The organism is Mesorhizobium sp. CNPSo 4670 (genome assembly GCF_057784235.1).
Genome location: NZ_JBWJFQ010000018.1, coordinates 1 through 54,763 on the forward strand (window position 1 = coordinate 1; position 54,763 = coordinate 54,763).

Annotated in this window: 53 protein-coding genes and 1 pseudogene (1 of these 54 cut by a window edge); 34 read left to right on the forward strand and 20 right to left on the reverse strand. The window is 63.4% G+C overall.

Annotated features, from left to right (window positions below; all coding sequences use genetic code 11):
- A partial coding sequence (locus tag AC0ZT5_RS25360; RefSeq protein ID WP_488498677.1) for an alpha/beta hydrolase occupies positions 1–223 on the forward strand: 223 nt, incomplete at its 5' end.
- Between the two features lie 408 nt (positions 224–631).
- Positions 632–2,174: pseudogene (locus tag AC0ZT5_RS25365) on the forward strand (ABC transporter substrate-binding protein).
- 267 nt (positions 2,175–2,441) lie between these two features.
- Here the strand turns inward: AC0ZT5_RS25365 and AC0ZT5_RS25370 are convergent.
- Positions 2,442–2,957 (reverse strand): hypothetical protein, encoded by a 516-nt coding sequence (locus AC0ZT5_RS25370; protein WP_488498678.1) that lies wholly within the window; start codon positions 2,955–2,957, stop codon positions 2,442–2,444.
- An 806-nt stretch (positions 2,958–3,763) separates the two neighbouring features.
- On the opposite strand from AC0ZT5_RS25370, the gene AC0ZT5_RS25375 reads away from it, so the two are divergent.
- The 3 genes from AC0ZT5_RS25375 to AC0ZT5_RS25385 are packed head-to-tail and all read left to right on the forward strand — an operon-like array spanning position 3,764 to position 6,886.
- Positions 3,764–5,074: a DNA methyltransferase gene (locus tag AC0ZT5_RS25375; RefSeq protein ID WP_488498679.1), complete on the forward strand. Its 1,311-nt coding sequence runs from the start codon at positions 3,764–3,766 to the stop codon at positions 5,072–5,074.
- The gene (locus AC0ZT5_RS25380; RefSeq protein WP_488498680.1) at positions 5,074–6,207 is read left to right on the forward strand and encodes a DUF262 domain-containing protein; all 1,134 of its coding nucleotides are present in this window, start codon (positions 5,074–5,076) and stop codon (positions 6,205–6,207) included. Before AC0ZT5_RS25375 ends, AC0ZT5_RS25380 begins: the two co-directional genes overlap by 1 nt.
- Positions 6,158–6,886, forward strand: coding sequence for an MAE_28990/MAE_18760 family HEPN-like nuclease (locus tag AC0ZT5_RS25385; protein ID WP_488498681.1), 729 nt, complete (start codon positions 6,158–6,160; stop codon positions 6,884–6,886). Before AC0ZT5_RS25380 ends, AC0ZT5_RS25385 begins: the two co-directional genes overlap by 50 nt.
- A 24-nt stretch (positions 6,887–6,910) precedes the next feature.
- On the opposite strand, the gene lepA is transcribed toward AC0ZT5_RS25385, so the two are convergent.
- On the reverse strand, positions 6,911–8,716 hold the full coding sequence (lepA, locus tag AC0ZT5_RS25390; protein ID WP_184872772.1) for a translation elongation factor 4: 1,806 nt from the start codon (positions 8,714–8,716) through the stop codon (positions 6,911–6,913).
- A 206-nt stretch (positions 8,717–8,922) separates the two neighbouring features.
- Between lepA and AC0ZT5_RS25395 the strand changes: the two genes are divergently transcribed.
- The 4 genes from AC0ZT5_RS25395 (at position 8,923) to msrA (ending at position 12,353) form a co-directional block, all read left to right on the forward strand.
- The gene (locus AC0ZT5_RS25395) at positions 8,923–9,987 is read left to right on the forward strand and encodes a TadE/TadG family type IV pilus assembly protein (RefSeq protein WP_488498682.1); all 1,065 of its coding nucleotides are present in this window, start codon (positions 8,923–8,925) and stop codon (positions 9,985–9,987) included.
- 320 nt (positions 9,988–10,307) lie between these two features.
- A complete protein-coding gene (locus AC0ZT5_RS25400) occupies positions 10,308–11,003 on the forward strand; it encodes a DUF1223 domain-containing protein (protein WP_488498683.1) in 696 nt (231 codons plus the stop codon).
- 131 nt (positions 11,004–11,134) lie between these two features.
- Positions 11,135–11,470, forward strand: a complete 336-nt coding sequence (locus AC0ZT5_RS25405) for a hypothetical protein (RefSeq protein WP_488498684.1) — start codon at positions 11,135–11,137, stop codon at positions 11,468–11,470.
- A gap of 145 nt (positions 11,471–11,615) precedes the next feature.
- A complete protein-coding gene (msrA, locus tag AC0ZT5_RS25410; protein ID WP_488498685.1) occupies positions 11,616–12,353 on the forward strand; it encodes a peptide-methionine (S)-S-oxide reductase MsrA in 738 nt (245 codons plus the stop codon).
- 372 nt (positions 12,354–12,725) lie between these two features.
- Here the strand turns inward: msrA and AC0ZT5_RS25415 are convergent, their stop codons facing one another.
- Entirely contained in the window at positions 12,726–12,998 is a 273-nt protein-coding gene (locus AC0ZT5_RS25415) for a DUF4242 domain-containing protein (protein WP_095083851.1), read from the reverse strand.
- Between the two features lie 226 nt (positions 12,999–13,224).
- Between AC0ZT5_RS25415 and AC0ZT5_RS25420 the strand changes: the two genes are divergently transcribed.
- The gene (locus AC0ZT5_RS25420; RefSeq protein ID WP_488498813.1) at positions 13,225–15,813 is read left to right on the forward strand and encodes a helix-turn-helix transcriptional regulator; all 2,589 of its coding nucleotides are present in this window, start codon (positions 13,225–13,227) and stop codon (positions 15,811–15,813) included.
- Positions 15,814–15,868: 55 nt separating this feature from the next.
- Here the strand turns inward: AC0ZT5_RS25420 and AC0ZT5_RS25425 are convergent, their stop codons facing one another.
- Complete coding sequence (locus AC0ZT5_RS25425; RefSeq protein ID WP_488498686.1) at positions 15,869–16,873, reverse strand: cytochrome d ubiquinol oxidase subunit II; 1,005 nt, start codon at positions 16,871–16,873, stop codon at positions 15,869–15,871.
- A 10-nt stretch (positions 16,874–16,883) separates the two neighbouring features.
- Positions 16,884–18,245: a cytochrome ubiquinol oxidase subunit I gene (locus AC0ZT5_RS25430; RefSeq protein WP_488498687.1), complete on the reverse strand. Its 1,362-nt coding sequence runs from the start codon at positions 18,243–18,245 to the stop codon at positions 16,884–16,886.
- A 268-nt stretch (positions 18,246–18,513) separates the two neighbouring features.
- On the opposite strand from AC0ZT5_RS25430, the gene AC0ZT5_RS25435 reads away from it, so the two are divergent.
- Both AC0ZT5_RS25435 and AC0ZT5_RS25440 read left to right on the forward strand, forming a co-directional pair.
- Positions 18,514–19,440 (forward strand): ABC transporter ATP-binding protein, encoded by a 927-nt coding sequence (locus AC0ZT5_RS25435; protein ID WP_488498688.1) that lies wholly within the window; start codon positions 18,514–18,516, stop codon positions 19,438–19,440.
- A complete protein-coding gene (locus AC0ZT5_RS25440) occupies positions 19,437–20,198 on the forward strand; it encodes an ABC transporter permease (protein WP_477280725.1) in 762 nt (253 codons plus the stop codon). Before AC0ZT5_RS25435 ends, AC0ZT5_RS25440 begins: the two co-directional genes overlap by 4 nt.
- Before the next feature lie 13 nt (positions 20,199–20,211).
- On the opposite strand, the gene AC0ZT5_RS25445 is transcribed toward AC0ZT5_RS25440, so the two are convergent.
- On the reverse strand, positions 20,212–21,249 hold the full coding sequence (locus AC0ZT5_RS25445; RefSeq protein WP_488498689.1) for a phosphatidylglycerol lysyltransferase domain-containing protein: 1,038 nt from the start codon (positions 21,247–21,249) through the stop codon (positions 20,212–20,214).
- Between the two features lie 349 nt (positions 21,250–21,598).
- Between AC0ZT5_RS25445 and AC0ZT5_RS25450 the strand changes: the two genes are divergently transcribed.
- Positions 21,599–22,783 carry a flavin-containing monooxygenase gene (locus AC0ZT5_RS25450; RefSeq protein ID WP_488498690.1) on the forward strand — a complete coding sequence of 395 codons (1,185 nt, stop codon included), beginning with the start codon at positions 21,599–21,601 and terminating at the stop codon, positions 22,781–22,783.
- Here the strand turns inward: AC0ZT5_RS25450 and AC0ZT5_RS25455 are convergent.
- Complete coding sequence (locus AC0ZT5_RS25455) at positions 22,775–22,999, reverse strand: hypothetical protein (RefSeq protein ID WP_379094209.1); 225 nt, start codon at positions 22,997–22,999, stop codon at positions 22,775–22,777. The genes AC0ZT5_RS25450 and AC0ZT5_RS25455 overlap by 9 nt on opposite strands.
- Positions 23,000–23,130: 131 nt before the next feature.
- Complete coding sequence (locus AC0ZT5_RS25460) at positions 23,131–25,134, reverse strand: PhoX family protein (RefSeq protein WP_488498691.1); 2,004 nt, start codon at positions 25,132–25,134, stop codon at positions 23,131–23,133.
- A 380-nt stretch (positions 25,135–25,514) separates the two neighbouring features.
- Between AC0ZT5_RS25460 and AC0ZT5_RS25465 the strand changes: the two genes are divergently transcribed.
- Positions 25,515–25,958: a hypothetical protein gene (locus AC0ZT5_RS25465; RefSeq protein WP_488498692.1), complete on the forward strand. Its 444-nt coding sequence runs from the start codon at positions 25,515–25,517 to the stop codon at positions 25,956–25,958.
- Positions 25,959–26,273: 315 nt separating this feature from the next.
- Positions 26,274–26,789 (forward strand): hypothetical protein, encoded by a 516-nt coding sequence (locus tag AC0ZT5_RS25470; protein ID WP_488498693.1) that lies wholly within the window; start codon positions 26,274–26,276, stop codon positions 26,787–26,789.
- A 214-nt stretch (positions 26,790–27,003) separates the two neighbouring features.
- Here AC0ZT5_RS25470 and AC0ZT5_RS25475 read toward each other — a convergent pair whose 3' ends face one another.
- Together AC0ZT5_RS25475 and AC0ZT5_RS25480 are read right to left on the reverse strand one after the other, a co-directional pair.
- Positions 27,004–27,666 (reverse strand): response regulator, encoded by a 663-nt coding sequence (locus AC0ZT5_RS25475; RefSeq protein ID WP_095083843.1) that lies wholly within the window; start codon positions 27,664–27,666, stop codon positions 27,004–27,006.
- The gene (locus AC0ZT5_RS25480; RefSeq protein ID WP_095083842.1) at positions 27,663–29,054 is read right to left on the reverse strand and encodes a sensor histidine kinase; all 1,392 of its coding nucleotides are present in this window, start codon (positions 29,052–29,054) and stop codon (positions 27,663–27,665) included. Before AC0ZT5_RS25480 ends, AC0ZT5_RS25475 begins: the two co-directional genes overlap by 4 nt.
- 169 nt (positions 29,055–29,223) lie before the next feature.
- Here AC0ZT5_RS25480 and AC0ZT5_RS25485 point away from each other — a divergent pair, with 169 nt between their 5' ends.
- The 7 genes from AC0ZT5_RS25485 (at position 29,224) to AC0ZT5_RS25515 (ending at position 35,271) form a co-directional block, all read left to right on the forward strand.
- A complete protein-coding gene (locus AC0ZT5_RS25485; RefSeq protein WP_095083841.1) occupies positions 29,224–29,565 on the forward strand; it encodes a hypothetical protein in 342 nt (113 codons plus the stop codon).
- Positions 29,566–29,579: 14 nt separating this feature from the next.
- Entirely contained in the window at positions 29,580–30,299 is a 720-nt protein-coding gene (locus tag AC0ZT5_RS25490; RefSeq protein WP_488498694.1) for a phosphatase PAP2 family protein, read from the forward strand.
- A 284-nt stretch (positions 30,300–30,583) separates the two neighbouring features.
- Entirely contained in the window at positions 30,584–30,862 is a 279-nt protein-coding gene (locus AC0ZT5_RS25495) for a helix-turn-helix domain-containing protein (protein WP_477224827.1), read from the forward strand.
- Between the two features lie 67 nt (positions 30,863–30,929).
- Positions 30,930–32,642: a SulP family inorganic anion transporter gene (locus AC0ZT5_RS25500; protein ID WP_488498695.1), complete on the forward strand. Its 1,713-nt coding sequence runs from the start codon at positions 30,930–30,932 to the stop codon at positions 32,640–32,642.
- A 193-nt stretch (positions 32,643–32,835) separates the two neighbouring features.
- Positions 32,836–33,333 carry a GNAT family N-acetyltransferase gene (locus AC0ZT5_RS25505; protein ID WP_095084368.1) on the forward strand — a complete coding sequence of 166 codons (498 nt, stop codon included), beginning with the start codon at positions 32,836–32,838 and terminating at the stop codon, positions 33,331–33,333.
- Positions 33,334–33,530: 197 nt separating this feature from the next.
- A complete protein-coding gene (locus AC0ZT5_RS25510) occupies positions 33,531–33,902 on the forward strand; it encodes a YciI family protein (RefSeq protein ID WP_095084367.1) in 372 nt (123 codons plus the stop codon).
- A gap of 115 nt (positions 33,903–34,017) precedes the next feature.
- Positions 34,018–35,271, forward strand: coding sequence for an RNA polymerase sigma factor (locus tag AC0ZT5_RS25515; protein WP_488498696.1), 1,254 nt, complete (start codon positions 34,018–34,020; stop codon positions 35,269–35,271).
- Here the strand turns inward: AC0ZT5_RS25515 and AC0ZT5_RS25520 are convergent.
- Positions 35,268–35,687 carry a DOPA 4,5-dioxygenase family protein gene (locus AC0ZT5_RS25520; protein ID WP_488498697.1) on the reverse strand — a complete coding sequence of 140 codons (420 nt, stop codon included), beginning with the start codon at positions 35,685–35,687 and terminating at the stop codon, positions 35,268–35,270. The genes AC0ZT5_RS25515 and AC0ZT5_RS25520 overlap by 4 nt on opposite strands.
- Positions 35,688–35,902: 215 nt before the next feature.
- Here AC0ZT5_RS25520 and AC0ZT5_RS25525 point away from each other — a divergent pair, with 215 nt between their 5' ends.
- From AC0ZT5_RS25525 to AC0ZT5_RS25550, 6 genes are all read left to right on the forward strand, one after another.
- Positions 35,903–37,480 (forward strand): HD domain-containing phosphohydrolase, encoded by a 1,578-nt coding sequence (locus AC0ZT5_RS25525; protein ID WP_488498698.1) that lies wholly within the window; start codon positions 35,903–35,905, stop codon positions 37,478–37,480.
- Positions 37,481–37,572: 92 nt separating this feature from the next.
- Positions 37,573–37,845, forward strand: coding sequence for a hypothetical protein (locus tag AC0ZT5_RS25530; RefSeq protein ID WP_184872797.1), 273 nt, complete (start codon positions 37,573–37,575; stop codon positions 37,843–37,845).
- A 68-nt stretch (positions 37,846–37,913) separates the two neighbouring features.
- Entirely contained in the window at positions 37,914–39,047 is a 1,134-nt protein-coding gene (locus AC0ZT5_RS25535) for a substrate-binding protein (RefSeq protein WP_488498699.1), read from the forward strand.
- Positions 39,048–39,273: 226 nt separating this feature from the next.
- Positions 39,274–40,170 (forward strand): aminoglycoside phosphotransferase family protein, encoded by an 897-nt coding sequence (locus AC0ZT5_RS25540; RefSeq protein ID WP_488498700.1) that lies wholly within the window; start codon positions 39,274–39,276, stop codon positions 40,168–40,170.
- A 130-nt stretch (positions 40,171–40,300) separates the two neighbouring features.
- Complete coding sequence (locus AC0ZT5_RS25545) at positions 40,301–41,449, forward strand: amidohydrolase (protein WP_488498701.1); 1,149 nt, start codon at positions 40,301–40,303, stop codon at positions 41,447–41,449.
- A gap of 195 nt (positions 41,450–41,644) precedes the next feature.
- The gene (locus AC0ZT5_RS25550; RefSeq protein ID WP_488498814.1) at positions 41,645–42,118 is read left to right on the forward strand and encodes a VOC family protein; all 474 of its coding nucleotides are present in this window, start codon (positions 41,645–41,647) and stop codon (positions 42,116–42,118) included.
- Between the two features lie 12 nt (positions 42,119–42,130).
- Here AC0ZT5_RS25550 and AC0ZT5_RS25555 read toward each other — a convergent pair whose 3' ends face one another.
- The 4 genes from AC0ZT5_RS25555 to AC0ZT5_RS25570 form a co-directional block, all read right to left on the reverse strand.
- Positions 42,131–43,057 carry a DMT family transporter gene (locus AC0ZT5_RS25555; protein WP_488498702.1) on the reverse strand — a complete coding sequence of 309 codons (927 nt, stop codon included), beginning with the start codon at positions 43,055–43,057 and terminating at the stop codon, positions 42,131–42,133.
- 109 nt (positions 43,058–43,166) lie between these two features.
- Positions 43,167–43,769, reverse strand: coding sequence for a DNA-3-methyladenine glycosylase (locus AC0ZT5_RS25560; protein ID WP_488498703.1), 603 nt, complete (start codon positions 43,767–43,769; stop codon positions 43,167–43,169).
- A gap of 18 nt (positions 43,770–43,787) precedes the next feature.
- The gene (locus AC0ZT5_RS25565; RefSeq protein WP_488498704.1) at positions 43,788–44,168 is read right to left on the reverse strand and encodes a nuclear transport factor 2 family protein; all 381 of its coding nucleotides are present in this window, start codon (positions 44,166–44,168) and stop codon (positions 43,788–43,790) included.
- 85 nt (positions 44,169–44,253) lie between these two features.
- Positions 44,254–45,108 (reverse strand): SMP-30/gluconolactonase/LRE family protein, encoded by an 855-nt coding sequence (locus AC0ZT5_RS25570; protein WP_488498705.1) that lies wholly within the window; start codon positions 45,106–45,108, stop codon positions 44,254–44,256.
- 114 nt (positions 45,109–45,222) lie between these two features.
- Between AC0ZT5_RS25570 and AC0ZT5_RS25575 the strand changes: the two genes are divergently transcribed.
- Positions 45,223–46,029 (forward strand): helix-turn-helix domain-containing protein, encoded by an 807-nt coding sequence (locus AC0ZT5_RS25575; protein WP_488498706.1) that lies wholly within the window; start codon positions 45,223–45,225, stop codon positions 46,027–46,029.
- Between the two features lie 44 nt (positions 46,030–46,073).
- Here AC0ZT5_RS25575 and AC0ZT5_RS25580 read toward each other — a convergent pair whose 3' ends face one another.
- The 3 genes from AC0ZT5_RS25580 to AC0ZT5_RS25590 form a co-directional block, all read right to left on the reverse strand.
- Positions 46,074–46,880 (reverse strand): C40 family peptidase, encoded by an 807-nt coding sequence (locus AC0ZT5_RS25580; protein ID WP_477280771.1) that lies wholly within the window; start codon positions 46,878–46,880, stop codon positions 46,074–46,076.
- Between the two features lie 103 nt (positions 46,881–46,983).
- Positions 46,984–47,925 (reverse strand): CHAD domain-containing protein, encoded by a 942-nt coding sequence (locus AC0ZT5_RS25585; protein ID WP_488498707.1) that lies wholly within the window; start codon positions 47,923–47,925, stop codon positions 46,984–46,986.
- Entirely contained in the window at positions 47,922–48,395 is a 474-nt protein-coding gene (locus tag AC0ZT5_RS25590; protein ID WP_488498708.1) for a CYTH domain-containing protein, read from the reverse strand. The genes AC0ZT5_RS25585 and AC0ZT5_RS25590 overlap by 4 nt, the downstream gene beginning before the upstream one ends.
- A 103-nt stretch (positions 48,396–48,498) precedes the next feature.
- Here AC0ZT5_RS25590 and AC0ZT5_RS25595 point away from each other — a divergent pair, with 103 nt between their 5' ends.
- From AC0ZT5_RS25595 to AC0ZT5_RS25610, 4 genes are read left to right on the forward strand one after another with little or no spacing between them, the layout of a single operon-like run.
- Positions 48,499–49,191, forward strand: coding sequence for a CerR family C-terminal domain-containing protein (locus tag AC0ZT5_RS25595; protein ID WP_488498709.1), 693 nt, complete (start codon positions 48,499–48,501; stop codon positions 49,189–49,191).
- 13 nt (positions 49,192–49,204) lie between these two features.
- Positions 49,205–50,158 (forward strand): HlyD family secretion protein, encoded by a 954-nt coding sequence (locus tag AC0ZT5_RS25600; protein ID WP_488498710.1) that lies wholly within the window; start codon positions 49,205–49,207, stop codon positions 50,156–50,158.
- Positions 50,155–51,075 carry an ABC transporter ATP-binding protein gene (locus tag AC0ZT5_RS25605; RefSeq protein WP_488498711.1) on the forward strand — a complete coding sequence of 307 codons (921 nt, stop codon included), beginning with the start codon at positions 50,155–50,157 and terminating at the stop codon, positions 51,073–51,075. The genes AC0ZT5_RS25600 and AC0ZT5_RS25605 overlap by 4 nt, the downstream gene beginning before the upstream one ends.
- Entirely contained in the window at positions 51,072–52,208 is a 1,137-nt protein-coding gene (locus tag AC0ZT5_RS25610; RefSeq protein ID WP_184872811.1) for an ABC transporter permease, read from the forward strand. The genes AC0ZT5_RS25605 and AC0ZT5_RS25610 overlap by 4 nt, the downstream gene beginning before the upstream one ends.
- Positions 52,209–52,345: 137 nt before the next feature.
- Here the strand turns inward: AC0ZT5_RS25610 and AC0ZT5_RS25615 are convergent, their stop codons facing one another.
- Positions 52,346–53,323, reverse strand: a complete 978-nt coding sequence (locus AC0ZT5_RS25615; RefSeq protein ID WP_488498712.1) for a threonine/serine dehydratase family protein — start codon at positions 53,321–53,323, stop codon at positions 52,346–52,348.
- 121 nt (positions 53,324–53,444) lie between these two features.
- On the reverse strand, positions 53,445–53,768 hold the full coding sequence (locus tag AC0ZT5_RS25620; protein ID WP_488498713.1) for a hypothetical protein: 324 nt from the start codon (positions 53,766–53,768) through the stop codon (positions 53,445–53,447).
- A 172-nt stretch (positions 53,769–53,940) separates the two neighbouring features.
- Between AC0ZT5_RS25620 and mbfA the strand changes: the two genes are divergently transcribed.
- Positions 53,941–54,763 carry the 5' portion of an iron exporter MbfA gene (gene mbfA, locus AC0ZT5_RS25625; protein ID WP_488498714.1) on the forward strand. Its footprint extends 161 nt past the window's final position, so 823 of the gene's 984 nt are visible here — the first part of the coding sequence; its start codon is at positions 53,941–53,943; the stop codon falls past the right edge of the window.

A 54,763-nucleotide genomic window follows, 5' to 3' on the forward strand; every position in this document is an offset into this window, starting at 1 on the left:
GCCAACGGTGATCGTATCAGCCGAATGCGACCCGCTGTCGTCGGATGGCGAGACCTACCGCGACCGCATTGTCGCCGCCGGCGGCAAGGCTTTCTGGCACGAGGAGCCCCGCCTCGTGCACAGCTTCCTGCGCGCCCGCACCACCGTGCCGGCTGCGGCGGAAGCGTTTGCGCGGATCATCGCGGCGGTTGCGGCGCTGGGCCGGGGTGAGTGGCCGTATTGAGGGCATTGCCGCTTCGCGGCCACCGTATTCCGTCGATGGGGAGAAGAGTGCCGACGGTGCGGCGCCGATCTCCCCCCTTGCGGGGGAGATGTCCGGCAGGACAGAGGGGGGTGCTGTCCCGCCGACCTCTCAGCTAAATCCAGCCGAGCGCTCAGACCGATTTTGAATGATCTGGGGGTCGAAGGTTGGCGATCCTTCACACCCCCCTCTGTCCTGCCGGACATCTCCCCCGCAAGGGGGGAGATCGGCTGGAACCCTGCGGAGCACCGCACAATCACTGCGGAAAACCGAACACTCCCCGGCGTCACCCCGCCCTATCATCCGCCTGCTCAGGCAACGGCGTCCTGGCGGTCCGCCCACACCGCGTTGGATGTGTCCGCCAGGGCGCCCAACAACAGGGGAACGACGATGAAATTCATGCTCACCGGCAAGAAACTGCACCCGCAAGCCAAACCCGTTGCCGACGATTTCAAAAACGGCGGCATCAGCCGCCGCGAATATCTCGCCCTGATGGCCGGCCTTGAACGTCAAGGGGTTCAAGGACCCGCGCACCTTCGATGGCGTCGAAATGTCCAACGTCGCCCGCCACTGCAACGAATACCTGGTGCGCTGGAACACCGACTTCTCCTTCGAGCCCTGGCTGCTCGAAAGCTGGGAGACTAGCGACGACGCCAAGACCCTGACCCTGCATGTGCGCAAGGGCATCACCTGGTCGAATGGCGATGCCTTCAACGCCGACGATGTCATCCACAACCTCACCCGCTGGTGCGACGCCTCGATAGCAGGCAATTCGGTCGCCGCGCGCATGGGTGCGCTGGTCAATGCCGACACCAAGAAGCTGGTCGATGGCGGCATCCAGAGGGTCGACGACTTCACCATCAAGCTCAATCTGCCAAAGCCCGACATCTCGCTGATCGCCGGCATGGCCGACTATCCGGCGCTGATCATGCACCGCTCCTATGAGGGCGACGGCGATCCCATGAAGGCGCTTTCCATCACCACCGGCCCCTGCGAGCTGGTCAGCTGGGATGCCGAGACCGGTGCCGAGGTGAAGCGCAGGGATAAGCCATGGTGGAAGGGCGAGTTCTGGCTCGACGGCATCAAATGGGTCGATTACGGCTCCGACCCCAACGCCATGCTGTCGGCGTTCGAATCGGGCGAGATCGACACCGACCACGAAACCGCCTCCGATGCCGTCTCGCAGACCGATCAGATGGGGCTGAAAAATTCCGAGATCGCCACCGGCTCCACCATCGTCGCCCGCTTCAATGTTGGCAACGCGCCCTATGACGACGCCAAGGTGCGCCGCGCCGCCCAGCTCGCGGTCGACAATTCGGCGGTGCTGACGCTCGGTCTCGGCGGCCGCGGCAAGCCCGCCGACAACCACCATGTCGGCCCCATGCACCCCGAATATGCCGATATCGGCCCGGCCAAGCGTGACCTGGACGGGTCGAAGAAACTGCTCGCCGAGGCCGGCAAGGCCGACCATGAGTTCGACCTCATCTCCGTCGACGTCGAATGGCAAAAGAGCACCGGCGACGCCATCGCCGCGCAGATGCGTGAGGCGGGTCTGAAGATCAAGCGCACCGTGCTGCCCGCCGCCACCTTCTGGAACGACTGGAGCAAATACCCCTTCTCCTGCACCGAATGGCTCGGCCGCCCTCTCGGCGTCCAGGTGCTGGCGCTGGCCTATAAATCCGGCGCTGCCTGGAACGAGAGCGCCTACGCCAATCCCGAGTTCGACACGCTGCTCGACAAGGCGCTGGCGATGCCCGACGCCAAGGCGCGCCAGGAGATCATGGCTGAGATTGAGCAGAATTTGCGCGACAGCGGCATCATCATCCAGCCCTACTGGCGCTCGGTCTACCGCACCTACCGCAAAGGCATTGAAGGCTGCGAACAGCACCAGGCGCTCGAGCAGCACTTTGAGAAGGTGTGGATTGAAAGCTGAGGCTTCCGGGCGAGACAATCACCGAAGCCGGCGCCGCCCCTCATTGCCCTGCCGGGCATTTCTCCCCGTATAGAGACGGGGAGAAAGAGGCTGGCCGCAACGCCGGCGCCTTTTTCAGCAACGCATACAATTGGCGAAACCCTCAATGACAGCGTCCTTCTCCCCGTCCCTATACGGGGAGGAGATGGCGGCAGCCAGATGAGGGGCGGCGCCGATCCACCTTCTCCCACAGGGGGAGAAGGCAAGGGGCGCGGCACGCCTATCCGCTCACCGCCCAGGCCTCAGCAACGTCCATATCCAGCCGACAAAGGTCAGCACCAGGAACGGATAGCCGGCGGCGGGCAGCGGCGACGAGGTCGGCAGCAAGGGCACTCCCCAAAGGATCATGACTGCCGAGATGACAAACAGCACAGCGGCCACGACAGCGGTCAGCCGCATCCAGATCGCAAAAGTCTTCGGCGCGCTGACCATGACAAGTCCCGCCGCCCAGAGCGAGATGCCGCCGGCATAGGAGGGAACGCTGGCCTGCAGCCCCGCCGCATTGCCGGCCAGCAGCAGACTCTCGCCGGCGAGGAAAGTCAGGAACCCGGCGGCGACGCAGTCATTGCCCAGCCGCTGATACTTCATCGTCAGCAGCGCGGTCGCCACCACCAGTGCCGTGCCGTCGATCGCCCACAGCGTCTCGCGCAGCGCGTCGCTTGCGACGAAGGTGCCGGCAAGCCCGAAAGCGCCACCGATCGCCAGGCCGATCGCGGCGACGACATCCAGAGAATTGGAACGCATGTGAGATCTCCCCCAAGCCGTGCAGAGGATACTCCCAGGCAGGGCGATCTAAAAGCCGTTGTCCGGAAGGTAGTCGCAAAACGGAAGCGGCAGAGGCGTCGAGCGGTCGCCAGCTGCTTCGGGTGATTGCCACCCGCCCCGCACCGTCCGGGGAAATGGCCGACGCGAATGCCGGTGAGACAATTGCCTGAGCCTCGCGCCGGCCACTGGCGAACTGATTAAGGTCCGCCGCGCGATTTGTTTAGTCCTCCATTGTGGCACGATCAACCGAGCCTGGCCGTCTGTACGGAATCGGACAAACTGTCCCTGGCGTTATTTCTTGTTGCGGCCGCTCGCCCGGCGCACAGGTCGCGAAAGCCGCGTGAGTCCAGCACCACCGGGACCCCACTGTCGAACGCCCCGCGCCATGAACACGCTGAAGTCGACACAGCCGAGTGGCCCGGTGCGCCGATGAGCGGCCCAAGTGCGGGAAAGAGCTTGCCGGTGGGGCTACTGCGGATTTCGACGGGGGCGGACATGGCGGTGGAGTGAAGCGGAAAGCGGGAAGCTGTCGAGCGGGCGCAACAAAGTGCGTCGGGCGCAACCCGATGACCAATGCGTGACCACCAAATGGGGCTAAACGGCTAAATCGCCCGCAATCGTATGCTGATGCATCGAGAGAGGCGGTAGACTCAGTCACGGGGGCAGACGACGAGTATCTACTTCAATACCTTAAAACGATGAGAACAGGGATTCCAAAAATCGTGCCAACGACTAGAATGCGCTCCTTGATTCCGTTCCTGCTTGCTGTAATGGCTAATTGCTGAATGAGGTTAGAAATTTCTCAGCTCGACAGTCTCCACATAAGTTCGCCAAAGCGAAATAAAAAGGTGCAAACAGGATGGGAAAGGTTTTTCCCATATTATGCGGGCTATCCTGAGTTGTTCGTTGAGGAACTACTCGTAAGCGCAAACTTGCCAGCCAATTCCGTCGTATTTGACCCTTGGAATGGTAGCGGCACATCGACCTTTGTCGCTTCAAGACTTGGGCATAAGGCGATCGGATTAGACATAAATCCAGTGATGGTGGTGATTGCTCGGGCGAGGATGTTGCCTCCCAGCGAAGCAGACTCGTTAGTCCCACTTGCTCTTACGATTTCTACAAAAATTCCCCGGCGCTTGGCTGCCGTCGCAGATGATCCGTTGGAAGAATGGTTTGCTCCTGCGACCGCAGCGGCGGTACGCCAGATCGAGGGAGCTATCCGTCAAAGCACCGTTGGAGGCACCACCCCGCCAGGTTGCGTAGCAGATATCGGGCGAATCTCCGGACTTGCGGCCACTCTCTACCTAGGCCTTTTTGCGACATGCCGCTCTCTGAGTCATGCCCGTAGATCAACCAATCCGACGTGGATGCGCAAACCCAGGTCCGACGCACAAAAGACTGTAGCGCCTGCCGGAGAAATAACCCGCGTATTCGTGGACAATGTGCGTGCGATGGCCGCCGAGCTTGCCGGCGCGGAAAAGATCAAGCCAGCAGCGCCGGCATGGGTCATAGAGGTTGCCGACACAACCAATGCCGACTTGAGGCCCAACAGCGTTGACTTTGTTGTGACGTCTCCGCCTTATTGCACCCGAATAGACTATACCGCCGCGACACGTATCGAGCTAGCGATCTTGGCACCAATTTTGTCTGAGGCGAGGCAGGAGTTAAGTCGAAACATGATTGGCTCTATCAGAGTTCCAATCAAAGAGATTGTTCCATCCACTCTTTGGGGCGACACATGTAATGAATTTCTGAGGCGGGTCAAAGCGCATAACTCCAAGGCATCTTCGACTTACTATTATCGAACTCATCTCGACTACTTTGAAAAAATTAGCAAATCTCTTACCCATATCTCGTCAGCACTACGACCGAAGGGAATTGCTTGCTTGGTAATTCAAGATTCATATTACAAAGAAATACATAATGACCTACCATCTATCGTAGTTGAAATTTGCGAGAGCCAGAACCTGCGACTTGGCCGCCGGGAAGACTTTCGTTTCAGTCGCTCAATGGTGCGTGTAAACCGACACACGAAAATTTATGGCAGACCATCTGTGCCCACAGAGGCTGTCCTATGTTTTGAGAAAGTTTCCTGATGGCCGACAAACCGGACTTGATCGCAGCAATTGCGGCTAGCGTTCGACAGGCCAATACGACTGCGTTGGATGTTTCATTCAACGAACTTATGGACATGTGGGAAAACAAAGAGCTCGATATCCAACCCGACTATCAGAGGTTGTTTCGGTGGACGGCTGCTCAACAGTCACGCTTCATCGAGTCTCTTCTTTTAGAAATGCCGGTTCCTCCGATATTTGTTATTGAAGAGGAGTCAAACACTTATCAGCTTATTGACGGACTTCAGCGCATATCTTCCTATTTACATTTAAGAGGAAAGTTGACAGCCCCACAGGCAACGCCGCCTGTAGCGCTTGGTGACATGCTGGTGCTTGAAGATTGCGATATCGTGCCCGAGTTGGATGGGCTTACATACGACGATCTTCCTACCGCCCTGCAGATAAGGCTAAAGCGTCGCTTCATTCGGATGGAGGTCGTTCGTAAGGAAACAGATCGACGTTTCAAATATCACATGTTCAAACGTCTCAACACCGGAGGAGAGACGCTGTCTGCTCACCAAGTTCGGAACTCGGCGATGAGAATGCTCAGCGACGTGTTTCCCAATTTCGTCGTGAAGATGGCCCAAGTGGACGACTTTAAGTCATGTACAGAATCCCTGACATATGAGAGGCGTATGTCGGCTTTTGACGAAGAGCTAGTTCTGCGATTCTTCGCACTAAAAAACCAGCGTGCACAGTTCAAGCATGAGGTTACTGATTTCTTGGACGAGTATATGGAAGCGATTTGTGATCCGTCCCGCAACGCGCCTTTCAACTATGAAGCCGAGGAAAAGAATTTCCGAAAGACGTTTCAAGCTCTATGGCTGTCGCTTGGCGAATATGCATTCGCTTTTGCAAATCGAGATAAAACGACGCTTAGCTTAGGGTTCAGCATTTACCATTTCGAGGGGATAACGATAGGGATTCAATCAGTTATTGACCGTATCGATGTTGGTAATCCAGCGGTTTTGGAACGATTGAGAGACACTCTGAGAGCGATCAAATTAGATCCCGCTTTTATTGCGATTACGACGGGCGGCGGAAAGAATTCGCCTGGGCCGCTAAATGCCCGAATTTCCTTTGTTTCGGAAAGACTTGAAGTTGCGTTCCCCTAACGAGATATTTCAAGAACTTGAAGACGGTCGAGCGGTACGCGAGGCCGAGGTTCGCTTGCTGCAGAATTTGGCAGAGTCAGAAACCGACAAAGATCGTCAGAACGCCCTTAGGCGGTCCCTGGTTTTGGTTACATATGCTCATCTCGAAGGCTTCGCTAAGTTCGCAATGGATGGTTATGCGTCAGCTGTTAACTCCGCGAAGATCCCATGCAGCGAAGCTATCGCTCCACTTGTTGCAGCGACGCTACATAAAGCCTTCACAGCCCTCCGTCACATTCAATCCAAGCATCCTGTTTTCGGAGGCCCTTTGCCAGACGACGCCGCGCTCCACATGGCATGGAGAGAGCAAGAATTTGTGCGGCAGATTGGGCCGCTGATGGCCACTTCAGTGAATATTCCAGACAACGTCGTTGACACGGAGTCGAACCTTAGCCCCGCTGTATTAAAGAAAAACATGTATAGATTGGGCTTGCCGTTTGAGGTCATAGATGGTCACGATGGGCACATCAGCATGCTTTTAGGGAAACGAAACCAGATCGCCCATGGTGAACTAACAACGCCAACAAAAGCCGATACTGATCAATACATTGCCACTGCATTCGACGTGATGCAATTTGTTCAGGCAGAAGTGTATGACGCTCTGACCAAAAAAGCTTATCAGCGACCCGTCGCAGCCTGACTCCCACGAGGTCGCCCGAACCGCTTAATCCCCCATCTTCAGCGCCTGGATAAACGCCTCCTGCGGGATATCCACCTTGCCGAACTGGCGCATCCGCTTCTTGCCTTCTTTCTGCTTGTCCAGCAGCTTGCGCTTACGCGAGACGTCGCCGCCGTAGCATTTGGCCGTCACGTCCTTGCGCAGCGCCGAGATGGTTTCGCGGGCGATGACCTTGCCGCCGATGGCGGCCTGGATCGGGATCTTGAACAGATGGTGCGGGATCAGCTCCTTCAGCTTCTCGCACATCTGCCTTCCGCGCTTTTCCGCCGCCGTGCGGTGCACCAGCATCGACAGCGCGTCGACCGGCTCCTCATTGACCAGGATCGACATCTTGACGAGGTCGCCCTCCTTGTAGTCGGTGAGGTGGTAGTCGAACGAGGCATAGCCCTTGGAGATCGACTTCAGCCGGTCGTAGAAATCGAAGACGACTTCGTTGAGCGGCAAATCGTAGGTCAGCATGGCGCGCTTGCCGACATAGGACAGGTCGGCCTGGATGCCGCGCCGGTCCTGGCAGAGCTTCAGGATGCCGCCGAGATAGTCGTCGGGCGTCAGGATGGTGGCGCGGATCCATGGCTCCTCGATCGCCGAGATCTTGACCACGTCTGGCATGTCGGCCGGGTTGTGCAGCTCCTTCATCGAGCCGTCGGTGAGCAGCAGCCGGTAGACGACGCTCGGCGCGGTGGCGATCAGGTCGAGGTTGAACTCGCGCTCCAGCCGTTCCTGGATGATTTCCAGATGCAACAGGCCAAGGAAGCCGCAGCGATAGCCGAAGCCGAGCGCCGCACTGGTTTCCATTTCATAGGAGAAGCTGGCGTCGTTGAGGCGCAGTTTGCCGACCGCGGCGCGCAGATCCTCGAAATCGGCGGCGTCGACCGGGAACAGGCCGCAGAACACCACCGGCTGCGCCGGCTTGAAGCCGGGCAGCGCCTTGGCAGTCGGGCGCTTGTCCTCGGTGATGGTGTCGCCGACGCGGGTGTCGGCCACTTCCTTGATCGAGCCGGTGAAGAAGCCGAACTCGCCGGGGCCGAGCTCGTCGACATTGATGCGGGCGGGCGTGAACACGCCGGTGCGCTCGACCAGGTATTTGGCGCCGGTGCCCATCATGCGGATGGTCTGGCCCTTCTTCAAAACGCCGTCGATGATGCGCACCAGCACGATGACGCCGAGATAGGCGTCGTACCAGCTGTCGACCAGCATCGCCTTCAACGGGGCCGTGGCGTCGCCCTCGCGCGGCGGCGGCAACTGGTGGACGATCGCCTCCAGCACGTCGGGAATGCCAAGCCCGGTCTTGGCCGAGATCAGCACGGCGTTGGAGGCGTCGATGCCGATCACCTCCTCGACCTGCTCGCGGATGCGCTCGGGCTCGGCGGCCGGCAGGTCGACCTTGTTCAGCACCACGACGATCTCGTGGTTGTTGTCGATCGCCTGGTAGACATTAGCCAGCGTCTGCGCCTCGACGCCTTGGCTGGCGTCGACAACCAGCAGCGAGCCTTCGCAGGCGGCGAGCGAGCGCGACACTTCATAGGCGAAGTCGACATGGCCGGGCGTGTCGATCAGGTTGAGGATATAGTCCTCGCCATTATTGGCATGGTATTTCAGCCGCACCGTCTGCGCCTTGATGGTGATGCCGCGCTCGCGCTCGATGTCCATCGAGTCCAGCACCTGCTCCTTCATGTCGCGCAGCTCCAGCCCGCCGGTCAGCTGGATCAGCCGATCGGCAAGCGTGGATTTGCCATGGTCGATATGGGCGACGATGGAGAAATTTCGGATGTGGTCGAGGGGCGTGCTCATGGCGGCGCTTTAGCAGGGGCTTGTTGCTGCGGCAAGCGCTGTGCCGCTGCCAGGGCAAGCGGCAGTGCCGCTGCCGTGGCGCGGGAACTTGTCGGCTTTATCGGGGGATGTCGCGGAAAGTCGATAAATTTTAACCAAGTGCGTTAGAGCAATATTCGTGACTGCCATGTTAGCCGGTGCAGATATTCGGTTGTAAGGATCACGGCATGCGGGGGTTAGCAGGCAGGTTTGTCAAGTCGAGGAGCGGCTCGTTCACGCCGATCCTCATCTTCGCCATGATGCCGATTATTGCGGCTATCGGCTTCTCGGTCGACTACACCTCGGCGGTCCAGACCAGGTCGGACATGCAGTCGGCGCTCGATGCCGGCATCCTGTCGATCACCACGATGGACACGAGCTCGACGCTGGCGCAGCGCCAGGTGGTGTTGCAGGATTCCTTCGCCGCCAATGGTGCCCCGACGGGGGCCACCGCGACGCTGAACAGTTTCGTGGTCGGCACTGACGGCACCGCCACCGCGCAGGCCACGGCAAATTACTCGATGCCGACCGTTTTCATGCAGATCGCCAGGATCAACACCGTGCCGGTCGCCGTCGCCTCGGCCGTGAGCAAGTCGCCGGCGCTGGTGGGGACAACCTTCAAGGTCACCGGGGTGTCAGGTTACTGGAACAAGACGATGACGCTCTACGGCACGCAATTCGGTGCCACGGTGGCCAAGCCGCTGATGACGATCAACTATACCTATGGCAACACCAAGGATCCCAAAGGCTACGGCACCACCACCGTCAACACCATCACCAATTCGGGCGGCCAGGACGTCACCACGACGGTCCAGAAGCAGGTCTGCACCGTAGGCAACAACCCACCCAGCGGGGTGACGCTCAAGACCGATGCGAGTGGCACGAAATATTACTGTGTCGATACGATGTATCCAGCCAATGGCTCCGGCGCGGTGATCGACGTCAGCCAGATGTCCGGCCTCTATCTGCAGATGGACGTGCCATCGGGCAACCCGTCAAAGCTGATGTCGAACGATCCGGCCACCTCCAACCGGCTCTATAACGGGCTTGCATCGGACGCATTGACCGAAATCCCGACCGGGCAGAAAGTCGACATCTTCAGCATCGTGCCGTGCGGCATTCCGGGCTACCAGGCCTGGGAGGACGGCGGCAACTCGGTGCCGGCGCCGGTCTCCAACGCCGACTTCTTCTACACCGTCACCGGCAGGTGCGATTTCAACAAGCGGCCCTCCAACACGATGCTGACGCAGTAGGCGGGGCTCTTCCCGAGGGTACGGCGCCAAGCCCCCTCTCCGCCTCGCTCCGCGAGGCGCCGACTTCCCTTCTCCCCGTGTGGGAGAAGGTGTCGCCGCAGGCGACGGATGAGGGGTGTTCCAGAAAGCACCAACGCCTCATTCCGTCCAACACCCCTCATCCGTCTCGGCGCTGCGCGCCGATCCACCTTCTCCCACAAGGGGAGAAGGGAAGGATGCTAACGATCACAAACCGGTGAGCGCTGTAACAAAGCCTCGGCCGGCGGCGAAGTGGGGATATCAGCGGCGCATCCTGGCGCCGTCACCCACGGAGCCAGCCGATGTCGCGTTCCAAGTCACTCGTCGTGTCCAGCCTGAGCGCGCTTGCGCTCGCCACGTCGCTCGGTGCGGCGCAAGCCCAGCCGCTTACCGTGGTCGAGCTGTTCACCAGCCAGGGCTGCTCGTCCTGCCCGCCGGCCAACGCCAATCTGATCAAGGTCAAGGACCAGCCGGACGTGCTGGCGCTGTCCTTCAACGTCACCTACTGGGACTATCTCGGCTGGAAGGACACGTTCGGCCGCCAGGAATTCACCCAGCGCCAGGTCACCTACGAGCCCTCCCTCGGCCATGACGGCCCGTTCACCCCGCAAGTGGTGGTCAATGGCCGTGCTGATGTCGTCGGCGCTGCGCCCGGCGAGATCCAGCAGCTGATCTCGAGCGCCGGCCGCGCCAGCGGCCCGTCGCTGTCGCTCGACGGCGGCAAGGTCAGCATCGGCGCCGGCTCGGCGCCGGGCGGCCGGGCCGATGTCTGGCTGGTGCACTACTCCAAGGGTGTCGTCGAGGTGCCGGTGGCGCGCGGCGAAAACACCGGCCGCACCTTGCCGCACGCCAATGTCGTGCATTCACTGAACAAGATTGGCAGCTGGACCGGCGACGCCACGGCACTCGATGTGCCGGCCGCCTCCGGCGGGCTCAGCACCGCGGTGCTGGTCCAGTCGCCGGGCGGCGGACCGATCCTGGCCGCCGCGACCAACTGAAATTCCCTGCGCATGAGCCCGGCAAGGATCATGCGCAGACAACGACCCGCGCAACGCCGCAGCAGCGGCGCCGCGACAACCCGGCCCACCGAAAGAAGTGCGCCATCATTCCCAACCCCAAGGAGACCATCATGACGACTCTTTCCCGGACGACATTGTCGGCCCGCCTGACGCTGCCGGCACTGGCTCTCGCTTTGTGCTCGACGGCACTGTTTGCCGGCGGCATCGCCCGCGCCGACGACGCGACCAACGCCATGAAGCCCGCCGTCAACGCCATGAAGCCGGCAACCGACGCGATGAAACCGGCCGACGCCATGGCGCCCGACGCGATGAGCACGAACGCCATGAAGCCCGCGGACAACGCCATGAAGCCAGCCGCCGATGCCATGAAGCCGGCAACGGACGCCATGAAGCCGGCGGCGGATGCGATGAAGCCGGCAGCCGATGCCATGGCCCCGGCCAACTAGGGTCGACGCTGTTTCCGGCTCCGGTCCTGACACGAGGACCGGATTCGGACGCACGTGAAAGTGAGGCTTCGGCCGAAACTCACCCGTCGCATGATCCCCTCTTATCCAATAGACTCCACATGATGGACGTCACAGGAGCTCAGCCATGACCGACATTCGAAAACCAGTCGCCAGACGACAGTCGAATTTTGCCAGGAGCGCGCTCGCCGCGTTGGCGCTTGCCGCCGTGGGCGCCGCCTTCTGGCTGACGCCGGCGGTTTCCGCCGAGGACGCGGTGGTCATCCCGCCGCCGTCGGTCGACGAGAAGGCGGCCAGCGGCAGCGAGAAGGCGATCTTCGCCGGCGGCTGCTTCTGGGGCGTGCAAGGCGTCTTCCAGCACGTCAAGGGCGTCAGCAAGGCGGTCTCCGGCTACACCGGCGGCAGCAAGGACACCGCCGTCTACGAGACCGTCGGCTCAGGCAGCACCGGACATGCCGAATCCGTCGAGATCACCTATGATCCGTCTGTTGTCACCTATGGCCAGCTGCTGCAGGTCTATTTCTCGGTCGCCCACAACCCGACCCAGCTGAATTTCCAGGGTCCCGATAGCGGCACGCAGTACCGCTCGACGATCTTTGCCGAAAACGATGCGCAAAAGAAGATTGCGCAGAGCTACATCGCCCAGCTCGACCAGGCCAAGGTCTTCCCCAAGCCGATCGTCACCACACTGGAAACAGGCAAGACCTTCTATCCGGCCGAGAACTACCACCAGGACTTTTTGACCCTGAACCCGACCTATCCCTACATCGTCTATAACGACCTGCCCAAGGTGGCGAACCTCAAGCAGCTGTTCCCGGCGCTGTACAGCGAGAAGCCGGTGCTGGTGCTGTCGGCCAGCAACTGAGGCAGCTTTGACGAAGAGGCGTCGGCGCGACAGCGCTCCCCTCTGCGCTGCCGGCATCTCCCCCCTCGGGGAAGATTGGCAGTTCCGTTGTCCCGGCCACCTTGCAGCGTCGACTGCGGGCGGCCGGGTCTTCAGCGATCCCACCGGTCGTAATCTCGCCAGTCCCGCCGCGTCTGCCGTGCTGGCAAGCCGATATCGTGCCTCAGATGGTCGCTTTCCGGTGGCAAGCGGCGCTTGCCCAGCAGTTGCGCGGGCAGCTCCAACGCGATCCGCCATAGACGGCCAGGCAAGGAGGGCGCGCGGCCGCTGTTTGCCACGGCCGCGGCACCGGTCGGCATGTCGCCATTGCCGCCTCGAGCGAACGGATCTTCATCAGCGATAAAAGTAGGGTTCAAGAACCCTCACCTCCGTGATCTTGTCGACCGGCAGCGAGTTCATTTGGGCGGTGCTGCGGATCGCCTCCGGCGAGGGCGCGTCGTAGACGCAGAAGGTGTGCTTCTTGTCGGGCGACACGAAGGACTGCACCCAGGTCACGCCTTTCTCCGCGTTGCGCATGATGACGCCGCCCAGCGCATCGGCGCCGGCTTCGTTCATCGGCACGTTGAGGCCATCCGGAAATGTACGTTCAATGAGGTAACGGGGCATGGGAGGCTTCCCTTTCCATTGCTTCACGCTCGATTTTGAGCGCGGTTGGACAAAGACCACGCTCGCTAGCGAGGCGCATCGGAGCCTTTCCCTATGTTTGGCGGGACGATTCCCCATGTTAACAACGTTCAGTGCTGGAGCCACAAAGCAGATACCGAGCCGGGCTATCCTGGCGGGCGAGCTGGGGTGGGGTGGCGGCAACCGGGATCACCATGAGCGAATGACCATGCTTCTGGAACGGCAGCCACAGCTGGCGCAACTGGACAACCTTCTGGCGGAAGCCGCGCGCGGCCGTGGTCACGTCGTGGCTTTGTCGGGCGAGGCGGGTGCCGGCAAGTCGACGCTTGTCGATGCCTTCGTCGGTGGTGCCGGCCAGTATGTGCGGATCTTCCGCAGCGCTTGCGAGGACCTGTCGATCCCCGATCCGCTCGGGCCGCTCTACGATCTTGCGCGCGAGGCGCAATGGGCGATGCCGCAGGCGGTCGACGCCCGGCAGGGACAGCGGCTGCCGCTGTTTTCCGACGCGCTGGATGTCTTCGAGGCGAGGACGGGCGCAACGCTGCTGGTGATCGAGGACCTGCACTGGGCCGATGACGCGACACTCGACTTCGTCCGCTTTCTCGGCCGTCGCATTGCCAACACCCACATCCTGCTGCTGGTGACGGCGCGTACCGATCGCAGCGAGGGGCAGATGCGCGTGCGCCGCGCGCTGGGCGAAATCCCGTCGGGCAGCGTCGCGCGCATCGACGTGCCGCTTTTGAGCGAGGCAGCGGTGCTGTCGCTCGCCAATGCGGCCGGCCGCGACGGCGATGCCATCTACCGGGCCACAGCCGGCAACGCCTTTTTCGTCACCGAACTGCTGAGCGCCGAAAATGAAACGGCGTTGCCGGCCAGCGTGCGCGATGCGGTGCTGGCGCGCGCCGAACGCCTGTCGGCCGGCGCCCGCTCGATGCTCGACGCGGTGTCGGTGTTCCCAAGACGGGCCGACGCCTGGGCCCTGCACGGCCTGTGCGGCGTGGCCAGCGCCGGCCAGCTTGCGGAATGCGTTTCGAATGGCCTGCTGGACGATCTGGGCGACGGCTATGCCTTTCGGCACGACATCGCCCGCCGCGCCATCGAGACGATGCTGACGACAAGCCACAGAAGAGAGTTCAACCAGCGCGCACTGACAGCCATGCTCGAAAAGCGCGACATTGCCACCGCGCGCCTGGTGCATCACGCGGTGGAGGCGAACAATCTGGAGGCGGTGCGCGAACTGGCGCCGCTCGCCGCCCGGGAGGCTTCCCGCATCGGCGCGCATCGCGATGCCGCCGGCTACTACGAGGTCGCCTTGCGGCAGGCTGAAGGCCTGCCCATGGAAGAGCGCGCCGGTCTCTTCGAGAACTATGCCTTCGAGTGCCACCTGATCGGCCGGATCGCCGAGGCCATCGAGGCGCAGCAGAAGGCGCGCGCGCTGCAGCGCGCGCTTGGCAATACGCTGAAGGAAGGCGACAGCCTCAGATGCCTGTCGCGTTTCGCCTATCTGATGGGCGACCGCCAGGCCGCCGATCTGTTCGGTGCCCAGGCGGTCGAGTTGCTGGAGACCGCACCGGCCGGGCCGGAACTGGCCATGGCCTACTCCAACCTCTCGCAGTTGGCGATGCTGGCCGAACGGCTCGACGAGACATTGTCGTTGGGCGACAAGGCGATCAGGCTCGCCGAACAGGTGGACCGGCCGGACATCGTCTGCCACGCGCTCAACAATGTCGGCGCTGCCGAACAATGGCTGGACCTGCCCAGCGCGCGGCGGCACCTTGCCCGCAGTCTTGAAATCGCGCTCGAGCAGAATTTCCAGGAACACGCGGCGCGTGCCTTCACCAATTGCGCCTGCAGTGAAATGAACCAGCTGGACTACAACCAGGCTCAGTCCTTTCTCGATCGCGGCATCGACTATTGCGTCGAGAACGACCTCGCGACCTGGCGTGATTACATGCGCGGCGTGCGGGCGCAGTTGCTGCTGCGTTACGGACGTTGGGACGAGGCGGCTGCCGAGGCGCTGGAAGTCGTCACCAACGACCATGCAGCCGCGCTGGTGCGCTATCCAGCCTTGGTGGCTCTGGCGAAATTGCGCCTGCGCCGCGGCGATCCTTCAGCCGAGCCACTTCTTGCGGAAATGAAGCGGTTTCTCGAAAAGGGTGCCGAGCTGCAGAGGCTGCTGCCCTATGCGGCGGTCGTCGCCGAACAGGCATGGCTGGGCGAGGCGGAAGAGGATGAGGCGCTGCGGCTGATAGACCTTGCCGAAAGCCTTTCGCCGAAGCGGGCGGTGTTTGCCGAGCTGGCCGGCTGGCGGCGCTTGCTGGTGCCGGTGATCGGCCCCGGCGACACGTCAGGCATGGCCGCGCCCTACCGGATGCTTCTGGCTGGCGACTGGCAGGGGGCGGCGGATTTGTGGGCCGCGATGGGCGCTCCCTTCGAACGCGGGCTTGCCCTGGTTCAGGGCGATGAGGCGGCGCAGCGCACGGCGCTCGAGATATTCGAAAACCTCGGCGCCAGGCCGGTCGCCCAGCACGTGCGCGACCTCATGCGGCGAAACGGTGTCAATCACATCGCGCGCGGACCGCGCCGCACCACGCGCGCAAACAGCGCCGGGCTGACCCTACGCCAGATGGAAGTGCTGCAGCTGATCGAGCGCGGCTTCTCCAACAAGCGGATTGCCGACCACCTCGCCATTTCGCCGAAGACGGTCGATCATCATGTCTCGGCGGTTCTGGGAAAACTGGACGCCATCTCCCGTGGCCAAGCGACGGCGGCGGCACGCGACTCGGGGCTGATCTGAAAGCACCGCAGGCTGCTTGATCTGCAGGATGGCGACTGGCGACCGGTTAGGGCACTCAGTCGTAGGTCAAATCCGTCGCCTTGCCGCCGAACACCCGGTAGGCATAGAACGAATAGAAGATGATGACCGGCAGCACGACCACCGTGCCGGCCAGGATGATGGCCAGGCTTTCCGGCGCAGAGGCCGCCTGCCAGATGGTCAGCCTGTCGGGCACCACGAATGGATAGAACGACCAGGCAAGACCGGCAAAGCCGAGCGCGAAGATGGCGGCCAGCGTCAGGAATGGCGTCAGCGAATGGCGGTCGTCGGGCCTGGGCAGATGAAAGGTCTGCCGCCACAGCCACAGGAACAACAGTGCCGACAGGATAGGCAGCGGCGACAGATAGAGCATCGCGGGAAAGACGAACCATTTGTCGAAGATGCGCGGGCTGGCGAACGGCGTTGCCAGCGACACCGCGGCCATGCCGAGCGCGGTCAGCACAAGGGCGGTGCGCAGCCAGCGCACCGCCTTCTTCTGCAGATCGCCCTCGGTCTTGTAGATCACCCAGGCGGCACCCATCGCCGCGTAAGCCGCGGCAAGGCAGAGCGCAACCAGCACGCCGAACGCCATGCCGCCCGGGCCTACATCGAGGCCGAGCACATAGACGCCCAGCATATAGCCCTGCGCCAGCGATGCGATAACCGAACCCAGGAAGAAAATACGGTTCCAGCGATGCTTCTTGCCGCTCGGCACCTTGGCGCGAAAATCGAAGGCGACGCCGCGCAGGATCAGCCCTATCAAGAGCACGAACACCGGGATGTAGAGCGCGGTCAGGATGACCCCATGCGCCAGGGGGAAGGCGACCAGCAGCAGGCCGACGGCCAGCACCAGCCAGGTCTCGTTGGCGTCCCAGAACGGACCGATTGCCGCGATCATCGTGTCCTGCTCGGTGTCTTCGGCGGCGGCGAACAGGATGCCGATGCCGAGATCGAACCCGTCGAGAATGACGTAGATCAGGATGGCGAGGCCCATCAGGCCGGCGAAGATCAGTGGCAGCAGGGTTGGCCAGTCGAAGGTCATTGTCTTCTCCTCACTCGCCGGCCGCCGGCTGCGACAGGGCTGCGTTCATTACGCCAGGCAGCGGCGATGAATCGCCGTCCTTCGCCGCCTTCAGCGCCAGGTGCACCAGCACGCCGAGATAGGCGATCAGCAAAAGCACATAGAGAATGAGGTAGATTGCCAGCGTCAGCGCGACATGGCTGCCCGCCACCGGGCCGACCGCGTCGGCGGTCTTCAGCACGCCGGTCACCAGCCAGGGCTGGCGGCCGATTTCGGTGGTGTACCAGCCGGCCAGCGTCGCCAGCCAGCCCGACAGCGCCATCGGCACCATCAGCATGGCGAGCGGCCTCGGCAGGCTGTGCCGGCGCTTGAGGAAGAAGGCTGCCGACCAGGACACCGCAAGCATCAGCAGTCCCGTGCCGACCATGATGCGGAAGCTCCAGAAGATCGGAAAGACCGGCGGATGGTTGCCGGGATAGTCGTTCAGCCCCGGCACCACGCCGCCGATGCTGTGCCGCAGCACGAGGCTGGCGCCGTCGGGGATGGCGATCTCGAACCTGTTTTCCTTCGCCGCCTCGTCGGGCAGGGCGAAGAGCACCAGCGGCACGTTGGGGCCGGTGTTCCAGTTGGCCTCCATGGCGGCGATCTTCTGCGGCTGGTGCTCCAGCGTGTTCAGCCCGTGCTGGTCGCCGGCGAAGATCTGGATCGGGATCAGGATCGTCGCCGTGAAGACGCCGGTGCGCAGCGCCTTCCACATCGATTCCGAGCGGTCGCCATAGAGATAGCGCAGCGCCGACAGGCCGGCGATGAGGAACGACACCGTCAGGCCGGAGGCGAGCAGCATGTGGACCAGCCGGTAGGGCATCGACGGGTTGAAGACGATCGCCCACCAGTTGACGGCGTGCGCGACGCCATCGCGTATCTCGAAGCCGGCCGGCGTCTGCATCCAGGAATTGAGCGCGATGATCCAGAACGCCGAGAGGGTCGTGCCGCCTGCCACCAGCACCGTCGCCAGCGTGTGTATGCGGTTGGAGACGCGGCGGAAGCCGAACAGCATGATGCCGAGGAAGGCCGCTTCGAGGAAGAAGGCGGTGAGGATTTCATAGGCCAGCAGCGGCCCGGCGATGTTGCCGACCTTTTCCATGTAGCCCGGCCAGTTGGTGCCGAACTGGAAGCTCATGGTGACGCCCGACACCACGCCCATGGCGAAGGACAATGCGAACACCTTCACCCAGGTGAAATAGGCGCGCATCCAGGCGGAATCGTTTGTCGCGTTGTAGCGGAGCTTGAAGAACAGCAGCACCCAGCCAAGCGCAATGGTGATCGTCGGAAACAGGATGTGGAACGAAATATTCGCGCCAAATTGCATGCGCGACAGGATGAGCGGGTCCATGGTGGGCTCCGGCTGCTTCTAATGTGGCAAGAATAAGCCCGTCGCGCCTGTCGGTCAAAGCGGCGTCCCGCCGCGAGGCGGAACGCCGCAGCGCCCTGGCAAGATGACGCATGCGTGCTGCTGCCGTGTCGGATTGCAACCGCCGCCGCCTGGACTGGCCGGCCTGCGACGACTGTCGAGAACTGTCAGCAGCGGCGTCGACTTGCGGTTGCACGCACCGACATTCAGCCTATATCAGGGGACCTCTTTCAGGCAGCCGTTTTCAGCCATGCCCTCCATCCTGTCCATTTCCGGGGTCTCCAAGACCTATGCCACCGGCTTCACCGCGCTCAAGGAAGTCAACCTCGACATCGAGCGCGGCGAGATTTTCGCGCTGCTCGGCCCCAACGGCGCCGGCAAGACGACGCTGATCTCGATCGTCTGTGGCATCGTCAATCGGTCGTCGGGCACCGTCACCGTCGACGGTCACGACATCAACAGGGACTACCGCGCCGCGCGCAGCCTGATCGGCCTTGTGCCGCAGGAACTGACCATCGACGCCTTCGAGAGCGTCTGGGCGACCGTCAATTACAGCCGTGGCCTGTTCGGCAAGCCGGCCAACCCGGCCTTCGTCGAGAAGGTGCTGCGCGACCTCTCGCTATGGGACAAGAAGGACGCCAAGGCGATTACGCTGTCGGGCGGGATGAAGCGCCGGCTAATGATCGCCAAGGCGCTGTCGCATGAGCCGCGCGTCCTGTTCCTCGACGAGCCGACCGCCGGCGTCGACGTCGAACTGCGCCAGGACATGTGGGCGATGGTGCGCCGGCTGCGCGAGGACGGCGTCACCATCATCCTCACCACCCACTATATCGAGGAAGCCGAGGCGATGGCCGACCGCGTCGGCGTCATCAACCGCGGCGAGATCATCCTGGTCGAGAACAAGGCCGAACTGATGCACAAGCTCGGCCGCAAGCGGCTGGTGATGGAGCTGCGCAGCCCGCTGACGGCCATTCCCGACACCTTCTCGCGCTATGCGCTGGAGCTGTCGCCGGATGGCGGGCAGTTGACCTACACCTATGACAACCAGGCCGAGCGGCCGGGCGTCGCCTCGCTGATCCGCGATCTCGAGGCCGGCGGCATCCAGTTCCGCGACATCGACACGCAAAACAGTTCGCTCGAGGAGATCTTCGTCAATCTGGTGAGGAGAGAGCCGTGAACCTGCGTGCGGTATGGGCGATCTACCGGATGGAAATGGCGCGTGCCTTCCGCACCGTGCTGCAGAGCATCGTCTCGCCGGTCATCTCCACGTCGCTCTATTTCGTCGTCTTCGGCTCGGCCATCGGCTCGCGCATCACCGAGATCGACGGCATCAGCTACGGCGCCTTCATCGTGCCGGGGCTGATCATGCTGTCGCTGCTGACGCAGTCGATCTCCAACGCTTCCTTTGCCATCTACTTCCCGAAATTCGTCGGCTCGATCTACGAGCTCCTGTCGGCGCCGGTCTCCTATCTGGAGATCGTCATCGCCTATGTCGGCGGTGCGGCGACCAAGTCGATCCTGCTTGGCCTGATCATCCTGGCCACCGCCTCGCTTTTCGTCCCGCTGACCATCCAGCACCCGTTCTGGATGGTTGCCTTCCTGGTGCTGACGGCGGTGACCTTCAGCCTGTTCGGTTTCATCATCGGCATCTGGGCGAAGAGCTTCGAGCAATTGCAGCTGGTGCCGCTGCTGATCATCACGCCGCTGACCTTCCTCGGCGGCAGCTTCTATTCGATCAACATGCTGCCCGGCATCTGGCGCACGGTGACGCTGTTCAACCCGGTCGTCTATTTGATCAGCGGCTTCCGCTGGAGCTTTTACGGCAAGTCCGATGTCTCGGTCGGGGTCAGCCTCGGCATGACGATCGTCTTTCTGCTGGCCTGCATAGCGATAGTCGCCTGGATATTCAGGACAGGTTACCGGCTAAGGAACTGACGAAGGTCAGACCTCAAATCGCCTTGACCAGCCGCAGCAGCCCCAGCATCTCCACATATGTCCCCTTGCGGAAGGCGATGTAGACCGGCTCCTCGACACCGTGGAAGCGGCGCTTGAACGCCGCCTGGCCTTGCAGGTTGAACCTGCGGCGGTTGACCCAAGGCGAAGAGTAGGCGCGCTGGAAGGCATTGCGCCAGAAATCGCTTTCAGCAAACCCGCTCGGGCCCACATCGAGCATCGGCGACAGGCCGAGGGTGACCACCGAGATGCCTTGCTCGCGGAAACGGTCGACGGCGAATTTGGTCAGGCCGATCTCGGCGTGCGGCGAGGCGTCGATATGCTTGCGCTTGAACGCCGTGGTGTAGCCGATCACCTTGCCGTCGCGAAACAGCGGGTCGAAGTCGAGCAGTGCGACCAGTCCGCCATCGGGGCCGTGCAGGACGAAACGGCGCATGTCGGTACCGAGATGGTCGGCGAAAGGGCGGTTGAGAAAGCCCATCTCCCACCGCTTGACGATGCGGTCGCCGCGCCAGTTTTCGGAAAGCCGGGCGATTTCGTCGAGATGGACGGTCCGCTTGTCCTCGTCGAACCAAAATCCCTTCTTCAACAGCCAGCGCTCGGAATAGCGCACGGTCTCGTTGCGCTTTCCGGAAAAATCATGGTCGGGCAGGTTGAGGCGGGTGTCGATGCCGAGGCGATTGATCTTGTAGCCGAGCCCGGCCAGCACCCGCGCCGTCGCTTCGCCGATCTGCACGAACCACGGGCTGCCGGCGGTTTCGACGAAGCGTCTGATGTAATCGGACCGCAGCATTGGAGCCACCACCGGATCGCCGAGCGCGAAATGGCGCCCCATCTTGGTGCCGAAGGCGATGTAGCCGTCGGTGTCGCCGAAATAGGAAAGCTTGCCTTGCACGGCGGTCGAATAGGCAAGCGAGAAGTCACCATGGCGGCGGACAAGCGCCAGGCGCTCGACATGTGTCAGCGTCTGCCGCGCCACCTTTGGCGCGACGTCCTCAAGGATTTTGTCGAAATAGATCCGCAAGGAGGGCATGGTCGAAATTCCGCGAGCCGCCTACAGCGCCGCGCCCAGGACGCGCAAAGGTGCTGTAACACTTTGATTCTGCGCATGACCCCGGAAATCGACTCGATTTCGGGCATGCACGTGGGGGAATAGCAGAGACCCGCCAGCCCCAGGGCCTCGAATCAATCACATTGCCGCGACCTGATTACCGCTGATATCGCGCATATGCCATATAGTGCGCAATCGCGGACGGCGCATGCTCGAAATTCGGGTTCGATTCGCGATATATAAGTCCACCGCAGGATCGAGCCGCCGCGGCCTCCCTTGGCGACCACGGGAAGCGTGGCGTCGGAAGGGTCGAATGGAGATCAGAGAAGGAATGGCTGAGACGACCATCAGACCGGTGACGAACGAGCCGGTCGAGCCGGCAATCGTCGTCGGCGCCGGTGCCGCCGGGCTGGCCGTCGCACATGCCTTGATGAACGCCGGCGTGCCCACGGCGATCCTGGAAAAGGAAAGCCGGCTGGCCGAGCCCTGGCACCGGCGGCACCGGCAATTGCATCTCAACACCCATCGCGATCTGTCTTCACTGCCCGGTCTTGCCTATCCCCGGGGCACGCCTGCCTTTCCGCACAAGACGGTCGTCATTCGCCATATGAATGATTTCAGACAGGAGAACCGGCTCCCGGTGCAGTTTGGCGTAGATGTCGAAGAAATCGTCTTCAAGGGCGATCACTGGGCGCTGCTGACCAGCGCCGGACCGCGCCTGGCCCGCCATGTCGTCATCGCCACCGGCCGCGACAGGCAGCCCTTCTTTCCCGAATGGAAAGGCATGAAGGGTTTTGCCGGCCGCATCATCCACGCGGCGGATTTCGGCGACGCGCGGGACTATGCCGGCAAGAAAGTGCTGGTCGTCGGCGCCGGCAATTCGGGCTTCGATACGCTCAATCATCTGGCCGGCATAAACACGGCCGCCATCTGGCTGTCGGCCCGCAACGGTCCCGCGCTGCTGCCCAAGCGGATCGGCAAGATCGCCGTGCATCGGCTTTCGCCGTTCATGGCGCGCTTGCCCTTGCGGGTCGCCGATGCGGTGATGGCGGCGACGCAGCGCCTGGTTTTCGGCGACCTGACCAAATTCGGCATGCCGCCCGCGCCTTCGGGTGGCGCCAGCCGGCTGACCTCGGACTACACCGCGATCGCCGCCGATGACGGCGCCGTCAGCGCCATCAAGGCCGGCAAGATCGTTGTGGTGCCGGCGATACGGGAATTCGCCCGCGACGGCGTGATCCTGGCCAATGGCAGCCTGATCCATCCCGACATCGTCATTGCCGCGACAGGCTACCGCACCGGCCTGGAGCCTATGGTCGGCAAGCTCGGCGTTCTCGACAAAAAGGGCGTTCCGCTTTTCAACGGCGGGCAAGCCGATTCTAGATGGCCCGGCCTGTGGTTCACCGGCATGCGGCCGAGCATTCGCGGCTGCTTCGCCAATGCCGGCATCATGGCCAAGGCGATCACCAAGCGGATTGCCAACTCCGCTGGCGCCCCCCACGGCGCTTCACGCTGATTTCGGCTCGAGCCTCCGGAAGCCGACGGCCTCCATCAGCATGTCTTCTTCGACCATGCCGGCATTGTGTAGCGCCAGCAGGGTGAGAGCCAGTTCGCGCGCCTCGGCCGATTCGGGATGCGCTTCGCGGCGCCGGCAGGCTTCGTCGAACACACGTTGCAAGGTGGCGACTTCGGCAGGTTTGAGCAGGCCACGGTCATAAACGGACTTCGGCATGGCAATCTCCTGGTAATGACCTAGGGCGCCATGTGTAAATTTCCAATCTTTCCCGGGGCTTGAATGATTTGACGTAAAAAGGGAGGGGCTTCGGCTCGCCGAAACCCTCCCCGGGATTGCAGTGCCTGTTATCAAACAGCGATCTTGCCGCCGCCGTGTTTGGTGATGGCGACGACCGCCGGCCGCACTGGCATGTCGGGCTTGAAGTCGGGCCAGCGCGTCGACAGGTCCTCATAGTAGGATGGGCGGCCGAACGCTTCCCAGTCCTCGCCCCCGTCGCCCGGATGCTGGACGGCGACAAAGGCGGTCTGATCGTCAGGGGCGAACAGCGGGCCACACATTTCGGCGCCGATCGGAACGCGGAAGAACAGTTTCGAGGTTGCCCGCGCCGAGCCTTCGGTGTCGACCGCCCACAGCCCATCGGTGCGGCCGGTGGTCTTTGGGCTCTGGCCGTCGGTGGCGACCCACAGGCGTCCGGCTGAATCGACCGCGCAATTGTCCGGCATGCCGAACCAGCCATTGGCCGTCGTCGCAGTCGAGAAGGTGGCACCGACATCGGCCACCGCCGGATCGCCGCATTTCAGAAGCACTTCCCACTTGCCCTTGGTGGCAGTGAAATCGCCGCCGTCCTCGGCGATCTCGATGATGTGGCCGAAAGCGTTTTCGGCGCGCGGGTTGGCGGCGTCGACCTGGTCGGCCTTGCGCTTCGAATTGTTGGTCAGCATGACATAGACCTTGCCGTTGACGCCATTGGGCTGGATGTCCTCTGGGCGGTCCATCTTGGTGGCGCCGAGCAGGTCAGCGGCGCGTCGTGTCTCGATCAGCACGTCGGCCTGGCTGGCAAAGCCGTTTTCGGCAGTCAGCGGACCCTGGCCGAAGACGATCGGCAGCCATTCGACCGAGCCGTCTTCGGCGAATTTGGCGACATGCAGCGTGCCGTCGTCGAGCAGATCCTTGTTGGTCGCGCGATCGTTCGGATTGAAGGCCGCCTTGGTGACGAACTTGTAGGCATAGTCGAAGCGCTCGTCGTCGCCGAGATAGAAGACGACGCGGCCATCCTTGGCGACGATCGATTCGGCGCCCTCGTGCTTGAAGCGGCCCATGGCGGTGCGCTTTCGCGGCGTCGAGGTCGGATCGTTGACGTCGACTTCGACGATCCAGCCGAAACGGTTGGCCTCGTTCGGCTCCTTGGCCAGGTCGAAGCGGTCATAGTGCGCCGCCCATTCATAGGCGCCTTCGGGAATGCCGAGGCGCTTGTAATTGGCGGCTTCCTTGTGGCCCTCGGGCAATTCGCCGGAGAAATAGCCGTGGATGTTCTCCTCGGCCATCACATAGGTGCCCCACGGCGTGACGCCGCCGGCGCAATTGTTGAAGGTGCCCAAAACCTTCGTGCCGGACGGGTCGGCATTGGTCTTGACGCGGTCATGGCCGGCCACCGGGCCGGACAGCGCCATTTCGGTGTTGGAAGTAATGCGGCGGTTGAGCTTGCCGTCGCGCACCACTTGCCATTTGCCGCCGTCCTTGCGGATCTCGACGATGGTGCCGCCATGCGCCGCCATCTCGACATCGACCTGTTCCTTGCTGAGCGGCGCGACGTCGGCCGTCTTCTTGCCGTCCTTCTCGACGATCTTGACGATGCCCGGGAACATAAGATGCGGGTTGGTGTATTCGTGGTTGACGACCAGCAGGCCGTGTTCGGCCGAGCCGTCGATCGCGATGTAGCCGACATAGTCGTTGTTGTAGCCGAACTGTTTTGCCTGCGCCTGCGCCGACTGCTTCGTCGGGTCGAACTCCGGCGAATCGGCAAACAGCGGATCGCCCCAGCGCAACAGCACATCGGCGTCGTAGCCCGGCGCGACATGATGCTTGTCGTCGATGCCGGCCTCCAGTTCGTCGAACGCGAAGGCGGAGCCTTCGGCGGCCCGGGCCTGGTCGGCGCTGACCAGCGCCAGCGGGCTGACGGTGGCGGCGATGGCCGAGACGGCCAGCGAGCCTTTCAGGAAACCACGGCGCGAGAACCGCGCGGCGATGATCTCGCCCATGGTGCGGTTGTCGGTGGGATTGGTGGCCGGGCCGGCGTTTTCCTCGAGCAGGCTGGTGCGGAATTTGGCGTCGGGGGAGCGGTGTTCGGTCATCTGGCTTGCCTCTGGCTTTGCGGGTGGCTGGAGCGTGTTGCCTCTTCAACCCCTTATAGTCACCTGATCACATTTTCGTGACATCAAAAGCCTTTCAGCCGCGACAGCTTTCTGAGACGTCGGCTAAGCACCCTGCGATCAGCACTTAGCGTTAGGACAAAGGTCCCTTGTCAGGCCCGGCAAAGGTCCCTTGGCGGCACCGCATCGGTCGTGGGCCGGTTACGCTAGGCCGCCATGTCGGCGATGGTGGTTCCCTTGCGAAAACGCTGGCGGTGAAATCCGCCGGCCTGAAATCCGCCGGCCTGATCGAAGAGGAGACCAGGATGCGCAGATCGATCGCGACCCGCTGTTGCTGGCTGGCGCTGAGGGCGACCTCGGCATTGGCGCTGGCCATCGCCCCCTATCAACTCGCTTTCCACGGCTCTGGTCCCGTCATCGTTGCCGCAAGCGCGCATGCGAAGGATGGCGGACATGGCAGTGGCGGCGGCGGTGGAAACGGCAGCGGCGGGAGTGGCGGGAGCAGCAACGGCAGCAACGGAAACGGTAACTCCGGAAACGCTGGCGGAGACAATGGCGCCGGCGACGATCACGGCGCAGCCGGCAATTCAGGGGTCGGCAAAGGTCAAGACGATGATGGAGATCACGTCAATGCGAAAACCGGCGACAGGGTCGAAGTGGACGGCAACAAAATCGAGGTCCAGCATCCCGACGGCATCACGGAAGAGATCGAGAACGGCCGGTTCCAGATGAAGGATGCACTCGGCCGCACGATTGTCGAACGTCCGGCGACGGCAAACGACATCAGTCGTCTTCGGGCTTTGTGAAGCAGAACGCCCTGTGAAGCAGGTCAACCGGGGAACGACCAGTTTGACAAGTCACCTCCGCCGCCCCCGGCGGAGGTGACTTGATGTTCGGCGGCATCAGGTAAGCCAGCTTCCAGTCGGCGATGGCGGTCGCCGCCGTCCATACAAGGCATATATTAGCACAAGCTTGGGACTTTAGTCCAATCTTGCGCTTGCAAAGGTCCTGGGTGACAAGCGCAACGGTCGGATACGGCTTTCGGGTATCTTTTCTTTCGGCGATGCTGGTGCAACTCCAACGTCGACGGTGGCACGCCAGCTCAATCGACGGAGATCACCATGCATAGATCGATCACGACCCGTTGTTGCCGGCTGGCGCTCAGATCGGCGGCCGCGCTGGCGCTGACCATCGCTCCCTATCAGATTGACCTCCAGGGCTCCGCTCCTGGAATCCACGCCGCTAGCGCACAGGCCGGCAAGGGCGGCGGTGGCGGCGGCAATGGCGGTGGCGGTGGTAATGGTGGTGGCGGCGGCGGAAACGGTGGCAACAGCGGCGGCAACGGAAACGGAAACAGCGGCAATAGCGGCGGAAACGGAAACGGCAAAGGAAATAGCGGAACCGCCAGCGGCAACTCCAAATCCAACCAGGGGCAGAACGAAAATGGCAACGGTCGTCATGTCAACGCCAACGGTGACGAAGTCGACGTGGAGGGCAAGACGATCACGGTCCAGCATCCCGACGGCATAATGGAAAAGATCGAGAATGGCCGTTTCAGGATGGAGGATTCGCTCGGGCGCACGATCATCGATCGCGGAGCCACGCCGGCGGATTTCAGCCGCCTCAAAGCGTTGTGAAGTTGGCCAACAGGCAACAGCCGGCTTCACACGTCACCTCCGCCGCCCCCGGCGGAGGTGACCTCTCTTTTGCCACCCGGTTTCCGGCTGATGCGTGTCGCCCAGAAGCGGAGGCAACGACATGCATAAAAACAAAGACTTAAAGCGCGTCACCAGACATAGCTGTTCGGCGTTTCCGTGAAACGGTGAGCCGCTCTCGGGATGGCCGAAGCCTCTACGAATGGTTCCGGTCCCGGTCGCGCGACTCACGCATCATCAAGGCTGCTTCGGTGCGGTTTCGCACATTGAGCTTCGACAGCACGCCGGTCATGTGATGCTTGACGGTCTTCTCCTGCAACTCCAGCCGCAAGGCAACTTCCTTGTTGCTTAGGCCCTCAGCCACCAGTCGCAGAATTTCTGCCTGTCGCTCGGTGAGTTGCCGCAGCCGGTCCACTATGCCGTCGGTCGGCTGCAGGGACTGGAGATCCGAAAGCAGGCGGGCCGACAGCGTCGGCGAAAGATAGCTTTCCCCGGCCGCCACACTGTGCAGGATGTCGGCGAGTGCGCGCGACCCGACGCCCTTGAGGACATAGCCACGCACCCCGGCGTTCAGGGCCCTGGTCACGTCGGCATTGGCCTCCGAAACGGTCAGCATGACGATCTTCTGGGCGGGATGGCTGGCGAGGATGCTTGCAACCGCGGTCAGACCACCGCCCGGCATGGAGATATCGAGCAGCAGAATGTCCGGCCGTACGGTCGAGACGATGCGTTCGGCATCCTGCGCCGTGGCGCCCTCGCCCACCATCTCGAAGCCTCCGATTTCCGTCAGGCTGCGCGTCACGCCCTCGCGAAAGAGGGGATGGTCGTCGATAATGGCAATGCGAATGGCGCCGATCATGCTTGCTCCTCGACCGATAGGCGGATCACCAATCGCGTGCCGTGCGGCCCGGTCAAGGTTTCGAACTGGCCGCCAATGCTTTCGACCCGCTCTCTGAGTCCGGCGAGCCCGAGGCCCTCGACGCGTGCCGGATCGAAGCCTGGCCCGCCGTCCGAGACTTCAACGAAAAGCCTGCTGCCTTTCATCCCCGCACTCACCGCCTGATCCTTGCCTCGCCCGTGGCGATAGGCATTGTTCAACCCTTCCTGCACGAAACGATAGATGCTGATCTTCTCGGAGGCGCCGGGTTCTGGCAAGTGCCCGGCCAGCGTGAGTGTCACCGACGTCCCCGTCCTCATCTCGTGTTCGTTGACGGCCAGGCGCAGGATGTCCGTTGTGGCAGCCGTCTCGATCTGCGGCAGGACGAGGCCGGTGCAGATACCGCGTATTTCGCGCATCGCATCCTCCAGCGTCTTGCGGATCATCGCAACCTCGGTCGAGCGGCTTTCGCTCGAATGGCCATCGCCGGAAAACACCGGACTGTCCATGCGCAGCGCCGCCAGCGCGACGAGTTGGGCCGGACCGTCATGGAGGTCGGCGCCGATGCGGCGCAGGTATCTTTCATTGAGCGCGGTGGCGCGGCGGGACGCCCGCTGCACGCGGACCCGCAAGGCGTTGTTTTGCGCCACCAGGCCCTGCAGCTCCGACACCTGGCGGCGCAGCGCCCCGCGCTGATCGTCGATGGTGCGGCTGCCGCGCAGCACGATGCCGGACAGGAGCACAAATGCCGCCAGGGTCGCGCCGGCCACGATCAGCCAGCTTGACAGCAGAGCGGAAGCCAGGGTGGTTTTGAAGTCGTCGGCGACCTCATAGAATTCTGTGACGGCCACCACTTCGCCGGACCACGGCTCGCGCACGGGATTGTAGATCTCGAGTAACGGCAAGCCGATCGCCTCCGCCTGGCTTTCGTTCTCGTCGAACGTATCGAACTGGGCGACGACATTGCCCTGGAAGGCGGAACGCAGCCCGGGGCTCAGATCGAAGCGGTGACCGATCAAACCCGCCTCCTTCGCATAGAGAACCATGCCGTCACGGCGCCAGAGCCTGAACGATACGATGCGCTTGCCGAGCGCGCCCTGGCCGAGCGTCTCATCGAGCGCTTGTTTGACGCTATCGCTGAGTTCCTGGCTCTTGCGCAGGTCGGGCAGCAGCGGCGCAATCACGCTGTCGACATAGAGCGCCGTCGTGGCAGCTGAATTGCGGATGACGCCGTCCCGGATCTGTGTCGTCACCCAGGCGCCCACCACCAGCATGACAGCCAGAAGGCCAAAGCCGCCGGCAACGAGGAATTGCAGTGCGAGAGAAAGCTCGCTCCAGCGTCGCAACAAGTTTTGCAGAATGCGAATCATGGCCCCCGACCGCCCTTCAATCGACAGGCTGGGCGATCCCGGCACTTTGAGCTTCCATCTTGCCGTTGCCAAGGCCTTCGTTTGATCAACGTCGCTTGACGTCCCGGCGCGCTTCGGAAACAAGTCCGCGATACACGCGGCTCGATCCGCTTCGAGAGGGGACAGGACGTTGAGTTTTTCGGGGTTGCTGCAGCTTGGTTTTTCGACGGTGATCTTCCTGCTGGCGGCGATGGCGGCCAAGCAATGGGGCATGGCGCCGAGCCTGGGCAAGATCCTGTTGACGCTGGCGCTCTATTCGCTGGGCAATCTGGTCATGCTGCGGCTGATCCGCGAATTCGGCATGTCGGTGTCGTTCAGCCTCTCGGCCGTCATCCAGCTGGTCTCGGTGAATGTCGTCGCCCTGATGTTCTTCGGCGAGCGCGTCAACACGTTGCAGGCGACCGGCATCGTGCTGGCGATCGCCGCCGTGGCGCTGATCACGCTCGGGCCCTATCTGCAAGGGCGGTTGTAACGGGCCAGTTGCCGATGAAGAACGCCGCGAATGCACTGCTGAACCGGGTCGAATTCCCGGTGCTGCTGGCTGGCCTGGTCATCGCCGGCTGCCTGTGGGGGTTCGAGGAGTTGATGGAGGTGGCGCGGGCCACCACGCCGCACGCTTTCGACACCGAAATCCTGCTCGCCTTCCGCCAGCCGGGCCAACCGGGTGTGCCGATCGGCCCGCTTTGGCTGGAAGGCGCCATGCGCGACATCACCAGCCTCGGCAGCTCGGCCGTGCTGGTGCTGATCACGGCGGCGACGATCGTCTATCTGCTGTTGATCCGCCGGCCGGCCACCGCGCTGCTCGTCTTCGTCGCGGTGGCGGGCGGCCAGGCGCTGTCGACCCTGCTCAAGGTCGAAGTCGACCGGCCGCGGCCCGAGCTCGTTTCGCATCTGGTCAACGAGACCTCGCTGTCCTTTCCGAGCGGTCACGCCATGCTGTCGGCGGTGACATATCTCACGCTCGGCTCGCTGGCCGCGAGCTTCCTGCCGGGCCGGGTGACGAAGATCTATGTGTTGTCGCTTGCCGTGCTGACGACGCTGCTGGTCGGCGTCAGCCGCATCTATCTCGGGGTCCACTGGCCGTCGGATGTGCTGGCCGGCTGGTGCGCCGGCTTCACCTGGGCAATGCTGTGCTGGTTGGCGGCCCGCGCGTTGCAGCGGGGTGCGGACGGCCGCCTGAACGGCGAAAGCGAAATTGCGGATTGACGGCCCCGAGCAGAAATCAAATCAGTCGGTTGATCAGCCCATGTCCGCAGCCTGCCAGCAAAAGAACCACCGACAGCAAGCATGCCGATGTCATGAACGTCCTGAAAAGACTCAACCGCGTCACCCCCTGCCCAGATGGAAGACCCTAGCTCGAAATCCCGAGGAAGTATCCGACAAAATGGACAGGCAAGCGCTTACGTCTCAAACATTCATATTGATGCTTGAAACATCACAATGATGGTATTATACGCTATAGCCGCAGACTCAGACGGGGATTTCGGCCGATGATCACTGCCGCGCAGATGCGCGCCGCAAGGGCGCTGGCCGGCATCGATCAGAAGTCGCTCGCCGAACGCGCCGGCGTTTCGCTTCCGACCATCCAGCGCATGGAGGCGAGCGACGGTGTGGTCAGGGGCGTGGTCGATACGCTGATGAAGGTCATCCAGGCTCTCGATGAAGCCGGGGTGGAGCTGATCGGCGAGAACCAGACCAGCGAGCGCGGCGGCAGGGGCGTGCGCCTCAAGCCTGTCGTGCCGCCGGATTCAAAGGCTGAGCCGGCATAAAGTCGCGACGGCGACCGCCGACAGTCCTGCCGACGATCCCGCCGCCTTCTGGAGCGGAAACCAGTCCATGGATCAGGCGCAGCGGGCAGTGCATCAACCGGGCCAGAGGTCGACAAAGCCGACATTTTCGGAATTGTTCACGCCAAAGCTGGTTACGGTCTGGCGCGAGGGCTACCATCTGCCGCAGTTCAAGGCCGACTTCATGTCCGGCCTGACCGTCGCCATCGTCGCGTTGCCACTGTCGATGGCGATCGCGATTGCCTCGGGCGTGACGCCGGAGCGTGGCCTCTACACCTCGATCATCGGCGGGTTCATCATTTCGGCGCTCGGCGGCAGCCGCTTCCAGATCGGTGGGCCCGCCGGCGCCTTCATCGTGCTGGTGGCAGCAACAGTGGCCCGGGTCGGCGTCGACGGGCTGTTGCTGGCGACCATGATGGCCGGCGTTTTCCTGCTTGCCATCGGCTATCTCCGCCTCGGCACCTACATCAAGTTCATCCCCTATCCGGTGACGGTCGGCTTCACCGCCGGCATCGCCGTCATCATCTTTTCAGGCCAGATCGTCGAACTGTTCGGACTGAAACTTACCGGCAAGGAGCCGGGACCGCTGGTGCCGAAGCTGATGGCGATCGGTGAGGCGGCCGGCACCATCAACCTCGCCGCGACCTTCGTGGCGGTGTTGACCATCGTCACCATCGCCGGCCTGAAGCGCTGGCGGCCGACATGGCCCGCCATGCTCATCGCCATCGGCCTGGCGTCGCTTGTGGTGGCGCTGTTTGCACTGCCGGCGGAGACGATAGGCACCCGCTTCGGCGGCATCCCGCGCAGCCTGCAAATGCCTGCCTTGCCGCCGGTCAGCCTGGGCAGGATGATTGAGGTGCTGCCGGATGCCATTGCCTTTGCCCTGCTCGGCGCGATCGAATCGCTGCTGTCGGCGGTCGTCGCCGACGGCATGACCGGGCGGCGGCACCGTTCCAACTGTGAGCTGGTGGCGCAAGGCTTCGCCAACATCGCCTCGGCCCTGTTTGGCGGCATCTGCGCCACCGGCACCATCGCCCGCACGGCGACCAACGTGCGGGCCGGCGCGCATGGGCCGATTTCTGGCATAATCCACTCCGCCATCCTGCTTGCGCTGATGCTGGTGGCCGCGCCGCTCGCCAGCTACATCCCGCTTGCCGCCCTTGCCGGCGTGCTGGCGGTGGTGTGCTGGAACATGTTCGAGAAGCAGGCTTTCGCCACGCTGCTGCGCGCGTCGCGCGGCGACGCGCTGGTGCTGATGGTGACCTTCCTGCTCGTCGTCTTCCGCGACTTGACCGAAGGCATCGTCGTCGGCTTCGTGCTGGGGTCGATCCTGTTCATCGACCGCATGGCCAAGTCGATCGCGGTCGAGGCGGACTTGCCGCTGGTGCAGGAGGATGTCGCCGACAGCAGCGGCAGCGCCTATGATGCCAGCGAGGCAAGCGACGTCGACACCGTCGTCTACCGGATCTCGGGCGCGTTCTTCTTTGGCGCCGCATCGACTGTCGGCACCGTGCTCGACCGCATCTCCGACCAGCGCAGAAATTTCATCCTCGACTGCTCGGCCGTGCCGTTCCTCGATTCGACCGCGGCCAATGTCATCGAGGGCGCCGCCCACAAGGCCAGGCGCGCCGGTGTCCGCTTCATCATATCGGGCGCCTCGCCGCAGACACGGCGCATGCTGATCAACCACGGCGTCAAGCGGCCGCTGGTGACCTACGCCGCCTCGATCCGGGATGCGCGGGCGCAGCTGAACGGAAAATGAGAGACGCAGTACTGGTCGTGATTTGCCGGCCGGGAGCCCCTTGGTCAGGTGAAACTTGTCCGCTGTCAGTGCCGATCGCCAGGCCCCGTTTTTGACCCGAAGCGGCCACGGGCTCAATCCCCGATTTGGAAGATCTCACTGGACCGCAGCCGGGATCGACCGCAGAGTAGAACGACAGGGGAGGAGGGCTGTCGTGGCCGACGAGGTGGTTATTCGTGAACTCAATGGGCTCGATGAGATGCTCTCGATCTATCCGGTGTACCGGCTGAGCCACTCGCACCTGGACGAAGCAGCGTTTCGGAAACGGCTCTCGGCAATGCTCGCGCAGGGCAACTACCGCTGTATCGCGGCCTATGTCGGCGATCGGATGGTGGGTGTCTCCGGCTTCTGGACGGGCATTCAGCTCTGGTGTGGAAAGTACATCGAAGCCGACCATGTGGTGGTCGACACGACGCTGCGCCGCCTTGGCACGGGCAGCAGGCTGATGGCGTGGATCGAGGCGGAGGGCGAGCGGACTGGATGCGCTGTCTTTCGTATCGCCATGGTGCTTGGCAAGGAACCCACGCACCAGTTTTATGTTCGAAACGGCTTCTTTGATGACGGCCTTCTCATGGTGAAGGCCCTGAGCCGAGGCGCCGCGGAGTTTCCCGAGTATGTATCGCGACCTGCCGAGCCGGGCCTGGGAGGCTAGCGGTTCGCAACCATTGTCTTCGGGTGTCTGCTTCCGGCTTTTGACCATTGCCGACGTCGATCCCTGGCCCGGAAGCGGCCTGCGCGCCTTGCGCCTCAACCGTCGAAGAAATTTGCGGGACGATGTCGATTTCCGTAGACCCCGTTCGTCGTTTCGATGCGAGGCCGATGAGGCAGGCTCAAAACAGGAGACAGACGATGCGTGTGATGGTGTTTGTGAAGGCGACCGAAGACAGCGAAAAGGGCTTTGTCCCCACGCCCGAGACGACGGCGATGATGGAGGCGATGGGCAAGTACAATGACGAGCTGCGCAATGCCGGCATCCTGCTCACCGCCGACGGCCTCAAGCCTTCTTCGGAGGGCAAGCGTATTGCGTTCGATGGTCCCGGCCGCAGGGTCATCGACGGGCCTTTCGCCGAGACCCGCGAGCTGGTCGCCGGTTTCTGGCTTTGGGAAGTCAAGGACATGGATGAGGCGGTCGCCTGGGTGAAGCGCTGCCCAAACCCCATGCCGGGACCGAGCGAGATCGAAATCCGGCCACTATACGAGATGGCCGATTGGCAGGAGTAGCTGGCGCCGGAGGTCATGGAAATCCATGACCGACCCGCGCGAGCTCAGCGGCACCAGCGACTGTCGGCCGTAGCCTGCTTGCCTGCCTTGTGGCTTTGGCCGACAATGCGGCGGCATGACAGCAGGCGAGACGCACCAGGCGATCGAAGCGATTTTTCGCATTGAACGGGCCCGGCTCATCGCGGGTCTGGCCCGCGTCGTGCGCAATGTCGACCTTGCGGAGGAACTGGCGCAGGACGCCCTGGTCATTGCCCTGTCGCAATGGCCCGCAACCGGTGTTCCCGCCAATCCCGGCGCCTGGCTGATGACGGTGGCCAAGTGCCGCGCCATCGACGCGATCCGTCGCGACAAGATGCGCGCGCGCAAGCATGAGGAGATCGCGCGCGAGTTCGACGACACGCCCGGGATGATCGAAGCGGCCATGAACGACGATCTAGGCGACGAGCTGCTTGGCCTCATCTTCACCGCCTGCCACCCCGTGCTTTCGGCCGATGCCCGCGCGGCACTCACGCTGCGTGTCATCGGCGGTCTGACTACCGACGAGATCGCCCGTGCCTTCCTCTCGGCTGAGGCGACAATCGCCCAGCGCATCGTCCGCGCCAAGAGGACGATCGGCAAGGCCGGATTGAGTTTCGAGGTGCCGCGCGGCGCCGAACGCACGGCGCGGCTCTCCTCGGTGCTGGAGGTCATCTACCTCATCTTCAATGAAGGCTATGCCGCCACGGTGGGCGACGATCTTGTCCGGCCGGGCCTGTGCCGGGAAGCGCAACGGCTGGGCCGCATGCTGGCGGGGCTGATGCCCGAGGATGCCGAAGTGTTCGGCCTGCTGGCCCTGATGGAAATCCAGGCGTCGCGCCTGCCGGCACGCATCGGCCCGGACGGCTCCCTGATGCCGCTGACCGAGCAGGATCGCGCACGCTGGGACCAGCTGCTGATCCGCAGGGGCCTTGACGCGCTGGCCCGGGCCGAGGCGATCGGGGGCGATGGCCCCTATGCATTGCAAGCCGCGCTTGCGGCCTGCCATGCGCGTGCACGCACTCCTGCCGATACCGACTGGCCCCGCATCGCGGCGCTCTATGACCGGCTGCGGGCCGTGATGCCCTCGCCGGTGGTCGATCTCAATCGGGCGGTCGCCCACAGCATGGCCTTCGGGCCCGAAGCCGGCTTGCGGCTGGTGGACGAGATCGCCGACGGAGCCGCGCTGCGCAATTATGCGCCATTGCCGGCGGCGAGGGGCGACTTCCTGTTTCGGGCCGGCCGGCTGGCCGAGGCCCGCTCCGAATTCGAGACCGCGGCCAAGCTGACCCGCAACATGCGGGAAGCGGCCTTTCTCCTCGCCCGCGCGGACGCTTGCGCTGGGAACGGCTAGGCCGAGAGAGACGGGTTGGTGTTGGGCGGCAGCGCCTCTTCCGCCTCATGATCGTCCGGAAGAACATCGCCGTTCACTGCCAGCGGCCGTCCGATCCAGATCGGATCGACCAGATGGTCGCGCAGCGGGTTGCTCGTATTCGGGTGGATGAGGATGCTGAGCCCCCTATGGTTCAGCATCAGCCACGGTACGAGTGAAGCGAAAACCTCGTTCGCAAATGAGACCTGGTACATTGCCTGATCATGCGGGCCAACCTTCTGCTCATGCCAATTGCCCAGGCGCACGCGGAAACGTTCTCCGATGCGAAGCCGCAGCCATTCGGCATGTTGTCGCTCGCTTTGCCCGTCGTAGTAGATATGGGCATGATAGCTGGCGATCTCGGCGAGCGGCCTTGGACTGGCGGTGTCTTCGTTCACCTCGATAGCCTCCTTCGATGATTGTCGCTTTCGGCGCAATGTACCCGAAGCTGGGACGCCTTGTCTGCAACCGGTGCGGCACCCGCAACCGGTGCCGGTTCGTTCGAGTTCGGTCCGGTTGCCTGTCGCTCCCAGGATAGCACATCGGGCTTGGGATTTTTCCCCTAGGTGTTGACGGCACGCGGGACTAGCATGGGGCTGACTGGGGGTGTGCGATGACAGACGTCTCGATACGCCGCGCGGACTTCATGATGGTCCTGGCCTATGCTTCGGACCTCGCCACCGGTCATTCTCGCGACTTCGCGCTGAAATCCTGCGTACTTGCAATGCGGATCGCCGAGCTTGCCGGAGTTTCCGATGAGGTTCGGCGCAATGCCTACCACCAGTCGATGCTTCGCTATGTCGGCTGCAATGCCGACACGGACCTGCTGTCGGCCACCTTCGGCGACGAAATCGCACTCCGCCAGGATCTTGTCGGTCTCGACATGGGCAACCGTGCGGAACTGGGCAGGGTCTTCGTGCAGGCCTTCAAACGGTTCTACTACGATCTCGAACCTGACGCGCAGGCCAGGGCGATCGAGGCCGCGATGTCGCAGGCGCTCGCGGTGGCCCGCCCGGTGCTGACAGCGCATTGCGAGGTTGCGCAGCGGATCGGCGAGCGGCTCGGCCTGTCCGACGAGATCCGGCGCAATCTTGGACAGATCTACGAACGCTGGGACGGCAAGGGCCTGCCGCGCGGGCTGAGCGGCGAGGATGTCCTGCCGGCCGTGCGGCTGATCACATTGGCGCAGGATGCGATTGCGCTCAGCGATGCCGTCGGCATCGACGGGATGGCCGAGACCATCGCCAGTCGCGGCGATGGTCCATACGAAGCGGAACTGGCCCGGCTCGTCGCGGCCAACGCGGCGGCGCTGATGGAGGGCATCGGCACGACGGTCGATCGCGAGACGATCCTGTCGCTCGAGCCCGATCCGCCGGTGACGCTGGATAAGGCGGCTTGCGATGAGGCTTTCCTCGCCATCGCCGACATGATCGACATGCGCATGCCGTTCACGCATGGGCATTCGCGGATGGTGGCGGAACTGGCGGAGGGCGCAGGACAAGGGATCGGGCTGCCCGCCGCTGACGTTCGCGCGCTGCGCTGGTCGGGCTGCATCCATGATATCGGCGAACTGGTGGTGCCGGTGGCGACCTGGATGCGCAACGGCCCGCTGTCGGTTCGCGAGCGCGACGCGGCACAGCTGCACGCCTATTACGGCGAACGGGCGCTGGCCTCGTTCGGCCGCGAGGGCGATGCGATGGGCGCCCTTGTGCTTCGCCATCACGAACGTCTGGATGGCTCGGGCTATCACCGCAAGGTCGGCGCTTCCGACCTGTCGCCTGCGGCAAGGATCCTGGCTGCTGCCGAAGCATTCCAGACATCGCGAGAGGAACGTCCGCACCGCAAGGCGCTGCCCAGTGAGGCGGCGGCGGCACAGTTGCGCGCAGCCGTTCGTGAGGGCTGCATCTGCCCCGACGCCGCCGAGGCCGTGTTGTCCTTCGCCGGGCAGCCGTCGCGTCGGGTGCCGCCGCGGGCGCTGGCCGGCATGACGCCTCGCGAGATCGAGGTTCTGCGCCTGATCGCCGCTGGCCTCACCGCGAAGGAGGCGGCACGCAGGCTCGACATCTCGCCCAAGACGGCGGACCACCATATCCAGAGCGTCTATTCAAAGATCGGCGTGACCACGCGCGCCGCCGCCGCGCTGTACGCGGTCGAGCACGGCCTTATCCGACCGGGCGAAACGCAGGCATAGGGAATCCACCCCATGCGCGCCTGCTCCAGTGCGCGCATCGTGGATCCTGTCGACGGATCAATGGTGGCCGCGACTGATAGGAGGGTAAACCGATGCTTCTCGCAACGACCAAGGTGGCGGATGTCGACCGCTTCATCCGTATCTTTTCGACCAAGGGCGCCGACAAGCGCCGGCTGCACGGCTCGAACGGCGCAACCGTGTTCCGCGACCCCAGCGAGGCGGACCGCGTCTGGGCCATCTTCGACTGGGATGCCGAGGGCTGGAAGAATTTCGTGTCGGATCCTGAGGTGCCGGCGATCCTGCAGGAAGCCGGCCATGTCGGCAAGCCGCAGGCCGCACTGCTGCTCGGCCACTACGAGGCCTGAGGTCCCGCACTGCGCGCCGCCTGGCGTCCGGCGGCGCGCCCGACCAACCCCAGATTTGGAGAAAGCAAATGGATCCGAAACCCATCAAGATCGGCCTTATCGCCGAACTCACTGGCCCCTTGTCCTTCATGGGCATCGCCAACGCGAATCTGACGACAATGCTCGTCGACGACATCAACGCCAAGGGCGGCCTTCTCGGCCGGCCCGTGAAGCTCGTCATCGAGGATGGCGAAACCGTCGAAAGCGTTGCCAAGGCAAGGACCGCGAAACTGATCGACGTCGACAAGGTCGATGTGGTCGTCGGCGGCATCTACAGCTCGACCCGCCAGGCCATCAAGAGCGAGGCGGTAACCCGAGGCAGGACGCTCTATATCTACACCGAGCAGTACGAGGGACAGGAAAACGATCCCTTGATCTTCTGCACGGGTCCGGTGCCTGCGCAGCAGGTCGAACCGTTGATCCCATGGCTTATGAAAAGCACCGGGGCGAAGCGGTTCTATTTTCCGTCGGCCGACTACATCTGGCCTCATTTGCTGAACAAGGCGGCAAGCCGGGTGGTGCGCGCCAACGGCGGCGAGATCGTCGGCGAGGAGTATTTCCCGCTCGACACCGTCGATTTCCGGCGAACGGTGCAGCAGATCATGGCGAGCGGCGCCGACGTGGTCTTCAACACCATCGTCCCGCCAGGCCTGACGCCATTCCTTGACGAACTGCACAAGGCCGGTTTCGGCAAGCGGGGCGGCAAGATCGTCTGCACCTACTTCGACGAGAACTTCTTCAACCTTGTGCCGTCGGAGCAGATCGAGGGCCTCTACAGCTGTCTCGACTACTACCAGGAGCTCGAGGATCCGTTTGGCCGGGCGCTCTTGCGTCGCTACAGCGATCGATTCCCCGGCAGCGCGATGCTGACCGCCGGCAGCGGCTGCACCGGCCACTACCGGGCGATCAGGATGTGGGAAGCGGCAGTGAAGGAGGCCGGCACGGTGGAGCGCGACGCGGTCATCCGGGCGCTCGATCACGCCCGCATAAGCGAGGGGCCCGGCGGCCCGGCCGAAATGGTTCCGGGCCAGCACCATGTTCGCATGAACATGTACATCGCGCAGGCGAAGGGCGGTCGATTCCGGGTGGTCAAGAACTTGGGTCCGATCGATCCCAATGAGCGCGTGCTTAGCGACGAATTCCAGCCAAGCAAGGCGGGCTGATTGGGCGGCGGCGGGGGGCGGCTTCCTGTTTCGGGCCGGGCGACCGGCGGCTCCAAGACCGAAAGCCGCCAGTCCGTTCCCGGCCCTGGGCTGCCTGTCTGAAAAGCGCCTGTTTCAGACATTTTGGGATCTACTGCGAAGACGTGGAAGCGGACATTGGTCCGTGCATTCGCTACAACCACCAAACGATTTGCCCTTCATGCCGAGCTCGGCAGGACGAGAACTCATGATGCATGACGATCAGGTGGATATCGACATCGATATCGCCCGCCAGATGATCCGCGATCAGTTTCCTCAGTATCGTCATGAGGACATCACCCCAGTCAGATCGTCGGGAACCGTCAATGCCATCTTCCGCATTGGCTCGAAGAGCACTGCACGGTTCCCACTGCGAGCGATGAATACGACCGAATGCGCCGATATGCTTCGGTCGGAGGCCGCCGCTATGGTCGAGCTTGGAGAACATTGCCTGTTTCCGACGCCTCAACCGATTGGGCTCGGCGAGCCAGGTCCCCACTATCCAATGCCATGGGCATTGCAAACGTGGATCGAAGGCGAGGTAGCCACGCCGCACGGGCTCAGTGGATCGACGACGTTCGCCCTGGACCTTGCGCACCTCGTGGCGTCGTTGCGCCGAGCGGACACGCGGGGCCGACGCTTCGACGGGCAAGGACGTGGTGGACGTCTCGCCGATCATGACGATTGGATGATTGTTTGTTTTGAAAACAGCGAGGGCCTTCTCGATGTGATCAGACTGCGCGATTTGTGGGCTCGCTTCCGCGAGTTGCCATCCGCCAGGCCTGTCGTGATGAGTCATAAGGACCTTATCCCACCAAACCTTCTCGTGCAGGGCGAGCGTCTTGTCGGAGTGCTTGATGGTGGCAGTTTCGGACCAGCCGACCCGTCGCTGGATTTGGTCGTCGCGTGGCATCTTCTAGACCGCGAGCGAAGGGCGACCTTTCGGTGCGGCCTTCAAGTTGAGGACCTTTGGTGGAAGCGTGGTGCTGCTTGGGCATTCCAGCAGGCGATGGGTCTCGTCTGGTACTACCATCGCACCAACCCCGCCATGAGTGAGCTTGGGCGCAGCACGCTCTCTCGTATTCTCGATGATCGCGACATCTGAACCCTGGTAGTCGGGGCGCGCGCCATTCCGGAACTCGCTCTGGCACAACCAGCTCCGGATTGACCGCCTCGGTCGCTTGACGGAAGTTTCACCGGGTGTGTTACGCAGAGTGCAAGCGGAGACAGACAACGTGACCCTGACCAATCGTGACATCGTCGAGCTTACGGCGTGGCGGCGCCAGCTGCACCAGCGCCCGGAAATCTCGAATGAAGAGGAGAGAACGGCGAAAGAGGTCGTCGACTTCCTCGCCGATACGAGACCGGACGAGGTGCTGACCGGCTTGGGCGGGCACGGCGTCGCGGCGGTCTACGAAAGCGGCGAGGCGGGACCAACGCTGTTGTTCCGCTCGGAACTCGATGCGCTGCCGATCCACGAGCTTTCGGGCGCACCACATGCGTCGCTCGTGCCGGGCAAGTCGCACATGTGTGGCCATGACGGACACACCGCGATCCTGGCGGCGCTTGGCCGTCAGCTGGGGCGCGAGAGGCCGGCTCGCGGCCGTGTCGTGCTGATGTTCCAGCCAGCTGAGGAAACCGGCAACGGCGCTGCCGGCGTTGTAGCCGATCCGCGCTTCGGCGCGATTGCGCCGGATTTCGCGTTCTCATTGCATAATCTGCCGGGCGTGCCGCTCGGCGAGGTCCGGCTCAAGACGGGCGTGGTGAACTGTGCCTCGCGCGGCATGCGCATCGTGCTGGAGGGCAAGACCGCGCATTCGTCGATGCCCGAGACCGGCATCTCGCCCATGATGGCAATCAGCCAGTTGATGCCGGCCCTACCCGCGCTCGGGCGCGGAACCTTTGCCGACGACGACTTCAGCATGGTCACCGTCACCCATGCCGAGATGGGCGAAGCCGTGTTCGGCATTGCGCCCGGGCATGCCGAAATCTGGGCGACGCTGCGCACCCGGCGCGACGACCGCATGGCCAGTTTGTGCGCCGCCGCGGAAGCCCTGGTCACGCGAATTGCCGCCGAGCATCGTTTGTCGCCCCGGTGTGACTATCATGAGGTGTTTGTTGCCAGCGTCAACGCGCCGGAGGCGGTTGAGCATCTGTTGCGAGCGCTCGATGAGGAGGGCGTCCCGCACGGAGAGGAAAACCTGCCGATGCGCGCCTCGGAAGATTTCGGCGTGTTCGGCCACAAGGCGGCATCGGCGATGTTCTTCCTTGGCGCGGGCGAACGGCACCCGGCGCTGCACAATCCGGACTATGATTTTCCGGACGACCTGATCCCGATCGGTTCAAAAGTGTTCATGCGGACGTTGCGCAACCTTCTTGGCTAACGCCGGCCACGGTCAACTCGAATGCAGGAAACCCCCTCACAGGAACATCGTTTCGTGGGCGGAACATCCGATGGCATGAGCGCATTTCTGTGTTCGCACCGTCGAGGGCGACTGTGAATCGCCGCCGGGGTGCGTGGGAAACCGGACCGCAAAGGCTTCAAAGCTTCAAAAAAGGGAAAGGAACAAGCAATGGCAATTGCCAAGAACACGATCTGCCTGTGGTACGACAAGGACGCCGAGGCTGCAGCCCGCTTCTACGCCGAGACGTTTCCCGACAGCGCGGTGAGTGCTGTCCACCGTGCGCCCAGCGACTACCCGTCCGGCAAGGCGGGCGATGTGCTGACGGTCGAATTCACGGTCGCCGGCATCCCCTGCCTCGGCCTCAATGGCGGGCCGGCGTTCAAGCACAACGAAGCCTTCTCGTTCCAGATCGCCACCGACGATCAGCAAGAGACCGACCGCTACTGGAATGCCATCGTCGGCAATGGCGGCCAGGAAAGTGCGTGCGGCTGGTGCAAGGACAAATGGGGCGTCTCCTGGCAGATCACGCCGCGTGTGCTGACCGAGGCGATGGATGCCGGTGGCGATGAAGCAAAACGCGCCTTTGATGCGATGATGGATATGAAGAAAATCGACGTCGCCGCGATCGAGGCGGCTAGGCGCGGCTGACGGCAGGCTTCCTCAAACCGTCGCCTCGATCGGCTCGGCAAGCTTCGGGTTTGCGCGCGCCGCGATCAGGCAGCCGGCGACGATCAGGCATGCTCCTGTCAGCGTGGTCCAGGTCGCCGCCTCGTCGAAGAAGAACCAGCCAAGCGCGATCGCCCAGATGAAGGCCGAGTATTCCGTCGGGATCAGATATTGCGCCTCGGCGCGGGCGTAGGACCAGCTCATCAGGAATTGCCCGGCAAGCGACAGCACCGTCACCCCGGCCAGGGGAAGCCAAAGATTGGTCGGCAGCGCCACCGCCAGCCACGGTGCGGCGAGGCCGAGGAGGATGGCGACGCAAAGGTTCTGGAACAACATGATCTCGATTGGCTTGGCCAACTGCGCCTGTTGACGCGCCAGGATCAGATTGTAGCCGTAGAACACCGTCGATACGAGCACCGCTGCCGTGCCCAGCATGGCATCCTGCGAATAGCTTTCCCGCCCGAACTGGCCGGCCATTATGATCGCGACGCCGGCAATGCCGGCCAGCGATGCCCAGATCGCCTGCCGCCGGATTCGTTCGCCCAGCAACAATGCGGCGAGGAAGAGGGCGAACAGGGGCGCGACGAAGCTGAGCCCGATCGCCTCCGCCAACGGCAGCCTGGCCAGACCCCAAAAAAAGCACATCAGGACGATGCCGACGACAGCGGCACGCAGCGCATGCAGCCGCAGCACCGCAAGGGTTGGCTTTGAGCGTGACCCGGCAGACCAGGCCGCACCAGCGACCACAGTCGCAACCATGCTGCGCCACAGTACCGTGTTGTAGACGCCGACAGCGATGACCAGGGTCTTCATCGCCGCGTCCATCCCCGACAGCAGGAAGATCGCGAACGCGCATACCAGCACCGGGGTCATCGGGGCAACGGCGCCGGCCAGTCTGGGGGTCTTCACGGCTACACTCATGTGCAGCCGGATATCTCAGAGGAAACGGCAGGACCAGATGGCAGCCCTGTCGATATGGCGGTCCAATCCCGACCGGCTTTGTGTTCGCCGAGTCAGGGGGTGCCGTCTCTTATTCGTTGAGCGATTTCGGACCGCTCACGAACGGGCTCCCCCTGACGTAAAATCGCAGCAGGCGGTTCGCATCCCGCGAAATACCGATCCTGGTGCTCTGCCCGATTTCGCCGGGCTCGTGGTCGTCACCATGTCCGAGCCACAGCGGGCCCCGCTGGCAAAGATCGAGCCCGTCGAGCGAACGATCGATCCGCAACGCCGTGGCGAGCCTTCCCGGGCCTCGCGCCAGGTCGCGCAAGCGCTCGATGCCGCGATTGAGCCGCATGATGGCGATGCCTTCGAGCGGCTCGAGCGCCCGGATTAGGACGCCGGTTCCGATCCCGGGCACGTCGCTCGAGACATTCAGCATGTATGAGATGCCGTAGGCGAGATACACATAGGCGTGGCCGGGCTCGAGAAACAGCGAACGGTTGCGCGGGGTCATCCCCCGGTAGCCATGCCCGGCGGCATCGCCTACGACATAGGCCTCGGTCTCGACAATGCGGCCGCTGGCGATGCCTTCCGGCCACTCCCGCACCACCACCTTGCCAATGAGATAGCGGGCGAGAGCGGCCGTATCGTTAGGCAGCTCCGGGCGGGCGAGAGGGCGGCGGATGACCATCCTTATGGCGGCCAGGCTTCAGGGAATCCGCTCGACCCATTGCGCACGCGAAGGCCCCGGCTCGAACGGATCGCCGAAATACTGCGTCTCGCGGGCCACCTTGCCATCGAGGAACTCCATGATGCTCACCGTGTAGGACGGCCGCCCGTCATAGGCCAGGACATATTCAGTGACCCAGAGGTCGCCCGCTCCGGTGATCCGCCGCACCGTGAAGCGCTTCCGGTTCGGCTGCGCGGCGCGAGACGATTGAATCTGGCGCCTTCCGCGGATGCGCTCGCCCGATTGCGGATAGTCGAGCACCGCATCCTCCCGGTAAATCTGGTGCTCCACCTCGAAATCGTTCGCATCGGAGACGGCCCAGTGGCGAACCAGAGCCGCGCGGATGTCCCCGTCTTCCATATCGAAACTCCTTCGCCGCCGATGCTGGGCCAGCGTACCATACGCGAGCCTGGAGGCCGGGACGAGCCGGCTAACAATACCACCCTCAGTCGAGTGTCAGCGCGGCCACTTCGCCCTCATTCATCAGCGGCACGAAAATGGTCGACTTGCCGTCAGTGCCGATGTCGGCGCTGCCCGGCTTGAAATGCGCCAGCGCTTCCGGCGCGGCGCCGGCACGGTAGCGGTAGAGCGTGCCGGTCATGTAGGCGGTGGCGTAGATGGTGTCTCCGATGGCGATGACGCCGTCGAGGTCGGCGAATTTCTGCGCGCCGGGCAGGGGCGAAACCGCCTTGCTGGCGAGATCGACCGACAGCAGCCCGCCCGGTTCGGCCGTGCTGAAATCGGGCTTGATGCCCTTGCCCCATGAGGCCACGATCAGCCGGTTGCCGTCGGCGAAGACGCCGTTGGGCGAACCCAGCGCCGCATCCTTGACGAACAGCTCCGGCCGGTCGCCGTCGATGCGGTAGATGGCGTCGGCCAGCATGTCGGTGACGTAGACCTTGCCGGATTGGTCTGATGTCATGTCGTTGAGGAAGACGGCATTCGGCACCGTGATGCTGGAAACCAGTTTGCCGCTGGCGAGATCGACGACGCGGACCTTGGTGATGTCGGCGACATAGAGCTTGCCGCCCGATATCGCCATCCCCTTGGGCGCGTCCATGCCGTCGGTCCAGTGCTGGCTGATCGTCTTGCCGTCGGTGGACAGCACCGAGAGATAGCCGTTGCCGTCGGCATCGCCGGGATTGCCGACGATGTTGGAGACGATGATGCGGTTGTTGGCGGCGTCGAACAGCGCCGATTCCGGCTGTTCGAGGCCTGCCGCGCGCCAGAGCTCACCAGCTTGGGCGGCGGGCGCCGCCACAATGCCGATGACTGCGAAAAGGGGGATGAAGCGGTTCATGAGTGCTCTCCTGTGATGACGGAGGAAGAGCTATGGTTTTCGATACTTTCCGAAAAGGCAGATTACCGCTAGTATCGTAAATCGATACGAAACTGCCGGCAAGAGGTGCATCCGATGAACGGTTTGATCTTCGAGGCGCTGAAGCGGACGCTGAAGGCCAAGGGCGTCACCTATCGCCAGCTTGCCGAACGCATGGGCGTTTCCGAGCCGACGGTGAAGCGCATCTTCCACGAACGCAACTGCAAGCTCGACCGGCTGATGGAGATCTGCACGGCGGCCGGGGTCGAACTGGAAAACGTGCTCGGCTCGATGAACCGCGGGCCGGGGCCGGTCAACCACATCGCCCCGGACATCGAGCGCAAGCTCGCCGGCCGGCCGGCGCTGCTGTTCATCTTCGTCATGCTGTCGGAGAAGTTCACCCCCGAAGGCATCATGCGCTCGCAAGGCCTGAGCGAAGCCTCGATGTTCCTCTATCTGCGCGATCTGGAGGAGCTCGGCCTGATCGCGCTCGGCCGGGGTCTCACGGCAAGGTTGCTGGTCGAGACACCGATCCAGTGGAATTTCGAAGGGCCGCTGAGGCCGCTGTTCGAGATGACCAACAAGAATTTCATCGGCTGGGCCATCACCCATATCGAGCGGGAAGCGACCTTCGTCAGTTTCAGCAGGCGGATGCGGCCGGAAACGGCTGAGATGGTGCGGCGTGAGGCGGAGGATCTGGCCAACCGCGCCAAATTGCTTGCCCATCACGACCAGCACACCACGCCCGAGGAGGGGCTGGTCGGCTTCAAATGGACGTTCGCGTTTGGCGCTACGCCGTTTCAGGCGATCATGCCGATCGGTCCGCACCCGCGCGATGCCGGTGCAAGGCCGGACAGCCGAAGCGCCGTTGCCGCCAAAGGACGACGGCCACTGCCGGCATAAACAGAGAGATAGAGCCGTTTCTGTGAAACGCTTAAGGCGAGCCGCTATTCGGCAGCCTTCGTCTCGGGCTCTGCAGCCTTGTCGTCCCAGGTCACCGCCCGGTAGTCGAAACCATATTCCAGCGTCGGCTTGACGATGCGGAAATACGGCGACAGGTCGAAGTCGCGCGGCGTGTACAGCGAGTGGTGACGGATGTGCAGGATTTCCCGGCGTGAATAATTGGACTGCGCCGAAGCGCGGCCGGGCGCGCGGGTGATTTCGGGCAGGATCGGATAGCGGATCTGGCCGTAGGCCTCGGCGATCAGCGAGGAACAGATGGCCCGTGTCGGGTCGCCGGAGCCGAATGCCAGCATGCGGCGGCGCCAGCGCACCGGCACCGGCGGCGCCGGCAGGAAATAACGCAGCATGTCGAGGATGTTCTTGAGATCGTATTTCAGGCCGAGCTTGCCGATCATGAAGGCGACGACCCTGTCGCGGTCCTCCGGCGCCAGGCCGCTCGCCCGGCAGATGCGGGTGTTGTAGGTGCGATAGCGCGACAGCGGCACGGCGACGCAGCCTTCGCCCATCGAGACCTCGATCAGCCGCGGCCTTTCCGTTCCGTCTTGCGGCTCGGGCAACGCATCGCCGACATAAAGGGCCGCATGCGACCAGGTCGACTGGGTCAGGTACTTGATCACCGCCGAGATCTTCTGGTTGCCCTCGATCAACAGGATGTCGCCGGGCTCCAGTGCACGGCGCAGCGTCTCGGCATCGGACGGGGTATAAGGTTCGTAGCCGGAAGACTCTTCCTGCAGCGCGCCGGCGAGCCGGCGGCCAAGTCGATCCAGAAGCGTGTCTCTGAGCTCGGTCATGCCAAATGCCGATTAGCACGGGCAGGCGCTCGGTTCCAGCGGGAGGGTGGTTGAGCCGACGTCAGCTCCCCTCCACAAGCGGAGAAGGGAGAGGACAGCTCCGTCAGCCGGCGGTTGCGATCAGATCGTCCTGGGCTGCCTCGGCCAGATCGCCGCGCGCCTTGCGGGCCAGTTTGCGTGTCGAGCGTTTGGGACTGTCGCCGAACAGCTCGGCGGCCTCGGTCAGGCAGGACTTCTTCAGCTGCTTTTCCGACCGCTTCAGAAGCTTGCCCAGGAGCCTGGTGTCTTCGGCCGGTCCGAGCGGACGGTCATCGGCCTCGAGCAGGTCGCGCATGACGAACAGATCATGCAGGTCGCCCAGCCGCTCACCCAGTGCGTCGACCGCCTTGCGCCTGGCCTTGATCGGCGTCGGCCACAGCCTGCCGAGCAGCGACAGATGCATGCCGTGCGTCTTGGCCGCCTTGCGCAGATCGTGGAAATCATTGGCCGCGCCGCGCGATCCGGCCTTGTCGAGCGCTTTCCTGGCCCGGCGCAAGGTGGTGCGGGCGCCTTCGGCAAGCACGTCGGCCGCTTGTTCCGGCTGATCGGGCAGAGTGAGGGTTTCGATCCGCTGCAGGCCTTCCTCGCAAGCGGCGGTCGCAGCAGCGATCGCGGCATCGAGCCCCGCGCCCTCATGCAATTCATGCTGGCGTGCGATCAGCCTGTCGCGCACCGCAGCCAGCCCGTCGTCGGCGCTTTCCTTGGGAAAGCTTGCCGCCAGCCGGTCGATGGTCTCGATCAGCGCCGTCGCCTCGCGCGGCCCGGCAAGCAGGCCAGCCACGTTGCGGTAGCATTGGTTCTCGGTCTCGCAGAATGTTTCGCCACCGGAACGAACAAGTCTCAGCAAGGCGCGCGCGCTCTTCAGCCGCTTGCGGCATTTGTGCAGTCCCTGTTCCGGCCGGCTGCGCGCGGCGTCAAGATGGGCCAGTGCCTTGCCGATTTCTTCGGCAAGGATACGCCTGACCTCGCCGGTCAGCGGCAGGCGTGGATCGATGCGAAAACTCATGCGGCGATCTCCGGAATCCCCCCGAGGGCGAGCGACGCGTTGTAAAATTCAGACTCGCCAGTGACCTCGCGGCCGAGCCAGTCAGGCAGCATTTCGGCAGGCACGTCCTCCGGCGTCTCAAGTTCGGCGACGACAAGTCCCGCAAGCGGGCCGCCAAAGACATCGACCTCATAGAGATAGCCGCGATGCCTAACATGGTGGCGTGTCTTCTCTATGACACGCCCAAGCGCGAAGGCCTGCATCTCCTTGGCCTCCGCCAGCGGGATCGGATACTCGAATTCGTCGCGCACGCGCGCCCTGCTGCCGAATTTGAGCGTCAGCTTGGCGGAAGCGTCGTCGCTGATGCGGATGCGCAGGGTTCGGCCGGGGGTCGCGGCAAGGTAGAACTGGCGAATGCGGATATCCGCCTCGACCAGATCCCGCCATGCTGTGCCGGAGACCAGGAATTTACGTTCGACTTCCTTGCCCATGGCCGCGCACTAAAGCGTTAACGGCCGGCCGTGGCAAGATGGTCGCGTACACAAGTTTGAGTCATCGATTGACTTTAATCAATCGATTGATTAAAGTGCGCTCATGATCAAGTTGCCCGACACCGGAAGTCCCCGTCGCGAGACGTCACCCGCCGAGATGACGCGTTCGGCCCTCGTCCAGGCGGCGCTGAAACTGTTCGGACGGCAGGGTTTCGACGGCACCTCGACGCGCCAGATCGCCGCCGAGGCAGAGGCCAATATAGGCTCGATCGCCTATCATTTCGGCGGCAAGGAGGGCCTTCGCGCCGCCGCCGCCGACTTTATCGTCGAGACCATCCAGGCGGTTGCCGGCCAGGCGCTCGGCAATGTGCAGGCAGCCACACCGGGACCGGCCAGTCCGGAGGTGGCGCAAGCGCTGCTCTTCGCGGCGCTGGAGCGGATGGTCGGCTTTGTCGTTGCCAGCCCACAGGCCGGCGAGATCGTGCAGTTCGTGCTGCGCGAGCTTTCGCATCCGACGGCAGCGCTCGACCGCATCTATGACGGCGTGTTCGAGCCGACGCACCGCCGGCTGTGCCAGCTCTGGGAGCAGGCGACGGGAGAGCCGGCCGAAAGCGAGGCCACGAGGCTCACCGTGTTCACGCTGATCGGCCAAGTCATCTATTTCCGTATCGGCCGCGAGGCGGTGATGCGCCGCATGGGGTGGAACGACATTGGCGCCGCCGAGGCGGCCAAGGTGGTGGCGGTCATATCGGGCAATCTCAGGGCCATATTGGCCGCCCGCAAGGTGCAGGGATGAAGGGGCAAAGACCATGAGCTTTCTCTGTTCGCTGCCGCTCGCCGCGCAGCTTTTCAGCGCCTGTGCGCCGGCAGCGCCGCTGGCCGTCGGCTATGTCGAGGGCGACTATGTGCTGCTGGCGCCGATCGAGGTGGCGCAGGTCGAGACCGTCACCGTCAAGCGCGGCGATCGTGTCACACCCGGCACGACCGTGGTGACGCTGGAAAGCGCCGACGCCAAGATCGCGGTCGCGCAGGCCGAGGCCGGCCTGGCCCAGGCCCAGGCGCAATTGGCCGACCTGCAGATCGGCAAGCGCCCGGAAGAGATCGCGGTGCTCAAGGCCGAGGTCGACATGGCCAGCGCGCAGGCCGCCGACGCCAAGCGCAAATACGACCGGGCCGCCGATCTGTTCAAGCGCGGCGCCGGCACGCAGGCCGATTTCGACACCGCCTCGGCGACGCTGGAGACAGCCAACGCCCAGGTCGGCCAGGCCAATGCCAATCTCGCCGTCGGCGGCCTGCCGGCGCGCCCGGAGACGATCAAGGCCGCCGACAACCAGGTCAAGCAGGCGCAGGCAACCCTGGAGCAGGCGCGGTGGCGGCTGTCGAAGCGGGTGCTGGCGTCGCCGTCGCCGGGTCGCGTCAACGATGTCATCCGCAATCCGGGCGACACCGCCGGACCGACCTCACCGGTCATTTCGATCCTGCCCGACGGCGCCGTAAAACTCAGCGTCTACATCCCGGAAGCCGCCTTTTCCTCGGTCAAGGTCGGCACCTTGCTCGGCGTCCATTGCGACGGCTGCGGCCCGGACGTGAAGGCGCGGGTCAGCTACGTCTCGCCGGATCCCGAATTCACCCCGCCGGTGATCTATTCCTTGGAGAACCGGCAGAAGCTGGTCTATCTGGTCGAGGCTCGGCCGGAGGGCAACGCCGGCCCGCTGCAGCCGGGCCAGATCGTCGATGTCGATCTCGCGGATGGCGGACAATGAACGCCATCGACGTCCATGGCCTGGTCAAGCGGTTTGGCGACAAGACCGTCGTCGACCATGTGACGATGACGGTCGCCGAAGGCGAGATCGTCGGCTTTCTCGGTCCAAACGGTTCGGGCAAGACCACCACCATCCGCATCATGTGCGGCCTGCTGACGCCCGACGAGGGCGAAGGCACGGTGCTCGGCTTCGACATCCGCACCGACAGCCTGCGCATCAAGCGCGAAGTCGGCTACATGACGCAGAAATTCTCGTTCTACGAGGATCTGACGATCGGCGAGAATCTCGAATTCGTGGCGCGGCTTTACCGGTTGAAGCCGGTCGCGGAGCATGTCGCGAGAACGCTCGAAGACCTCGGCCTGACGTCGCGCCGCAACCAGCTGGCCGGCACCTTGTCGGGCGGCTGGAAGCAGCGCCTGGCGCTGGCCGCCTGCATCATGCACAAGCCGAAGCTGCTGCTGCTCGACGAGCCGACGGCCGGTGTCGATCCGAAGGCGCGGCGCGAGTTCTGGGACGAGATCCATCGCCTCGCCAGCGGCGGGCTGACCGTGCTGGTCTCCACCCACTATATGGACGAGGCCGAGCGCTGCCACCGCATCAGCTACATCTCCTACGGCAAGATGCTGGCCACCGGCACCGTTGCCGAGGTGGTGAAGAATGCCGGACTGACCACTTTCGTCCTGCAGGGCCCGCAGCTCGACCAGGTGGCTGAGGCGCTTCAAGGCCGCCCCGGTGTCGACCAGGTGGCGCCGTTCGGCGCGACGCTGCATGTCGTCGGCTCCGACAAGAAGAAGCTGGAAGCCGCGCTCGCCGATGTCGAGAAAGAGCACAAGGGCGTGAAGGTGGCGCCGGGCGAATCCAGCCTCGAGGACGTCTTCATCCAGTTCATGTCCGGTTCGAAGGACAACATGGCATGAACAGCGTCTTTTCCTTCGCCCGGCTTGGTGCGCTGCTGATCAAGGAGTTCATCCAGATGCGGCGCGACCGCATCACCTTCGCCATGATGCTCGGCGTGCCGCTGATGCAGCTGGTGCTGTTCGGCTACGCCATCAACAACGATCCCAAAAGCCTGCCGGCGGCACTCGTGGCGACGAGCAGCGACCCCTATACGCGCGCCATGGTCTCGGCCCTGCAGACGACCGGCTACTATCGTTTCGACCATGTCTCGCAGAGTGCGGCCGATGCGGAATTCCTGATGTCGCGCGGCGATGTCGCCTTCGTCGTCACCATCCCGGCCGATTTCGCCCGCCGGGTGGAGCGTGGCGACAGCCCGCAGATCCTGATCGAGGCCGACGCCACCGATCCGGCCGTCGCCAGCGGCGCCATCTCGACGCTCGGCACCGTCGCCAGCCAGGCCCTGCTCAGGGCGCGCGGCATGCAGGAGGCCGCCGCCGAGGCGGCCCTTGGCCAACTCGAAGTGGTGGTGCACCGGCGCTACAACCCGGAAGGCATCTCGCAATACAACATCGTGCCCGGCCTGCTCGGCGTCATCCTGCAGATGACGATGGTGATGATGACCTCGATCGCGCTGACGCGTGAGACCGAGCGCGGCACCATGGAGAACCTGCTGGCGATGCCCTCCAGCCCGCTCGAGATCATGATGGGCAAGGTGCTGCCCTATCTGGCGGTCGGCGGCGTGCAGGTCGTGGTGGTGCTGGCGGCGGCCAAACTCTTGTTCGCCATCCCCTTCACCGGGTCGATGTCGCTGCTCTTGACCGCGGTGCTGATCTTCGTGCTGGCGCTGGTGCTGCTCGGCTACACGATCTCGACCATCGCCCGCACACAGATGCAGGCGCTGCAGCTCACCTTCTTCTTCTTCCTGCCGTCGATCATGCTGTCCGGCTTCATGTTCCCCTATCGCGGCATGCCCGGCTGGGCGCAGGCGTTCGGTGAGATCCTGCCGCTGACGCACTTCCTGCGCATCATCCGCGCGGTGATGCTGAAGGGCGCTGAACTGCCGGCGGTGGCGACGGAGATCGGCTGGCTGGTGGTGTTCGTGGCGTTGTTTGCCGGCGTCGCGCTGGTTCGGTTCAGGCGGACGCTGGATTAGGGTCAGGCTTGCTTCTGCGACGGTGGCGATTGGCGAAAGCGGAGATAACGACCAATCTCCCCCTTGCGGGGGAGATGCCCGGCAGGGCAGGGGGAAGGATCGCTGCGGCTGTCACCCTGCTTGGCTAAGTTCTTCGCCTATGCCGCAGCCATGATCTCCGCATAAGTGTCGAAATCGACGTTGCCGCCGGACAGCACCACGGCAACGCATTTGCCTGATAGCTCGATCTCGCCCGATGACAGTGCCGCCAGCGCGACGCAGCCGCCGGGTTCAACCACCAGCTTGAGATAGGCCATGGCATCGCGCATCGCCTGCGCCGTCGCGTTGTCGGAGACGGCGATGGCCCCGGCAAGGTTCCCGCGGTTGATCTCGAAGGTGATCACGCCGGGTTCGGCAACGAGGATCGCATCGCAGATCGAGCTATGGCCGGGCTCGTTCGCGACCCTTTCGCCCTTGATGAGCGAACGGCGGGTGTCGTCGAAATGCTCAGGCTCCACCGCCCAGACCGCGGTGTCCGGCGAGGCGTCCTTGACGGCAACCGAGATGCCGCTCGACAGGCCGCCGCCGCCGCAAGGGATGACGACCGCGTCGAGGCTGACACCAAGCGCTTTCGCCTGGCGCATCAATTCGAGGCCGATCGTGCCCTGGCCGGCGATGATGGCCGGGTCGTCGAAGGGCGGCACCAGCACCATGCCCCTCTCGACGTAAGGGCGCACCACGGTCATGCGGTCATCGCGAAAGCGGTCGAACGGCACCACCTCGGCCCCCATCTTGCGGACATTGCCGACCTTCATCGCCGGCGCGTCGGCCGGCATGGCGATGACCGCCTTGACGCCGAACATCGCCGCTGACGCCGCGACGCCTTGCGCATGGTTGCCCGACGAGAAGGCGACCACGCCACGGCTGCGCTCCTTTTCGCTGAGTGAGGAGAGCTTGTTGTAGGCGCCGCGGAACTTGAACGAGCCGGTGCGCTGCAGCGTCTCCGGCTTGAACAGGATACGGGCGCCGAAGCGCCTGTTCAGCTCCTGCGATTCGATCAACGGCGTTTCGACGATCAGGCCGGAAAGCCGGGCTGCCGCGCGGTGGATGTCTTCTATGCCGGGAGGGGTGGTCATTGCGGATCCTGCAAAAAGATGGTCCGGCCATGGTGCACGGAAACGGCCGCGCGACACCAACGAAAAAATGTGACGGTTACAAGGTTGGGGAGTCTTGCCGGTGTTTGTGCCTTGCTGCCACTTATCCCAGCAACGCCCGCTGCCGCCTGGTGCCACCCAGCTTGCGCCAGCTGTTAAACCGATGCGTGGCGGCGGCGAAGGAGATTTTCATCTGCTGGGCGACCGAATAGCGCGACTTGCCTTCGTCGAACATGCGGTAGCAGCACTCGACGCCCTCTTCTGTCAACTTGCCGTCCGGTGCCTTGTTGTGCGGATTGGCCGGATCGAATTTCTCGACCTGCTGCTCGACCAGGCTTTTCAGGCGCTGCAGATCGGCCTCGATGCTGGCGATGAGGTCGAGAACGGGCTTGGGGTCATAGTGTTGCGGGGGCTGGTTTGCCGTCATCTGCGGAATCCTTTTGCTTGGCTTAGCCAAATATAGGTGAACATTCGCTGATAATGAAGGGGTGCGGCTCGCGCGCGGGCTTCAACAATTGTTGACCGCGACCCAGGCGCGCATTGACCTAGGGCACATCAAACCATAGTTTAGAACCATTCTAAACTAGGGTGAATTCCTCATGCTTTCCCGTGTTTTCGGTTTCGGCCGCCGTCCCTTCGAATCGCTCTCCGAACAGGAGATCCTGGCACTGGCCATTTCGTCCGAAGAAGATGACGGGCGCATCTACCGGGCCTACGCCGACGGACTGGCGGAAGGCTTTCCGCAATCGGCAAAGGTGTTCGAGGAGATGGCCGAGGAAGAGGATGGCCATCGCGACTCGCTGATCGAGCTTTTCCGCAAGCGTTTCGGCGATCGCATTCCGCTGATCCGGCGCGAACATGTGAAGGGCTACTTCGAGCGCAAGCCTGACTGGCTGGTGAGGCCGCTCGGCATCGAGCATGTGCGCAGCCAGGCCGAGGCGATGGAGCGGCGCGCCTATCTGTTCTACGTCGAGGCGGCCAAGCGCACCACCGATGCCTCGACCCGGAAACTGCTCGACGATCTGGCGGTGGCCGAGCAGGGCCACGAAACGCTGGCGCAGCGTCTGGAACAAAAGCACGTGCCGGGCGAAGTGAAGGACGAAGAGGCCGTTGCCGAGCAGCGCCAGTTCATCCTCACCTATGTGCAGCCGGGGCTGGCCGGGTTGATGGACGGATCGGTGTCGACGCTGGCGCCGATCTTTGCCGCTGCTTTCGCCACGCATGACACCTGGCAGACGCTCCTGGTCGGACTCGCTGCCTCTATCGGCGCCGGCATTTCGATGGGCTTCACCGAGGTTGCGTCCGACGACGGCAAGCTGTCGGGCCGCGGCTCGCCGATCAAGCGCGGCCTGACCGTCGGCATCATGACGACGCTCGGCGGGCTCGGTCACGCGCTGCCCTATCTCATCCCGCAGTTTTGGA

Excerpts from the sequence above, each read along its gene's own strand:
- AC0ZT5_RS25575 (WP_488498706.1), top strand. The coding sequence starts at position 45,223 with ATGAACGGTTTGATCTTCGAGGCGCTGAAGCGGACGCTGAAGGCCAAG.
- AC0ZT5_RS25450 (WP_488498690.1), top strand. The coding sequence starts at position 21,599 with ATGGCTGAGACGACCATCAGACCGGTGACGAACGAGCCGGTCGAGCCG.
- AC0ZT5_RS25515 (WP_488498696.1), top strand. The coding sequence starts at position 34,018 with ATGACAGCAGGCGAGACGCACCAGGCGATCGAAGCGATTTTTCGCATT.
- AC0ZT5_RS25600 (WP_488498710.1), top strand. The coding sequence starts at position 49,205 with ATGAGCTTTCTCTGTTCGCTGCCGCTCGCCGCGCAGCTTTTCAGCGCC.
- AC0ZT5_RS25580 (WP_477280771.1), bottom strand. The coding sequence starts at position 46,880 with ATGACCGAGCTCAGAGACACGCTTCTGGATCGACTTGGCCGCCGGCTC.
- AC0ZT5_RS25570 (WP_488498705.1), bottom strand. The coding sequence starts at position 45,108 with ATGAACCGCTTCATCCCCCTTTTCGCAGTCATCGGCATTGTGGCGGCG.
- AC0ZT5_RS25460 (WP_488498691.1), bottom strand. The coding sequence starts at position 25,134 with ATGACCGAACACCGCTCCCCCGACGCCAAATTCCGCACCAGCCTGCTC.
- AC0ZT5_RS25430 (WP_488498687.1), bottom strand. The coding sequence starts at position 18,245 with ATGGACCCGCTCATCCTGTCGCGCATGCAATTTGGCGCGAATATTTCG.
- AC0ZT5_RS25400 (WP_488498683.1), top strand. The coding sequence starts at position 10,308 with ATGTCGCGTTCCAAGTCACTCGTCGTGTCCAGCCTGAGCGCGCTTGCG.
- AC0ZT5_RS25525 (WP_488498698.1), top strand. The coding sequence starts at position 35,903 with ATGACAGACGTCTCGATACGCCGCGCGGACTTCATGATGGTCCTGGCC.
- AC0ZT5_RS25590 (WP_488498708.1), bottom strand. The coding sequence starts at position 48,395 with ATGGGCAAGGAAGTCGAACGTAAATTCCTGGTCTCCGGCACAGCATGG.
- AC0ZT5_RS25405 (WP_488498684.1), top strand. The coding sequence starts at position 11,135 with ATGACGACTCTTTCCCGGACGACATTGTCGGCCCGCCTGACGCTGCCG.
- AC0ZT5_RS25535 (WP_488498699.1), top strand. The coding sequence starts at position 37,914 with ATGGATCCGAAACCCATCAAGATCGGCCTTATCGCCGAACTCACTGGC.
- AC0ZT5_RS25495 (WP_477224827.1), top strand. The coding sequence starts at position 30,584 with ATGATCACTGCCGCGCAGATGCGCGCCGCAAGGGCGCTGGCCGGCATC.
- AC0ZT5_RS25470 (WP_488498693.1), top strand. The coding sequence starts at position 26,274 with ATGCATAGATCGATCACGACCCGTTGTTGCCGGCTGGCGCTCAGATCG.
- AC0ZT5_RS25500 (WP_488498695.1), top strand. The coding sequence starts at position 30,930 with ATGGATCAGGCGCAGCGGGCAGTGCATCAACCGGGCCAGAGGTCGACA.
- AC0ZT5_RS25455 (WP_379094209.1), bottom strand. The coding sequence starts at position 22,999 with ATGCCGAAGTCCGTTTATGACCGTGGCCTGCTCAAACCTGCCGAAGTC.
- msrA (WP_488498685.1), top strand. The coding sequence starts at position 11,616 with ATGACCGACATTCGAAAACCAGTCGCCAGACGACAGTCGAATTTTGCC.
- AC0ZT5_RS25585 (WP_488498707.1), bottom strand. The coding sequence starts at position 47,925 with ATGAGTTTTCGCATCGATCCACGCCTGCCGCTGACCGGCGAGGTCAGG.
- lepA (WP_184872772.1), bottom strand. The coding sequence starts at position 8,716 with ATGAGCACGCCCCTCGACCACATCCGAAATTTCTCCATCGTCGCCCAT.
- AC0ZT5_RS25375 (WP_488498679.1), top strand. The coding sequence starts at position 3,764 with ATGAGGTTAGAAATTTCTCAGCTCGACAGTCTCCACATAAGTTCGCCA.
- AC0ZT5_RS25435 (WP_488498688.1), top strand. The coding sequence starts at position 18,514 with ATGCCCTCCATCCTGTCCATTTCCGGGGTCTCCAAGACCTATGCCACC.
- AC0ZT5_RS25555 (WP_488498702.1), bottom strand. The coding sequence starts at position 43,057 with ATGAGTGTAGCCGTGAAGACCCCCAGACTGGCCGGCGCCGTTGCCCCG.
- AC0ZT5_RS25510 (WP_095084367.1), top strand. The coding sequence starts at position 33,531 with ATGCGTGTGATGGTGTTTGTGAAGGCGACCGAAGACAGCGAAAAGGGC.
- AC0ZT5_RS25425 (WP_488498686.1), bottom strand. The coding sequence starts at position 16,873 with ATGACCTTCGACTGGCCAACCCTGCTGCCACTGATCTTCGCCGGCCTG.
- AC0ZT5_RS25615 (WP_488498712.1), bottom strand. The coding sequence starts at position 53,323 with ATGACCACCCCTCCCGGCATAGAAGACATCCACCGCGCGGCAGCCCGG.
- AC0ZT5_RS25420 (WP_488498813.1), top strand. The coding sequence starts at position 13,225 with ATGCTTCTGGAACGGCAGCCACAGCTGGCGCAACTGGACAACCTTCTG.
- AC0ZT5_RS25370 (WP_488498678.1), bottom strand. The coding sequence starts at position 2,957 with ATGCGTTCCAATTCTCTGGATGTCGTCGCCGCGATCGGCCTGGCGATC.
- AC0ZT5_RS25385 (WP_488498681.1), top strand. The coding sequence starts at position 6,158 with ATGCCCGAATTTCCTTTGTTTCGGAAAGACTTGAAGTTGCGTTCCCCT.
- AC0ZT5_RS25395 (WP_488498682.1), top strand. The coding sequence starts at position 8,923 with ATGCGGGGGTTAGCAGGCAGGTTTGTCAAGTCGAGGAGCGGCTCGTTC.
- AC0ZT5_RS25380 (WP_488498680.1), top strand. The coding sequence starts at position 5,074 with ATGGCCGACAAACCGGACTTGATCGCAGCAATTGCGGCTAGCGTTCGA.
- AC0ZT5_RS25445 (WP_488498689.1), bottom strand. The coding sequence starts at position 21,249 with ATGCCCTCCTTGCGGATCTATTTCGACAAAATCCTTGAGGACGTCGCG.
- AC0ZT5_RS25480 (WP_095083842.1), bottom strand. The coding sequence starts at position 29,054 with ATGATTCGCATTCTGCAAAACTTGTTGCGACGCTGGAGCGAGCTTTCT.
- AC0ZT5_RS25415 (WP_095083851.1), bottom strand. The coding sequence starts at position 12,998 with ATGCCCCGTTACCTCATTGAACGTACATTTCCGGATGGCCTCAACGTG.
- AC0ZT5_RS25490 (WP_488498694.1), top strand. The coding sequence starts at position 29,580 with ATGAAGAACGCCGCGAATGCACTGCTGAACCGGGTCGAATTCCCGGTG.
- AC0ZT5_RS25565 (WP_488498704.1), bottom strand. The coding sequence starts at position 44,168 with ATGGAAGACGGGGACATCCGCGCGGCTCTGGTTCGCCACTGGGCCGTC.
- AC0ZT5_RS25560 (WP_488498703.1), bottom strand. The coding sequence starts at position 43,769 with ATGGTCATCCGCCGCCCTCTCGCCCGCCCGGAGCTGCCTAACGATACG.
- AC0ZT5_RS25530 (WP_184872797.1), top strand. The coding sequence starts at position 37,573 with ATGCTTCTCGCAACGACCAAGGTGGCGGATGTCGACCGCTTCATCCGT.
- AC0ZT5_RS25595 (WP_488498709.1), top strand. The coding sequence starts at position 48,499 with ATGATCAAGTTGCCCGACACCGGAAGTCCCCGTCGCGAGACGTCACCC.
- AC0ZT5_RS25475 (WP_095083843.1), bottom strand. The coding sequence starts at position 27,666 with ATGATCGGCGCCATTCGCATTGCCATTATCGACGACCATCCCCTCTTT.
- AC0ZT5_RS25620 (WP_488498713.1), bottom strand. The coding sequence starts at position 53,768 with ATGACGGCAAACCAGCCCCCGCAACACTATGACCCCAAGCCCGTTCTC.
- AC0ZT5_RS25540 (WP_488498700.1), top strand. The coding sequence starts at position 39,274 with ATGATGCATGACGATCAGGTGGATATCGACATCGATATCGCCCGCCAG.
- AC0ZT5_RS25610 (WP_184872811.1), top strand. The coding sequence starts at position 51,072 with ATGAACAGCGTCTTTTCCTTCGCCCGGCTTGGTGCGCTGCTGATCAAG.
- AC0ZT5_RS25605 (WP_488498711.1), top strand. The coding sequence starts at position 50,155 with ATGAACGCCATCGACGTCCATGGCCTGGTCAAGCGGTTTGGCGACAAG.